This window comes from Streptomyces sp. UNOC14_S4 (genome assembly GCF_020740835.1).
Lineage (GTDB): Bacteria > Actinomycetota > Actinomycetes > Streptomycetales > Streptomycetaceae > Streptomyces.
This window is the reverse complement of the sequence record NZ_JAINFC010000003.1, coordinates 1-54,693: the sequence shown is the minus strand read 5'-3', so window position 1 is coordinate 54,693 and position 54,693 is coordinate 1. Positions and strand designations below refer to the sequence as shown.

The window sequence follows — 54,693 nt, the reverse complement described above, 5'->3', positions numbered from 1 at the left end:
GGAGCGGACGAGGGGCGGGCGGAGGGAGAGCGCGCAGCCCTCTCCCCGTCCCCACCGGATCCGCAGCCCGACAGCAGCCCGAGCACGAGGGCGGTCCCGGTCACCAGGACCACCGCACCGCGTGCCGTACGCATCAGGTGCGGTACGCGTACCACTTGGTGAACGGAAGTGTCACCGAGAGGCTCAGCATCGACCGCCGGTAGGTGTCGAAGGAGTGGTACGTCAGATATGGGGTGCCGAGACTGTCGCGGTACGTCACCAGCATGGTGTGGTCCTTGGACCCGTCACGGTCGAAGTCCGCCTGGAGGACGTCCCCGACCTCCATCTGGTAGACGTACTTCAGCGGCTTCACCCGGTTCGAGTTCAGCGCGAACCAGGACCACTCGTTGACGCCGGTCCAGGAATCCGACTGGGTGTCGGACCCGTACCACCACTTCGTGTAGTCGCCGGCCTTGCCGGGGGCGTGCTTCCAGCCGCCGGCCTTCAGCGCCTGGCTGACGAAGTTCGTGCAGTCGCCGCCGGTCCCCAGCGGGTACGCCCGGTAGTCCGGGTTGTAGTTCTTCCAGTACTTCTCGGCGTAGTCGGCCATCGCCTTGTAGTCGAGGCCGGTCTTCGTGTCCTTCGGCAGCCGCTTGGGGAACGGCCAGACACTCGCCTCGGGGGCGTTCGGCATGTCGCCCGCGCCCGCCGCGGCCTTCACCTCGGGCGCTGTCGGCGCGGGTGCGTTGATCTGCGGTATCTCGTCCAGATTCTTGATGCCGGTCAGCTCCCACGCCCCGTTGCCGGCGGCGGTGAAGCTCAGCTCGTGGTGGGCCTGGAAGCCGGTGGTGCCCGGCTCGTCACCGCGGATCTTCTGGTACGTCAGCTGTGTGGTCTCGGTCACCCGCACCGTGGCCTTCTTGCCGTCGACGCCGGTCCGGTCCACCGCGACCCGGGTGTCGCCGGCGGAGTACGCCTCGCCCAGGGCCTTGAGCTTCGCCTTGCGCTCGCGCAGCGAGGCCACGACGGACCGCTCCGAACGCGCCGTCGCGGACGAGACGCGCGCCTTCTTCGTGGACGGCGCGGTGGCGTGCCCTTCCACCTTGCCGTCGACGATCGCCGCCGTCCGGTCGGTGAGCACGACACCCGCGATACGGCCGAAGGACTCGGCCGTCGTCCTGTCCACGCTCCCGGGCCGGGTCTCCGCTCCCGCTGTGGACGCCGGCACCAGCGCGGCCGACACCGCGAGGGCGGAGACCACCCCGGCAGCAGATCTGAGCGTCAATGATTTCACGGAGCACCTTTCTTCGTCCGGCCCCTTTTCTGGCCGGGCAGCAGGATCCTCGCACAAAGATCCGGAATGGCAACCCTGGTGCGGGGAAAATTTCCTGACGGAATTCGGCATCGCGGCTGACGTACAGTCAATTATCTTGATTTCCGGCAGGGTTGAGCCTGCCACTGCGGCTGGTACGGACTAATCTTGCGGTAATTCCGCACCCGCTGCGGGCTTGCCGCAATTCTCTTGCGGGTTTCCCGCAATCGACGCCGATCGCATCATGGATGTGATGTACAACATTCGCAGGATATTGCTGAACCGGGTGTTCCATTCGTACCCCGCTGTGCAATGATCCGGCCAGGCCCGCCGGAGAAGCGGGCCGCGTTCTCTCCGTGACGACCCCCGACGGATCGGTCCTCTGCTCCAACGAGCCCTCCGTCGGGCTGTCGACCGTCGCGCACCTCTCGACCCGGCTCATCGACCAGCCCATCGGCCCAGCTCATCGGCCCAGCCCATCGGCACCGATCGCGCACCGTCCCTCCGGCGGCCCGGGGCGTCCGACGCCCCCGCGTTCCCGGTGCTTCCGAACGCCCCTCTCGCCTCCCGGAGTGCTCGTGTCCACAGAAACCATCCTGGGCGTCAGCCCGTTCGGCGAACCCGATCCGCGCCTGGTGGCGGCGGTCTGCCGTGCCGGCGGTCTGGGCGTGCTCGACCTCGGAAGGGGCCGACGCCGCGCGGCCAGCGCGGCCCTCCGGCTGGTGCGGCAATGGGTGCCGGGCCCCTTCGGGGTACGTGTCGGGGCGGGATGCGCGCTCGGGCCGGACGACCTGGCGGCCGACGGGGGCGTGCACACCGTACTGCTCAGCACGGACGCCGAGCCGGCCCCGGGCGACCTCGCTGACGGCCTGCACCGCGTCCTGGTCGAGGTCACCGACCGTGAGGCGGCCCTGGCGGCCGTGCGCGCCGGGGCGCACGGTCTCGTCGCCCGGGGGAACGAGGCCGGCGGGCGGGTCGGCGAGCTGAGCACCTTCGTTCTCCTCCAGCAGCTGGTGGCGGACCCGGAACTCGGCCTGCCGGTCTGGGCCTGGGGCGGCATCGGGCCGTACACCGCCGCGGCCGCCGTCGTCGGCGGTGCGGCAGGGGTCGTCCTGGACACCCAGCTCGCGCTGCTCGACGAATCCGACGCCCCGGAGGAAGCGGCGGCCGCCATCCGGACCATGGACGGCTCGGAGACCGTGGTGGCCGCCGGCCGACGGGTGCTGCGCCGCCGGGGGCCGGACGCGCCGCCCCTGCCGGACGAGCCCGGCGAAGCCGCCCTGCCGCCGGTCGCGGACGATCCCCGGACCCGGCTGCTCCCCGTGGGCCAGGACGGCTTCCTGGCCTCCTCGTTCGCGCGGCGCTGGGGCGATGTGGGCACGGCCGTCCGCGGTGTCGCCACCGCCATCCGGGAGGCCGTGCGCGACGACGCCGCCGCGGACGCGCTGCTTCGCGGCTCCCCGATGAGCCGCGCGCTGGGCACCGCGCTGCCCGTGGCCCAGGGGCCCATGACCAGGGTCAGCGACCGGGCCGGGTTCGCCGCCGCCGTCGCCGGCCACGGCGGGCTGCTGTTCCTCGCGCTGGCCCTCGCCGGGCCGGTGGAGACCCGGACCCTGCTGGAGCAGACCCGCGACGAACTGGGCGGGCGCCCCTGGGGCGTGGGCATCCTCGGCTTCGCACCGGTGCGGATCAAGACGGCGCAGCTGGAGCTCGTCCGGGAGATCAGGCCCTCCTGCGCCGTCATCGCGGGCGGGCGGCCCGCGCAGGCGGCCGAGCTGGAGGCGGCAGGCATCGACGCCTTCCTGCATGTGCCCTCGCCCGGGCTGCTCCGGCAGTTCCTGGACGCGGGCGCGCGCAAGTTCGTCTTCGAAGGCTCTGAGTGCGGCGGCCACGTCGGACCGCGGAGCAGCTTCGCCCTGTGGGAGGCGCAGGCCGAGGTGCTGGAGGAGTTCCTGGACACGGTCGAGGGTGCGGACCCCGCGGAGCTGCGGGTGTTCTTCGCCGGTGGCGTGCACGACAAGCGGTCGGCCGCGATGGTGGCCGCGCTCGCCGCGCCGCTGACCGCCCGCGGAGTGGCTGTCGGACTGCTCATGGGCACCGCGTACCTGTTCACCGAGGAGGCGGTGGACCGGGGTGCCGTGCGGCCGTCGTTCCAGCGGCAGGTCCTGGCGGCACGGCGGACCGAACTGCTGGAGACCGCGCCAGGGCACGCCACGCGCTGCGTGAGCAGCCCGTTCACGGACGAGTTCCGCGGCGCCAAAGAGGAGCTGCGGGAACGGGGCGTCCCGGAGCGGCAGGCGTGGGAGCGGCTGGAACAGCTCAACGTCGGGCGGCTGAGGATCGCCAGCAAGGGTGTGGAGCGGACCGGCGAGTCGCTCACGGAGGTGGACGAGCCCCGGCAGCTGACCGAAGGCATGTTCATGGCCGGTCAGGTGGCCGTGCTGCGGTCCGCGGTCACCACCGTCCCCGAGCTGCACGCCGCCGTCAGCGCGGAGGCCGCCGGTTTCTTCGCCGCGCGCGCCCGGCGGCTGCGCGAGGAGTTCCCGCAGGAGGCCCCGGAGCCCGCCCCGGCCCCGCTCGACATCGCCGTGGTCGGCATGGCCTGCATGTTCCCCGGCGCGCCGGACCTGGCTGCCTACTGGGCGAACGTGGTCGCAGGCACCGACGCGGTCGGCGAGGTGCCACCGGAGCGCTGGGACCCGGAGCTGCACTGCGCACCCGGTGCGGACGGCGCCCGCACGGCGTCGAAATGGGGCGGCTTCCTGCCGGACATCCCCTTCGACCCGCTGCGCTACGGCATCCCGCCGTCCTCGCTCGGCAGCATCGAGCCGGTGCAGCTGCTCGCGCTGGAGGCCGCGCGGCGGGCACTGCGCGACGCCGGCTACGAGGAGCGCCCCTTCGACCGGTCCAGGGCCTCGGTCGTGTTCGGGGCCGAGGCGGGCAGCGACTTGTCGAGCGCCACCACTGTGCGTACGGTGCTCCCCGCCTACACAGGGGAACTGCCGCCCGGGCTGGACGAGCAACTCCCGCGGCTGACCGAGGACTCGTTCCCGGGCATGCTGGCCAACGTCATCGCCGGGCGGATCGCCAACCGGCTCGACCTCGGCGGCGCGAACTTCACCGTGGACGCGGCCTGCGCCTCCTCGCTGGCCGCGGTGGATGTGGCCTGCAAGGAACTGTCCGCCGGCACCAGTGACCTCGTCCTGTGCGGAGGCGCGGACCTGCACAACGGGATCAACGACTATGTGCTGTTCTCCTCGGTGCACGCGCTGTCCCCGACCGGCCGCTCCCGCACCTTCGACAGCGCGGCGGACGGTATCGCGCTCGGCGAGGGCGTCGCCTGCGTCGTCCTCAAGCGGCTGGCGGACGCCGAGCGGGACGGCGACCGCGTCTACGCGGTCGTCAAGGGCGTCGGCAGTTCGAGCGACGGCAGGTCCCTGGGGCTGACGGCACCCCGCCCGGAGGGCCAGCGGGCGGCGCTGGAACGGGCCTACCGCCATGCCGGGATCTCGCCGGCCGAGGTGGGCCTGCTGGAGGCGCACGGCACCGGGACGGTGGTCGGCGACCGCACCGAACTCGCCACGCTCACGGAGGTGTTCACCGAGGCCGGGGCGGCGCCGGGCGGATGCGCGCTCGGCTCGGTGAAGTCCCAGATCGGGCACACCAAGTGCGCGGCCGGACTGGCCGGTCTGATCAAGGCGGCCCTGGCTCTGCACACCGGGGTCAGGCCACCCACGGCACAGCTGACCCGGCCCAACCCGGCCTGGGAGGCGGAGAGCAGCCCGTTCGCCTTCCACACCGCCGCACGCCCGTGGGCGGCCGCGCCCGGTGAACGGGTCGCCGGGGTCAGCGCGTTCGGCTTCGGCGGCACCAATTTCCACGTGGTGCTGCGCGGGCACGAGGCGGGGCCTCCGCCCCGGCACGGACTCGACGCCTGGCCGGCGGAGCTGTTCGTCTTCCACGGCGCCGACCGGGCGGAGGCCGCCCGGGAGATCGGCCGACTGCTGGAGCTGGTCGCGGAGAACGACCGGCAGGGCCGTTCCTGGCGGCTGCGCGACCTGGCGCTGAGCGCCGCCCGGCGCGCCGACGCATCCGGGAAGCCGGCCTGGGCGGCGGTCGTGGCCCGTGATGTGGACGAGCTGCCCGGGCTGCTGGGACGGGCCCGGGAGGGCGAGCACGATCCCCGGACGGGGGTCTTCGGCGCGGAGCCGGACCGGTCGGACCGATGGGACCAGTCGGACGGGGCGGACGCGTCGGGCGTGTCGGGCGGCGAGGTGGCGTTCCTCTTCCCCGGCCAGGGCAGCCAGCGGCCGGACATGCTGGCCGAGTTGTTCATCGCCTTCCCGGAGGTCCAGCGGTATCTGCGGACCGGCGGCGAGTGGGCGGACGTCATCTTCCCGCCGACCGCCTTCGCCCCCGCCGCCGAGGAGGCACGGCGCGCACGGGTCACCGACACCAGGACCGCCCAGCCCGCGCTGGGCATCATGGGGCTGACCGTGTGCGAGCTGCTGGGCCGGGCCGGCGTCCGGCCCGCGGCGGTGGCCGGGCACAGCTACGGCGAACTGGTCGCGCTGTGCGCGGCCGGGTCGTTCGACCCGGAGACGCTGCTGGAGCTGAGTGCGGCGCGCGCGGAGGCGATCCTGGCCGCCGCCGGCGCGGAGCCGGGAACCATGGCCGCCGTGGCGGCCGGGCACCAGGACGTCGCCGAGGAGCTGCGGGCATCCGGGCTGGCCGATCGGGTGGTGGTCGCGAACCACAACGCACCGCGACAGACCGTGATCTCCGGTCCTGTCGAAGAGGTCGGGGAAGCGGTGCGTCGCCTGCGCGAGCGGGGCCTGGGCGCCAAGACCGTGCCAGTGGCGTGCGCCTTCCACAGTCCCCTGGTGGCCCCGGCCGGCGAGCGGTTCGCCGAGGTCCTCGCCACCCGGCACGTGACCGCACCGGAGATACCGGTGTGGGCGAACCGGACGGCCGCCGTCTATCCCGGACAGCCGGACGGGATACGGGCCGAGCTGGCGGACCAGATCGGTTCCCCCGTGCGCTTCGCGCAGCAGATCGAGCGGATGTACGAGGCCGGTGTCCGGGTCTTCGTGGAGGCCGGACCGGGTTCGGTGCTGACGGGCCTGGTGGGCCGGATCCTCGGCGACCGTCCGCACACCGCGGTGGGGTGCGAGGGGCCCGAAGACCCCGGACTGCGCGGCTTCCTGGCCCTGCTCGCCCGCCTCGCCGTCGCCGGCGTCCCCGTCCGTACCGGCTGGACGCACCGGGGGCGCGACAGCGTCGAAGCCGTCCCCGGTACCTGCCCCACGGCACCCGGCTGGATCGTCAACGGGCAACTGACACGCACGCGCGACGGTGGCCTGCTGCCGGGCTCGCTCGCACCCGCCCGACGCATTCCGATGGAGGAGATGACAGTGGCCCGGCCCCAGGACGGTGGCACGGCGGACGGCCGTGACCGGATGGTCCATGAATTCCTGCGCACCAGCAGGGAACTGGTCGCAGCACAGCGCGACGTGCTGCTGACGTATCTCGGCGGGGCAGCGGACGTGCCGCCGGTCGCGCCGGTGTCGGTTCCGGTCCCGGAAACGTTCCGGCCAGCCGTGCTCCCGTCGGCCGTGCCGGAGCCCGCTCCTGTCGCCGTGTCCGCCGTGTCCGCCGTATCGACGGACGTGCACGTGCTGGCGATCGTCCTGGACATCATCAGCGAACGCACCGGCTATCCCCTCGACATGATCGAGCCCGGTCTCGACCTGGAGGCCGACCTGAGCATCGACTCGATCAAGCGGGTCGAGATCGTCGGCGAGCTGGCCGCACGGCTGGGCTTCGGCGCCGGCGAGACCCAGCTGCCCCGGCTCGACGACGCGGAGCTCGAGGCGGTCTCCAAGGCCCGTACGGCATCCGGCATCGCCGAGCTGCTGGAGGAGCGGCTGCCCGGCGGGGGAGCGGCCTCCGCGCAGCGGATCCCCGCCCCTGCGGAGGACCCCTCCGACCCGGCCGTCACCGGCGAGGCGCCCGGCAGGCTGGTCCTGCGCAGCGTCAGCCTCCCGTCCCCCGACGGGGACTTCGCGGTACTGGAGGGAACCCGGTTCGCCCTGCTGGGCGGTGCCGGACCGGTGCCGGACGCGCTGGCCGCCCGGCTGGGCTCCCACGGCGCGGAGGCGGTCGTCCTGCCGCCGGACCACGTGCTCACGGACGAGGACGGCCCGCTGGACGGGGTGTTCCATCTGGAGGCGCTGTCGCAGCACGGCGGCGGGCCGCTCCTGCCCGAGTCCTTCCCGGTGTTCCAGGCCGCGCTGCGCCGCGGGCCGCGCTGGCTGCTCGCGGCCGCGCCCGCCGCGGACACGGAGGTCCCCGCCGGGCTCGACGGACAGGCGGACGGGCTGCGGGGCCTGTTCCGGACCGTCGCGCGGGAGTACCCGGACACCCTCGCCCGGTTCGTCGAGCTCGCCCCGCAGCTGACCGCCGACGAGGTGGCGGCCGCGCTGGTGGGCGAGTTGACGGCCGAGGAACCGGCCCCGGTGGTGCTGCGGTCGCCGGACGGCGTCCGGTCCGGCCTCGAAGTCGCGGCCGCCGGTCTGGGCGCCCTGGGCGACCGTGGCGCGGGCCCGGCCGGGGACGGCACGGCCGAGGCGGCCGCCATCGGCCTGGACCGGGACGCGGTGGTGCTGCTGATCGGCGGGGCCCGGGGCATCTCCGCGCGGATCGCAGCGACGCTCGCGGCGGCCTCCCGCTGCCGGATCGAGCTGGCAGGCCGGACCGAACTGCCGGACGCCGCCGAGGATCTCGAAGACGCGCCGGACCGGGCCGCACTGCGGGCCGCCCTGGCCGCGAAGGGAGAGCGCTCCCCGGCCGGCATCGAACGGGAGGTCTCGAAGATCCTCGCCCGGCGGGAGGTCCGCCACACTCTCGACTCGCTGCGGGACCTGGGCAGCCCGGTGCGCTACCACACGGTGGACGTCCGGGACCCCGAGGCCGTGCGACGCCTGGTGGCGGACGTCCACGCCGAACACGGCCGACTGGACGGCGTGGTGTACGCGGCCGGGATCATCGAGGACCGGGTCCTGGCCGAGAAGGCCCCGGAGTCCTTCCGCCGGGTCTACGGCACCAAGGTCGACGGCGCGCGCACCCTGCTGGCGGCGCTGGACGAGCTGCCGCGGACTCCCCGGTTCGCCGTGTTCTTCGGCAGCATCGCGGCCGTCCTCGGCAACCGCGGCCAGGCGGACTACGCGGCTGCCAACGACGCCCTGCAGTCCCTCGGCAGCCGGTGGGCGCAGAAGTCCGCGTCCCGCGCGCTGACGGTGCACTGGGGGCCCTGGGCGCCGGACGGGGAGCACGCGGGCATGGTGACCCCCGAGCTCGCCCGGGAGTACACGCGGCGCGGCATCGGACTCATCGACCCCGAGGAGGGGGCGCTGTGCCTGCTGCGCGAGCTCGCCTGGGGCGAGGAATCGGCCGACGCCGTCGTCTACACCGCATCGGGCTGGTAAAGGAAAAGATGAGCACGATTCACACGCCGTCCGGCCGGCCCCCCGTGGCCATCGTCGGCATGGCGGTCCTCTTCCCCGGGGCGCCGGACCTCGCGACGTACTGGCGCAATCTGACGGCCGGAACCGACGCGATCACCGAGGTCCCGGCCGGGCGCTGGGACCCCTCCTTCTACGACCCGGCGGCCGCGGGCGGCCGCTCGGACCGGGTGTACTGCCGCCGCGGCGGATTCGTCGACGAACTGGCCGAGGTGGAGGCGACCCGGTTCGGGATCATGCCCAACTCGGTGCCCGGCACCGAACCGGAACAGCTCATCGCGCTGCACGTGGCCGCCGAGGCGATCGCCGACGCGGGCGGCGAGGCGTGGCTTCCGGACCGGGACCGGATCGGGGTGATCCTGGGCCGGGGCGGCTATCTGTCCCCCGGGATGGCGCGAGGCGCCCAGTCCGTCCAGACGTCCAACCAACTGGTGCGCACCCTGGCGGAGCTGCTGCCCGAGCTGGACGCCGGCCTGCTGGAGCGGGTCCGGCGGGCGTACACGGCACAGCTGGGACCGGACGAGCCTGAGCAGGCGATCAACCTGGTGCCCAACCTGACCGCCTCCCGGGTGGCCAACCGGCTCGACCTGCGCGGCCCGGCGTACACGGTGGACGCCGCCTGCGCGTCCTCGCTGGTCGCGGTCGACCAGGCGGTCGGCGAACTGGCCGCGGGCCGCTGCGACCTGGTGCTGGCGGGCGGGGTGCACCACTGTCACGACATCACGCTGTGGTCCCTGTTCTCCCGGCTGCGCGCGATGTCGCCGAGCCAGCGGATCCGCCCGTTCCACCGGGACGCGGACGGCTTGCTGATCGGCGAGGGCACCGGTGTGGTGGCGCTCAAGCGTCTCTCCGACGCGCTGCGCGACGGCGACCGTGTCTACGCCGTCGTCCGCGGCACCGGCGTGGCCAGTGACGGCCGCAGCGGCAGCCTCGTCAACCCCGACCCCTCGGGCCAGGTGAAGGCGGTACGGGCGGCCTGGCGCGAGGCGGGGCTGGATCCCGCCGCACCGGGGTCGGTCGGGCTGCTGGAGGCGCACGGGACGGCCACTCCCTCGGGGGACGCGGCCGAACTGGCCACCCTGGCGGAGGTGTTCGGACCGTCCGACGGCAGGGACCGGCCGGTGCTCGGGTCGGTGAAGTCGATGATCGGGCACACCATGCCGGCCGCCGGCGTGGCCGGTCTCGTCAAGGCCGCGCTCGCGGTGCACCACGGCGTACTGCCGCCGACCCTCCACTGTGAGGAGCCGCACCCGGACCTGGCCCGTACCCGCTTCCGGACGATCGCCGCGGCGCGGGACTGGGAGACCGGCGACGGGCGGACCCGGCGGGCGGGCGTCAACGCCTTCGGCTTCGGCGGCATCAACGCCCATGTGGTGCTCGAAGCCGCCCCCGGCCCGGACCGTCCGGCGGTGGAGGTCCGCGAACCGGAACAGGTGCTGCGGCTGGCCGCCGACACCCCGGAGGAGCTCGCCACGCTGCTGGACGCCGAGGACGCCGCCGTCCGCGCACGACGGTCCGCGCACGACGGACACGCCCGGCTGGGCATCGTCGCCCCGGACGCCCAGCGCCTCGCCCTGGCCCGGAAGGCGGTGGCCAAGGGCGCTCCCTGGCGCGGGCGCGGCGATGTGTGGTTCTCCCCGGAACCGCTGCTCGGCGGCCCTGCGGGCGGGAAGCTGGCCTTCGTCTTCCCCGGCCTGGAGGCCGAGTTCCGGCCCCGGATCGGCGACGTCGTCGAACGGTTCGGCCTCTCGGCGCTGCTGCCCACGGGGTTCGGCGGGCCCGGGGCCGATGTGGCGGACGTCGGACGGCACGGGGCCGGAGTCATCGCCGTGGGGCGGGTGCTGGACGCCGCGCTGCGCCGGATGGGCATCGTGCCCGACGCCGTCGCGGGCCACAGCATCGGCGAGTGGACGGCCATGGCCACCGCCGGGCTGTACGCCGGGGACGCGGTCGACGAGTTCACCCGCTCCTTCGACCCGGACCAGGTGCGGGTGGCCGGGCTGTCCTTCGCTGTACTGGGCGCACCGGCCGAGCAGGTCACCGCCGTACTCGCCGACCGTCCCGATGTGGTGCTGTCGCACGACAACGCCCCGGAGCAGTCGATGGTCTGCGGCCCGCCCGGCCAAGTGGAGGACCTGGTGAGGCACTTCCGGGAACGCGGCGTCATCGGGCAGGTCCTGCCGTTCCGTTCCGGATTCCACACCCCGATGCTTGCCCCCTACCTCGGTCAGATCCGGCACTACGCGGGCCTGTTCGAGCTGCGCTCGCCGACCGTGCCCGTCTGGTCGGCGACCACCGCCGCGGAGTACCCGGGCGACGAGGACGAGGTGCGGGAGCTCTTCGTGCGCCACCTGCTGGAGCCCGTCCGCTTCCGCCCGCTGATCGAGGCCATGTACGCGGCCGGTTTCCGGGTCTTCGTCCAGGCCGGTACGGGCCAGGTGGGCTCGCTCGTCGAGAACACCCTGCGCGGACTCCCCCATCTGGTGGTGGCGGCCAACTCCCCGCACCGGGACGGGACGGCGCAGCTGCTCCGGGTCGCCACGGCCCTGTGGACGGCAGGCGGCGACCCGTCCGCCGGGGTCCCGGTGGACGGTGGCCGCCACGCCCGCCGGATGCCGCCCTCGCGGCTGGACCTGGGCGGGAAGCTGGTGTCCCTGGACCGGGAGACAGTGGCCGCGGTGCGCTCGGCGCTCACCGTCCGGAGCGTTCCGGATGCTGTGGGTGTCCCGGACGGATCCGCGCTGGACGCCGAGCTGCGGGCCCTGTTGAAGGACGCCGCCGACACGGCCGTCGCGGTGTCCCGCGCCGCGGCGGCGGCCACGGTCCGCACCGTGCTGCGGGTGTCCACGGACGCCATGCCGTACCTGCGCGACCACTGCTTCTTCGCGCAGCGCCCCGGCTGGCCGGACGAGGCCGACAGGTGGCCGGTCGTTCCGGCCACGACGATGGTGCACCACATGATGGAGCACGCCGAACGGGCCCGGCCCGGGACGATCTCGGTGGCGGTGCGCGACGTACGGCTGAACCGCTGGGTGGCCGCGGCCCCCGCCGTCGACGTGCCCGTGACCGTCGAGGCGCGCGGGACCGGCCGGGCCGGTGTGACGTTCGGCGCGTACGCGCATGGCGAGGTGGAACTCGCGGACCGGTACCCGGGCGGCGCGCCCCGGCCCTGGCGGTGGGCGCCCGAGGAGGAACGGGCCCCCGGGATCACGGCCGGGCAGCTGTACCGGGACCGCTGGATGTTCCACGGCCCGGAGTTCCAGGGCGTCACCGAGCTGACGGCGGTCGGCGACGCGCATGTGCGCGGCGTGCTCACCGCCCCGTCCGCGCCGGGTGCCCTGCTCGACAACGTGGGGCAGCTGCTCGGCTACTGGATCCTCACCACCCTGACCGAGCGGACCCTGGTGTTCCCCGTGCGCATGCGGCACATCCGGTTCTTCGGCCCGCACCCGTCGCCCGGCACCCGGGTCGAGTGCCTCATCAGGATCGTCTCGGTCACCGACGCCACGGTGGAGGCGGACGTACAGCTGCTCGTGGACGGTCGCGTCCGGGTGGAGATCGGCGGCTGGCAGGACCACCGGTTCGACAGCCGCACGGACACCAAGGCGCAGGAACGGTTCCCCGGGCGGCACACCCTCTCCACGGGTCAGCCGGGCGGCTGGGTGCTCCTGTTCGACGGGTGCCACGACCTCGCCTCCCGCGACCTCGTGATGCGGCGGCACCTGGGCACCGCCGAGCGCGAGGACCACGAGAGGCGGCCGCCCGCCGGCCGCCGCCAGTGGCTGCTCGGCCGGATCGCGGCCAAGGACGCGGTCCGTCGGTGGCTGTGGGAGCACGGCGAGGGGCCGGTCTTCCCGGCCGAGATCCGGGTGGACAACGACGCGTCCGGCCGGCCGCGGGTGACCGGTGCGCACGGCCGGGTTCTCCCCGCCCTGGACGTCTCGCTGGCGCACCGGGCCGAGGCCGCGGTCGCCCTGGTCCGGCCGCGCGGCACGGACGGGCGCCCGGCGCCGGTCGGCATCGACGTCGAGGAGGTGACCCAACGGCCACCGGGGACCCTGGCCGCCGCCCTCGGTCCCGCCGAGCGCGAGCTCCTCGTCGCGCTGTGCTTCCGGACCGGTGAACCGCAGCCGCTGTGGTTCACCCGGTTCTGGGCGGCGAAGGAGGCGGTGGCCAAGGCCGGGGGCACCGGGCTGCGGGGACGGCCGAAGGACTTCGCCGTGACCGAGGCGCGGGCGGACGCCCTGGTGGTGGCCGTGGGCGGTCACCGGTACCCGGTGCGCTGCCGCACCGTCACCAACCCGCGGGGCCTGCCGGAGCGGGAGTACGTGGTCGCGTGGACCACGGGTCCGGCCCCCGGGGACGCCCGGCCGGAAGACGAACGACAGGAGAGTCAGCAGTGAACAGCGATCAGATGGCGTCGACCGCCGCGACCCCCGAGGCCGTGTTCGAGAAGGCTGCGTTCGAGGAGGCCGTGTTCGAGGAGGTGGGCGGCATGCTCCGTGCTGTCCTCGGCGCGTACGGGGACGTGGACGACGCCGGGATCACCATGGACACCCGGTTCCACGACGACCTGGACCTGGAGAGCATCGACCTGGTCACCCTCGGCGGCCACCTCCAGGCGCGGTACGGGGAGCGGGTGAACTTCGCCGAGTACCTGGCCGGGCTCGGTCTTGAGGAGATCATCGGCCTGACGGTCGGACAGCTCGTCGAGCACATCGCCGACTGCCTGCGGGCCCCCGGGGAGCGGTGACCCATGGCCATGATCGACGCCAACGGCCTCGCGATACACGTGGAACGGATGCCCGCGCGGACGACGGACGGCACGGCCCCGCCGCCCACCGTGGTGCTCGTCCACGGGATGCTCATCGACAGCCTCATCAGCTACTACTTCACCCTGGCGCCCAGGTTCGCCGCCGCCGGGCTCGACGTGATCATGTACGACCTGAGGGGGCAGGGTCTCAGCGAACGGCCGTCGGCCGACTACCGGCTGGAGGACCACCTCGACGACCTGGAGGCCCTGCTCGACCGGCTGGACCCGGCGGGCCCCGTGCACCTGGTGGGCAACTCCTACGGCGGCACCATCGCGTTCGGCCACGCGGCGCGGCACCCCGGCCGGGTGGCCAGCGTCTCGCTGATCGAGTCGGAGCCGGCCACCGCCGCCTGGTCCCGCAAGATGGCGGCCAACCTCGCGCGCGGGGCGGAGGAACTCGCCCGCGACGGCCTCTTCGAGGAACTCACCGAGAAGCACGGCAAGCACGTGACCAAACGCGTCCGGTCGGCCGCCCGGCTGCTGCACTCCACCACCACAGTGCGCGACGTCCCCGCCAGCCGGGTCCTCGACGAGGATGCCGTCCGCGCGGTGGACTGTCCGGTGCTGGCCCTCTACGGGGCCGAGTCCGAACTCGCCGCACAGGCGGACCGGCTGCGGTCGCTGCTGCCGCAGTGCTGCACCGTAGTGGTGCCGGACCAGGAGCACTGGGTCCTGGTCGGCGCCACGGAGCTGACCGGTGACCTGATCCTGGGGTGGATCCGCGCGCACACGCCCCTTCCGGCGGCCGGGGACGTGATCCGGTGAGCCGCTTCCTCTTCGTGGTGCCACCCTTGGCCGGGCACGTCAACCCCACGGTCGGCGTCGCCGCCGAACTGGTCCGGTGCGGGCATCAGGTGGCCTGGGCCGGGCTGCCGGAGGTCGTGGGACCGCTGGTGGGCGACGGCGCGACCGTGTTCCGGTGCTCCTCACCGGACCTGGCCGACCCCGCCCTGCTGCGGCCGCCTTCGCTCCGCGGCCCGGCGGCGCTGAAGTTCCTGTGGGAGCGATTCCTCGGGCCGCTCGCCGAGGACATGGCGCCCGGAGTGCGGGCGGCCGTCGGGGAGTTCCGGCCGGACGTCCTGGTGGCCGACCAGCAGGCCGTCGCCGGTGGCCTCGTGGCCGAGCGGCTGGGGCTGGTGTGGGCCACCTCGGCGACCACCACGGCAGGCTTCACCTCGCTGTCCGGCCTGCCGAAGGTCGACTCCTGGATCGCCGGGCTGATCGGTGAGCTGCGGCGGCGGATCGGCGACCCCTGGAGCACCGCGGACCCCCGGCTGTCCGCCCGGCTGGTGCTGGCCTTCAGCACCGAGGCCCTGGCCGGGCCGGTCCCGTCCGCCGGTGGACAGGTCCGGTTCGTCGGTCCGTCGCTCGCCGCCCGGCCGACCGCGGACGACTTCCCCTGGCACCGGCTCGACCCCCGGACGCCCACCGTGCTGATCACCCTCGGCACGGCCAACGCCGAGGTGGCGCCCCGCTTCCTCGCCGCGTGCGCCGAGGCGGTGCGCGGACGGCCGGACCGGACGCAGGCGGTGATCGTCGACCCGACGGGCACGGTGCCGGAGTTCGCCGACCGGGTGCTGGTCCGGCCGCGTGTTCCCCAACTCGCCCTGCTGGAACGGTGCGACGCGGTGATCTGCCACGGCGGGCACAACACCGTGTGCGAGGCGCTGTGGAACGGCCTCCCCCTGGTCGTCGCGCCCATCCGGGACGACCAGCCTGCCGTCGCCGCCCAGGTGACGGATGCCGGGGCAGGCGTACGGGTCCGGTTCAACCGGGCGACCGCCGAAGCGCTGGGCGCGGCGCTGGACACCGTCCTCCGTGAACCCGACTACCGCGAGGCAGCCGGGAGGGTGCGCGCGTCGTTCCGCGCCGCAGGGGGCGCCGCGGCCGCGGCCGTGCACCTCGAAGCCCTGACAGCGGGGGCGAAGTGACCCACCGGCCCGCAAGTCCTGCCGAACGAGAGGTTCCGCCCATGCCCTGACGTGACATGTGCCCGCCACCACTCTTGCCGAGAAAACAGACCCCTCCCTCACACCCATCCACGAGGACCCACTATGCGCAACCTCCGCAGAAGAGCGGCACTGGCACCGGTGCTGCTCACCTCCCTCTCACTCGCCCTGGCCGGCTGCTCGCCGTTCGAAAGCAGCCCGACCCTGGACGAAGCGGTGAGCACCAGTGAAGCCGGCACCACACCCTCCAAGTCCGACTTGAAGCTCGTGACACCCGCCCCGGGGGACGCCGCGCCCAGCGCCGTCACCGTCCCGGCCGGAGGCGGTGTCACGGCGCGGAAGCCTCCAGTGAAGGTCGACTCGATCGACGAGAAGAGCGGCCGCGCCGTCATATCCCAGAACGTCACCCCGAACCCGCCCGGTCCGTCCGGCACACCGGGTTCGTCGGCTACACCGACGACACCGACGGCCCCCAAGCCCGTCGCCGTCGGCGACATCATTGCCAGCAAGCCCGCGCCCGGCGCCCCCAAGGGCATCCTGGCCAAGGTCACGAAGGTGGAGAAGAAGACCTCGAAGGGCACCGAGGTCCGTACCGCCCCGGCCGATCTCTCCACCGTGCTGGGCGATGCCAAGGTCAAGAGCAAGCTGCCCGTCGACCCGTCCGGCTTCAAGGCCGATTCGCTCGTCCCGGGGGTGAAGTTCTCCTGGGCCCAGCGAGGTAACGTCCACGCCGGACCCGAGGGCCTCAAACTGCCCTTCGGCAGCCTGCGCGTCGACGTCGACACCACGATCGACACGGAGAAGGACGCCAAGAAGGACGGGCCGGACAGTCCGACCAAAGCATCGCTCAAGGGCTTCGTCCAACTCGCGCCACAGATCGACTTCACCTACTACGGCCGCGGTTCGGGCGACGGCCCCTCCGGGGCGGGCCTGAGGCTGAGCGGCGACTGGTCCTCGGGATTCCACTTCAAGGGGAGGACGGCCCCCACGACCGGCAAACCGGTGCGGGTGCCGTTTGTCGTCCTGCACGCCAACCCGACCTTCTACATCGGTGAACTTCCGGTGACCGTCAACATCGACCTCACCTGCTACGTCCTGATCGACGCCGACGGCAAGGCGAGCCTGGACGTCCAGCAGGACCCGGTGAAGGGCGACTTCGCCCTCGGTTCCGCGTTCGGTCTGCGCGAGGGGTGGCAGCCGGAGGCCAAGGCGAACTTCACCCCCGCGACGCTGAAGGCCAGCGCCTCGGCCGCGGTCAACGCGAAGGTCCGGTTCGGCACCGAGGCGAACCTCGGCCTCTACGGCAGCGTGGGGGTGAAGGGCGACGTCGCCGCGCCGTACGTGCGCACCGAGGTCAAGGGCGGGGCCAGCGGGTCGACCGAGGGCAAGGCCGCGGCCGACGCCGACTGGAAGCTGTTCGCGGGGGTCGACCTGGAGGGATGGGTCATGCCGTATCTGAAGATCGGCGGCGTGCAGGCGTTCGCGATGCGCCTGCCGATGCCCAAGGTGCAGCGCGAGGTGCAACTCGCACACGGCAAGGGAGCCATACGGATCCCCCAGCCGCGCACTCCGCAGGACGACACGCCACCGGGTGACAAGGACCGATCCGGCGGCAGCAAGCCCCAGCAGCACTGATACACCGACGCTCCGCCCACCCGGCGACGCCAGGGAGGCGAGGCGTCGTCAGCGGGGCGGAAGGCGCGAGCGTGGGACCCGCCGGGACCTGTCACGTCCGACGGGGGCTCCCACGCTCGCGGCGCGGCAGAGCTGTGCCGCAGGACACCGGATCCGTACCACGGTGGGCGGCCGACAGTGGTGACGACGCCTCCGTCCCAAGGCGGGTCAGCGCGCCCTTCCTCGTGGTTTGAGCGGCACCGGCGGGAGCGCGGGCGCGGCCAGCGAGGGGCCGTCGTAGCCCCGCACCTCCCCGAAACGGGTTCCTGTCATCCAGTCCTCGCGCGCCTCGGCGATCTCCTCTCCCGTACGCCCCACGAAGTTCCACCACATGACAATGCGCTCCTCGAACGGCTCTCCGCCGAGCAGCATGAACGCGCTGTCCACATCGGCGCGGACCGGGAGTTCGGCGCGGCCGCAGCCCAGATAGAGCATGGAGCCCGGCGCGAGGCGTACGCCGTCCACCTCCGCCTCGCCGGACATGGTCAGCGCCGCGTACTCGAAGTCCGGCCGGACCGGGAGGCGCGCCGAGGCCCCCGCGGCAAGGGCGATGTCCGCTCCTGTCAGCGGGCTGAATGTGGTGGCGGGGGAGACCGTGCCGTCGAGCTCGCCCATGACGACCGTGGCGCGCAGCCCGCCGCCCGTCACCTGTGGCAGCTCGGCATGGTGCTCCCACATCGGGGCTGTGTGCCGGTGGGCATCCGGCAGCGCGACCCACAGCTGGGCGCCGTGCAGCAGGGGCAGGTGCCCGCGCGGCGACTCCTCGGAGTGCGCGATGGCGCGCCCCGCCGTCATCAGACCCAGCTGCCCCGGCCGCAGGGTCCGGAGGCTGCCCAGGCTGTCCCGGTGCAGCACCTCGCCCTCATGGAGCCAGCTGACGGTCTGGAGGCCCATGTGCGGGTGCGGCGGCACCTGCATCCCCGGCTCGTCGGCGATGTTGTCGGGTCCGTAGTGGTCGACGAAGCACCACGCGCCCACCATGCGCCGCCCCAGGCTGGGCAGCAGGCGCCGGACGACCGTGCTCTCGCCGAGCGGGACCGTCTTCGCGGGCAACAGGTCGCGTACCGGCCGCGCCATGACGTCCGCGCGGCCGCCGCATACGGCCGGGGCGGGCCGGAGATCGAGATTGCTCATGGCAGCACTGTGCCAGCGGAGGCCGCCGAGCGGCAGGCCTGTGGACAACCGGCTGCGCCGCCTGGCCGCACCCCTTCACCGGGTGCGACGCGTAAGGCGCGTGATGCGTGTGATGCACAAGCCGCGTTCGTCCGCGCGCCCCCGTACCAGCACCTCGTACGCCCAGGCCGACGCGGACACCAGTGCCCCGCCCAGCAGCCACCCGGCCACTACGTCGGACAGCCAGTGCACGCCCAGGTACAGCCGTGTGAAACCCACCCCGATCACCGATACCGCGCTCGCCGCCCAGGTGACGCGAATGACTCCCGCACGCGAGCGGTGCAACCACAGCAGCCACACCAGCAGCCCGCACGTCACGGTGGCGGTCAGTGCGTGGCCCGAAGGGAACGCCTGGTAGGACGCGGTGGCCACCGGATCCGGCCAGCGCGGGCGGCTCCGTCCGACAGCGGCTTTGAGCGTCTGCTGCAGCACCGTGCCCAGCGCGGACGTCACCGCGATCCAGACCACGAGCAGCCACTCCCGCCGCCGCGCGAGCCGGATCGCGGCGATGGCGAGCACCGCGCGCATCGTCCACGGGTCCCACAGCACCCCCGACAGCCAGCGCACCACGCGCGTCCAGCCCTGGTGCCCGACAGCCAACGGATGCAGCCCGTCCGCGACCCGGCGGTCGAGCGATATCAGCGGCCCCCACGAGCAGGCGACCAGCACCAGCAGGACGACGAACAGCGCGCACAGGACGGCAGCGCACCGCCAGGTGCGGCGGGCGATGTGCCCCGGAGCGGCGGGCGTGGCGGGCGTGGCGGGCATGGCGGGACGCGTAGGAACGTGCATGGCCGGATCTTTACGGACGACGTCCCCGCCGCGCCACCTTTCCGGCTTTCCGGAGGCGCGCGGCTAGCGCAGCGCGCTGAGCCCGGGGACGAACGTCACCAGCAGCGGCGCGGCGGGCACCAGTGCCGCGACGGCCGTCAGCCGCAGCCGCCGCGCCGCCGTCAGCCGCGGCGCGGGCTCCAGCAGCCGGTGCACGCGGCCCGGCACCTGCGACAGCTGCGTGGGACAGGGGCCGAAGACCCCGCGGTCCTCGTTGAGTTCGACCAGGGCCAGTGCGGTCGTCAGGCGGCCGAACCGTCGCGAGGCCGCGTCGTCCGCCGCCAGCTCGACGAGATGGTGCACCTGGTCGCGGAACGCGGCGAACACCGGCACCTGGGGGAAACCCGTCGCCAGGGCCGAGGAACAGTGCAGCAGCCAGTGGTGCCGCGCCCGCGCGTGGCCCTGCTCGTGGGCCAGCACCGCGTCGAGCTGGGAGTCCGAGAGGCGGCGCAGCGCGCCCGTCGTGACGACCAGTCGCGGGGCCGTGCGGCCGCGCAGCCACCAGGCGTCCGGCCGCTCGCCCTCCAGCACCACCAGTCGCCCCGCGCCCGGCGCTTCGCCGGGCAACTGCGGGGCACGGACGAGGAGTTCGGCGCGGCGCCGCCGCCTGCGGGCCCGCGCGAGGCGGATCTCGCGCGTCAGCATCGCCCCGGTCCATACGGCACCGAAGGCCAGCAGCACGGCCAGCGGCGCGGCCCACGGCCGGTACGAGGCGAGGGCGTACGCCTCGACGACGCCGCTCGGAGCGAGCGCGAACACGTGGCCGCGCACCGCCTCCCACGCCGCGGCAGCGCTGAGGGACATGGCGAGGACGCAGCACAGCAGTACGGTGCTCACCGCGCATTGCCATACCCACAGGGCCACGACGGGTTCGCGGTCGGGCCAGTCGGCGCGGGTCAGTACGCGCGGCGCCAGTGTTGCGACGAGTCCGCCGAGAAGCAGCAGCGCGAGCGGGACCATCATGGCGGCAGCCTATGAGCGCCACGCTCCGTGAGGGTACGGTCCCGCGTGCGAAGTGACGCATCCCACGGGCCGTGTCCTCTGCGGCCTCGGAGAGCGGTCAGAGAGTGAGGAGCATCGCCAGCATGCCGATGCCCATCGACAGCCTGCAGGCGTTGGTGAGGTTCGGCCGGCCCGGCCAGACGGCCTCCCCGGCGGTCACGGAGACGACCGGCACCAGGGCCGCCACCGACCGTACGACGTACACGGCGAAGTACATCAGCAGCAGGCCCGTCAGCAAGGGTGTTCCCGCCGGGATGTGGCCGCCGGCCGTGTGCCCGGTCCCGCTGTGTCCGCTGTGGCTGCTCATCGGGGTGCCCGCCATGGCCAGTGCCATGTAGACCATGGCGAGCGCGCCGATCGCGTGGTGCAGATGCGGGCCGTCCGTGCGGCCGCGTGCCACCAGGAGCGAGCGCAGACCGGCCGCCCCGAAGACGACCGCGAACGCGGCGGCCCCCCAGGGTCTGGTGTCGAGGACGGCGGTCGGGACCGCCATCACCGCCATGCCGAGGCCCATCAGGGCGTCGCCGCCGGTGGCGGTGGACGCCGCGGATCCTGCCCTGCCACCGGAACGCATGCTCGCGAGGCAGTACGCGCCGGTCGCGGCGCACAGGGCCACCAGGAGCCAGTCGATGAGCGGCGGTCCGTGCACAGCACACCTCCCGGATGCGCAGACCTACCCCCGGAGGATTCCCCTTCCAGTTGCATCACATGGGAGCGCACGGGCGCAGAGGGGGAGCTTTTCAGGGCGTGCGGTGCGCCCGCGCATGCGCGGTGTCACGGAGGGCGCACCGGAGGGGCCGGCTAGATGCCCGGGCGGTAGCGCATGGGGTGGTTCCCGGGCACTTCCACCACCGCGATGCGCACTCCGTCGGGGTCCGCGATCCACATCTCGATCAGCCCCCACGGCTTGGTCTCCGGCGACTCCAGCACCTGGACGTCCCGGCGGAGGAACTCCTCGTGGGCCGCCGCGGCGTCCGCGACCTGGAACCACAGCTCGAGGCCGGGCCCCGGCGGCGCGTCGGCGCGGCCCGACACCTCCAGGAAGCCGCCGCCCAGGAAGTAGACGGTGCCCCGCTCGGGGCCGGTCCCGAACTCGCGGTAGACGGCGAGGCCCAGGGTCCGGCCGTAGAAGTCCCGGGACCGTTCCGGGTCGGTGGGCCGCAGTAGCACTCTGCTGCTCAGTACATGCACCATGACGGCGACTGTACGCAGAGCTGATCGGGTTAGTGTGCGTATGCAATAGATATATGCAGTGGAAACGTATGGAGAGGACCGCAGGGAGACCATGGAGACCGCCAGCAGCCGCACTGCCGAGCCGACCTTCCGGGAGGCCACCGTGGCCGACGTGCCCGCCCTCGTGACGCTCGTGGAATCGGCCTACCGCGGCGACGCCAGCCGCGTCGGATGGACGACCGAGGCGGACATCCTGGACGGGCAGCGGACCGACGCCGAGGGCGTCCGGGCCGTCGTGACGGACGAGAACAGCTGTCTGCTCGTGGCCGAGCGCGACGGCGAGACCATCGCCTGCTGCCAGCTCGAACACCGCGGCGCGCACGCCTACTTCGGGATGTTCGCCGTCCGCCCGTCGCTGCAGGGCTCGGGCCTCGGCAAGGTGGTCATAGCCGAGGCCGAGCGGTTCGCGCGTGCCGAATGGGGTGTCCGCGAGATGCACATGACGGTCATCCGGCAGCGTGACGAGCTCATCGCCTGGTACGAGCGGCGCGGCTACCGCCGCACCGGGCAGATGTCGCCCTTCCCCTACGGCGACGAGCGCTTCGGCATTCCCCAGCGCGACGACCTCGAGTTCGAGCTGCTGGTCAAGGAACTCGGGTAGCACTGGGCCGTATGGTCAGCGGTAAGGGGCACTGTCCCTGGACAGTGCCCCTTACCGCCCGTCTTCCCGCATCGCTGCGCACGACGGCCGTCGCCCCGCGTCACGCCCTGTGCTACAGCCTGCCCGCTTCCACGAGCCGGCTCAGGAAGCGCCGCGTACGTTCCTGCCGCGGCGCGCCGAAGACCTCGGCGGGCGTGCCCCGCTCCAGCACCACGCCGCCGTCGAGGAAGCACACCTGGTCGGCGACGTCCCGGGCGAAGCCCATCTCGTGCGTGGCGAGGACCATGGTCATGCCCTCCTCCTTGAGCTCGCGGACGAGCCCCAGCACCTCGCCGACCAGCTCCGGGTCGAGGGCGGCGGTGATCTCGTCGAGCAGCAGCAGCCGGGGCCGTACCGCCAGGGCCCGTGCGATCGCCACACGCTGCTGCTGTCCGCCGCTCAGCCGGTCCGGGTAGGCGCCCGCCCTGTCACCCAGACCGAGCCGCTCCAGGAGCTCCCGCGCCTGGTCCTCCGCCTCGTCCCGCGGCACCCCGTGCACCCGGCGCGGGGCCAGCGTGATGTTCTCGAGCACGGTCATGTGGGGGAAGAGGTTGTACGCCTGGAAGACCACGCCGATCCGGCGGCGCACCGTGTCCGGATCCACGCGCGGGTCGGTGATCTCCTCCCCGTCCAGGAAGACGGCGCCGTCGTCGATCTCCTCCAGCAGGTTGGCGCAGCGCAGCAGCGTCGACTTGCCCGAGCCGGACGAGCCGATGAGCGCGGTCACGGTGTGCGGGGCGACCTCCAGATCGACGTCGCGCAGCACGACCGACGTGCCGAACGTCTTGCGGACGGCCTCCAGCCGCAGCACCGCCCGGGACGACTCCGTGACGCTCATGCGATCCCTCCCTGCGTCCGGCGGCGGTCCATCCGCGCGGTGGCCCAGTCCGCGAACCGCGTCAAGGGGATGGTGAGGGCCACGAAGACGAGCCCGGCGACCACGTAGGGCGTGTAGTTGAAGCTCTTCCCGGCGAGGATCTGTGCCGCGTAGACGGCGTCGACGGCGCCCGCGATCGAGACCAGCCCGGTGTCCTTCTGGAGCGAGACCAGGTCGTTGAGGAGCGGCGGGATCACGCGGCGTACGGCCTGCGGCAGCACGACGTGGCGCAGCGCCTGCCGGTGGGTGAGCCCCAGAGAGCGGGCCGCGGCCCACTGGCTGGGGTGCACGGACTCGATCCCCGCGCGGAACACCTCGGAGACATAGGCCGAGTACGTGAGCACCAGCGCCGTACCGCCCAGCAGCACCGGGTCGGTCGTCACCCCCTGCAGACGCAGTGCGGGCACACCGAAGACGACCAGCAGCAGGCAGATCACGAGGGGCAGGCCACGGAAGAAGTCCGTGTAGGCGGTGGCGAGGGCGCGCAGGGGAAAGAAGACCGGGCCGCGCAGGGTCCGCGCGATCGCCAGCAGCAGCCCGAGCGCCAGGACCGCGGCTCCGCAGATCACCAGCAGGCGCAGATTGAGCAGCAGCCCGTCCAGCACCTTCGGCAGTGCCTCGCGCGCGTAGTGGGCGCTGAAGAACGTCTCGCGGGTGCGCGGCCAGCCGGGCGACGCGAGGACCGCGAGCACCAGCACCGTGCCGGTGACCACGGTGCTGACGGTGGCCACCGTCGTGGCCCGCCGGGTGCGGGACCGGCGGATCCGCTCGCGCTCCAGGCGGCGGGCCGACGGGACGTATGCCCCCGGCGGGACCTGGGCCTCCGGGGGCGCGACCGCGGCGGTCGCGGGGTGCTCGGCCGTCATGTCAGCACCGGGGCGTCGGCGGCCTCGGAGAGCCAGGTCTTCTCCAGGCGGGCGAGGGTGCCATCCTCGTGCAGCGAGTCGACGGCTCTGTTCACGCAGGCGGTGAGCCCGCTGCCTTTGTCGAGCGCGATGCCGAACTGTTCGGCGCGGCCTCCCGAGGACGGGAACTGCCCGACGATCCTCGCCTCCGGGATCTCCGCCGAGGTGATGAAGAAGGCCGTGGGCAGGTCGACCACGATCGCGTCCACCTGGCCGTTCTTCAGCGCCGTCTTGGCGTGGTCGTTCTTCTGGAAGACGGCCGGTTGCCGGCCGGGGCGGACGGTGTCGTTCACGAGGTCGAGGCTCGTGGTGCCCACCATCGCGCCCAGCTTGGCGTGCCGGAGGTCCTCGACCGTGGTGGCTTTGGCGGCGGGCGAATCCTTCAGCGCGACGACCGCCTGGCGGACCGTGTAGTAGCCGGACGAGAGGTCGACCGCCCTGCGGCGCTCGTCGCTGACGGAGATCTGGTTGAAATCGAGGTCGAATTTCTTCCTGCCCGGCGCGACGGCGGAGTTGAACGGGACGGTCTGCCAGACCACGTCGGAGCGGGCGTAGCCGAGCCGGTCGGCGACGGCGTAGGCGACGGCCGACTCGAAGCCCTTGCCGCCGGCCGGATCGTCGTCGCGGAACCACGGCGCGTAGGCGGGCTTGTCGGTGCCCACGGTCAGTTTGCCGTCGGCCACGGTGGCCAGCCGTCCCTTCGCGCACCCGGTTCCGGTGGACAGTCCCGCGGGCGGCGCCGCGGAGCCGGTGTCCTCCTGCGGGGCACAGCCCGCCACGGCGGCGACCAGGACCGCCAGGACGGCGCCGAGGCGCAGCGGGCGGCCGCGCCGGACGGGCCGGGTGGACCAGGCGGACCAGGCGGAAACGGAGGGTGCGGCGCGGGAGCCGGAACGGGCAGTCGTCCGGTGTGTGCGCTCAGTGGCGGCTGACATGCCGGGAGACTGGCAGCGCCCGAGGGAGTCTGTCCAGGTCGGACCGCCAGCTGTCCGAATAGCGGAAGAGTGTTGCCGGTTCGTGAATTCTCGCTGCTCCCGCCGGGTAGCCGCCGGGAAGAAGCCGGCAATGGCCGGAACACGGCTAGGACAGTGGCCGACGCCCTCTGCGGCGCACGCGGCGGATTGAGGCTCCTGGGGCCGTCAGGGGGAGCAGCGGCAGGAAAAATCGCGGCCTGAACGAGGGGCGGCAGGATAATTTATGGCTTCCCCTCTTGAGCGGAAGAACCGCACACAGATACGGTGTCTTAACGCCAAGTTTTTCTGAGGAGGGGCAGCCATGTCGGAAATTTTCTCGTCGATGACGATAGCAGCCGAGGAAACGGCGGCGGGCCGCGTGGTCGACCACCCGGCCTGGGCCACGCTCAAGGACGCGGTGGAAACGATCCGGCCGTGGCAGTCCCCCGACGGATCGATCGACCTCGAAGCGGAGGGGGCACCGCCGGGCGAGAGCGTACGGGCCGAGGTCGGCCGCGTCGTCGCGGCCGTCGAGCACCTCGCGCCGCTCCTGCCGCACGACGCCGAGTACCACCGGGCGCTCGTCGCCGACCTGCGCCGCTGGGCCGACTCCGGCTTCGGCGTCCCGGACTTCCTCGACTCGCTGCTGGCCTTCCAGCCCGCCGCCCAGCGCGCCGACGGCCTCCAGCACCTCGTCGTCTTCCCCATGTACACGCAGAACGGCAACCCCGACCGCAATGTCGAGGCCGTCGTGCTGCGCGTCGTCTGGCCGGAGTGGCTCGCCGAGCTCGAGCGCACCCGCTACGACAACCCCCTCTTCCTCGGCATCACGTTCGAGGACTTCACCTCCGGGTACGACACCAACTCCGCCGTCCTCTTCCCGGAGACCATCGCGGTCCGCGAAGCACCCGAGCGCTTCACCTGGGGCGGCATCTTCTGCGACCGCGAGGCCGCCCGCTTCCGCCGGGTCACCGAGGCGGCCGTCGCCGCGCTCGGCCTGGAGCTCCCCGCCGACATCCAGGACATGATCGGCGACCAGCAGCGCTGCCAGCAGGCCTTCGTGCTCTGGGACATGGTCCACGACCGCACCCACAGCCACGGCGACCTGCCGTTCGACCCGTTCATGATCAAACAGCGGCAGCCCTTCTGGATGTACGGCCTGGAGGAGCTGCGCTGCGACCTCACCGCCTTCAAGGAGGCCGTCAAGCTCGAGGCCGACGGCTACGCCCAGGGCCGTGACGTGCAGTACGCCGTCCTCTTCGACCGGATGTTCCGCTTCCCGGTCACCGGCGAGCGCGTCCGCAACTACGACGGCCTCGGCGGGCAGCTGCTCTTCGCCTACCTCCACCGGCACGACGTCGTACGCTGGACGGACAACACCCTGCACATCGACTGGGAGCGCGCCCCGCAGGTCACCAACCGCCTCTGCGCCGAGATCGAGAAGCTCTACCGCGACGGGATCGACCGCCCCAAGCTCGTGCACTGGTTCGCCGCCTACGAGCTGGTCTCGGCCTACCTCTCCCCGCACCCCGGCTCCGTGTGGGCCAAGGGCCCCGACGCCCTCGACCTGACCCAGCCGCCCCGCAAGCTCGTCGACGACGTGCTGCCGGACGAGTTCCCGCTCAGCATGTTCTACGAGGCCCTTGCCAAGAAGCTGCGCGGCGTGATCGCCTCGACCAAGGGGATCACCGCGGCGAGCAAGGAAGCGGCGGCCGCGTGAGCACGAGCGAGAAGGAGGCGACGATCATGAGCACAGAGACCAACGGCAACCACCGGCTGGACGGGGCAGTCGTAGCGGTGGCGGGCGCGGCCGGTCCGGCCGGCCGCGCGACGCTGCTGCGGCTCGCCGAGGCCGGAGCGACCGTCGTCGCCGCCGACGCGGACGCGGCCCGCCTCGCCGAGGCCGTGGACGCCGCCCGCTACGCCCACGGGGGCGCCACCGTCACCGGTGACACGGTGGACCTGCTCGACCTGGACGCGACCCGCGCCTGGGCCGACCGCACCGAGAAGGAATTCGGCCGCGTCGACGGCCTGGTGCACCTGGTCGGCGGCTGGCGCGGCTCGGCGACGTTCGCCGAGACCGACCTGGCGGACTGGGAGCTGCTGGAGAGGCTGCTCATCCGCACCGTGCAGCACACCTCGCTGGCCTTCGAGGCCCCGCTCCACCGCAGCGGCAACGGCCGCTTCGTCCTCGTGAGCGCCGCGGGCGCCAGCAAGCCCACCGCGGGCAACGCCGCGTACGCCGCCTCCAAGGCGGCCGCCGAGGCGTGGACGCTCGCCCTTGCCGACTCCTTCCGCAAGGCCGGGGGCGACGCGGGCCCCTCCGCGGCCGCCACCGTCCTGGTCGTGAAGGCACTGGTGCACGACGCCATGCGCGCCGAGCGCCCGAACGCGAAATTCGCGGGCTTCACCGACGTCAAGGACCTGGCCGAGGCCATCGCCGGCGTCTGGCGGAAGCCCGCTCGAGAAGTGAACGGAACCCGTCAGTGGCTGACCCCGCAACCGTGACCGCGACGACCGACGCTGTCCGCAGGCACGACCCCGAGCTGCGCGGTTTCGCCAGCGACAACTACGCCGGGGCGCACCCGGAGATCCTGGCGGCGATAGCCCTCGCCAACGGCGGCCACCAGGTCTCCTACGGCGAGGACGACTACACCGCGCACCTCCAGGACGTGATGCGCGGTCACTTCGGCCCGACGGCACAGACCTTCCCGGTCTTCAACGGCACCGGTGCCAACATCCTCGCCCTCCAGGCGGCGAGCGAGCGCTGGGGCGCGGTGATCTGCGCCGCCACCGCGCACATCAACGTCGACGAGGGCGGGGCGCCGGAGCGCGTGGCCGGGGTGAAGCTGCTCGCCGTGCCGACGGAGGACGGCAAGCTCACCCCCGAGCTCATCGACCGGGAGGCCTGGGGCTGGGAGGACGAGCACCGCGCGCAGCCGCAGATCGTCTCGATCGCCCAGACCACCGAGCTCGGCACCTGCTACACGCCCGAGGAGATCCGGGAGATCTGCGACCACGCCCACGAGCGGGGCATGAAGGTCCACCTCGACGGCGCGCGCCTGGCCAACGCCGCGGCCACGCTGGGCGTCCCGCTGCGGGCCTTCACCACCGACGCCGGGGTCGATCTGCTCTGCTTCGGCGGCACCAAGAACGGGCTGCTGTTCGGCGAGTCCGTCGTCGTGCTCAACCCGGACGCGGTGCGCGGAATGGCGCACCTGCGCAAGGCGTCCATGCAGCTCGCGTCCAAGATGCGCTTCATGTCGGTCCAGTTCGAGGCCCTGCTCGCCGGTGACCTGTGGCTCCGCAGCGCCTCGCACGCCAACGCCATGGCCACGCGCCTCGCCGAGGGCGTACGGGCCGTGGACGGCGTCGAGATCCTCTATCCGGTGCAGTCCAACGCCGTGTTCGCCCGGCTGCCGCACGAGGTGACCGAGCGCCTCCAGAAGCGCCACCGCTTCTACTACTGGGACGAAGCGGCGGGCGACGTGCGCTGGATGTGCTCCTTCGACACCACCGAGGCCGACGTGGACGGCTTCGTCGCCGTGGTCGCGGAGGAGATGGGCAAGCACAAGTAGCGGGACGCCATACGCACACAGCCGTGCGGCCGTGATGTCGGTGACATCGCGGCCGCACGACTGTGTCCATGGGCCCCGAAGGGCGCGGGGCGGCTTTCCCCCGGTCGCCAGGCGCGGCCGCTCAGCGACCCAGCGCTCCGGCCTCCGCCGGGGTCGGGGCCGTACCACCGAGGTGGGCCGGGATCCACCACGTGTCCTCCGGGCCCTTCGGGCGGACCGGATACGCCCGCTGGGCCGATTCCAGCAGCTCCTGGACGCGGCCGCGCACCCGCTCGGTGATGCAGTCCGGGGACTCCGACGGGTCGGCGGTGATGGGCTCGCCCACCCGCATGGTGATCGGTATGTGGTTGCGGCCCAGATCCCGCTTGTGCCCCTTGGTCCACAGCCGCTGCGTGCCCCACAGCGCCATCGGGAGCACCGGCACGCCCGCCTCCTGGGCGAGCCGGGCCGCGCCCGACTTGAAGTTCTTCAGCGTGAACGACTGCGAGATGGTCGCCTCCGGGAAGACACCGATGATCTCCCCCGAGCGGAGTGCCGACAGCGCGTGCTTGTACGCGCCCGTGCCCGCCGCGCGGTCGACCGGGATGTGCTTCATGGCACGCATGAGCGGCCCGGACACCTTGTGCCGGAAGACGGACTCCTTCGCCATGAAGCGCACCAGCCGCTTCGCGGGCCGGGCCGCCAGCCCGCAGAAGACGAAGTCGAGGTAGCCGATGTGGTTGCTCACCAGCACCGCCCCGCCGCGCTGCGGCACGTGTTCGGTGCCCTGGATGTCGAAGCGCAGGTCGAGCGCCTTGAACAGGGAACGGGCGGCACCGATCACCGGGGGGTAGACGAGTTCTGCCATATCGGGGAAATCCTTATGGGCCTGGGGAGCAGGCTCCCGGCTGAAGTTACGCGGCCGTAGGTTCTGGCTACGGGCCGATCGTGCCTGATCGCCCGGCCGACGGACCAGCCAGGACACCCCGTGGACCGGGAGATTCTCATCACGTCGGCCCGCGGCGCCGGAGATTGTCCGGTAGGGCGACCGTACACTGCGCACCCCGGACAGACCCGGGCAGACCCCCACGGGCGGCAGACCGGGGCGCTCCCGGAGGGCGTGGTTCCCCCGTGTTCCCCCGTGTCCGCGGACGCGGCGGGAAATTTCCGGGGCTCCGACGGCGCTGCAATCGGAGAACACCACGGGCGGACGATCACACGAGACGATCACACGAGAGGGGCGGGCGTGCCGGTGCGGGGCGAGGAGACGCGGCTGGAGGCCGCCGAGCTCGGCGCGGAGCTGGGGGAGCGGGCCACGCTCGTCCAGTTCTCCAGCGCCTTCTGTCAGCCGTGCCGGGCCACCAGACGCACCCTGGCGGACGTCGCCGCCATGGTCGACGGGGTCGCGCACATCGAGATCGACGCCGAGGCCAGGCTCGGGCTCGTCCGCGCCCTCGGCATCGCGGCCACCCCCACCGTGCTGGTCCTCGACGCGGCGGGCCGCGTCGTACGCCGCGCCACCGGGCAGCCTCGCAAGGCCGATGTCATCGCCGCACTCGGCGCCGCGGTCTGACGGCCCGTGATCCCCCTCCCGACCTCCCGGCCACGCTTGACGCTGTACACACAGAATCGTCAGGGTGACGTCATGTGGCCCGCACTGCTTCTCCGTGGACGTGTGCACATCGATCTGCTCAGGACCGCGAGCGCGCGCTGTCCGGGGCAGTGAGCGTCCCCGACCGTACAGCTCCTGCTCCGACCTCCAGCAGAAGGACAGATCCATGACGGCCACGCCCGGACTCGGCTCGCCCCGCCTCGCCGCCCCCGAACTGTTGCGCTCCGTCTTCCGCAGGCACGCCGCGGGTGTCGCCGTGATCACCGCGTACGGCAGCCGCCCGGTCGGCTTCACCGCCACCTCGCTCACCTCGGTCGCGGCCGAGCCCCCGCTCGTCTCCTTCGGTGTCGGCACCGGCTCGTCGAGCTGGCCCGTGCTGGCCGAGGCGGAACACATAGGCGTCCACATACTCGGCGAGCACCAGGAGGAGCTCGCCGCCACCTTCGCGCGCAGCGGTGCCGACCGCTTCGCCCCGCCCACCAGCTGGCGGCGCGGCCCCGAGGGCGTGCCGCTGCTCGACGGCGTCCTGGCCTGGCTGGTGTGCCGGGTGGTCGCCCGGGTGCCCGCCGGCGACCACCGTGTCGTGCTCGCGGAGGTCGTCGCGGGCGACCCCGCGGGCGCCGGCCGCCCGCTGCTCTACCACCAGGGTCGCTTCAACGCTTTGCGCGACTGAGACGTCCCTGGTCGGGCGCGTTGGGCAGATCACAGTCCAGGTGCCTTGCGTTCGTGGGACACCCTCGCTGTACTGACGAGTAACATTCCGTTCGGGGCGTTGCCCGGACGCGAGCGGAACGCGCCCCTCGAGGCGCCTATGCTGCCTGAACAAGGCAGCTACGAAGAGACGATGCAGTAGGAGAGCCGGCGTGAGCTTGAGGATCGTTGTCACTGTGAAGTACGTGCCCGACGCCACCGGCGACCGGCACTTCGCCGAAGACCTGACCGTCGACCGCGACGACGTGGACGGCCTGCTCTCGGAGCTCGACGAGTACGCGGTCGAGCAGGCGCTGCAGATCAAGGAAGCGGCCGACGACGACGCGGAGATCACCGTCCTGACCGTGGGCCCCGAGGACGCCAAGGACGCGCTGCGCAAGGCGCTGTCCATGGGCGCCGACAAGGCCGTCCATGTCGAGGACGACGACCTGCACGGCACCGACGCGCTGGGCACGTCGCTGGTGCTGGCCAAGGCCCTCGAGCACGTCGGCTACGACCTGGTCATCTCCGGTATGGCCTCCACCGACGGCGGCATGGGCGTGGTCCCGGCGATGCTCGCCGAGCGCCTGGGCGTCCCGCAGGTGACGCTGCTGTCCGAGGTCGCCGTGGCCGGCCGTAAGGTGACCGGCCGCCGCGACGGCGACGCCGCGAGCGAGCAGCTGGAGGCGTCCCTCCCGGCCGTCGTGTCCGTCACGGACCAGTCGGGCGAGGCCCGTTACCCGTCCTTCAAGGGCATCATGGCCGCCAAGAAGAAGCCGGTGGAGTCCCTGGACCTCTCCGACCTCGGCATCGAGGCGGAGGAGGTCGGCCTCGAAGGCGCCTGGACCAAGGTCGACGAGGCCACGGAGCGTCCCGCCCGTTCCGCGGGCACCGTCGTCAAGGACGAGGGCGAGGGCGGCAAGCAGCTCGCCGAGTTCCTCGCGGGCCAGAAGTTCATCTAGCGGCGGTCCCGGGGGCCGTGAGGCTCCCGGCCCCCACCGCGGCTGCGCTTCCGTCAGCCCGTACGAACCGTCATCCGCCTCTTTTCTGCGCAGGAGTTCCATCCCATGGCTGAAGTTCTCGTCTACGTCGACCACGTGGACGGTGCCGTCCGCAAGCCCACCCTCGAACTGCTCACCCTCGCCCGCCGCATCGGCGAGCCCGTCGCCGTGCACCTGGGCGCCGGTGCCGACGCCGCCGCGCAGACGCTCGGCGAGTACGGCGCGATGAAGGTCCTCACGGCCGACGCCGCCGAGTTCGCCGACTACCTCGTCGCCCCCAAGGTGGACGCCCTGGAGGCCGCGTACAAGGCCGTCTCCCCGGCCGCCGTGCTCGTCCCGTCCTCCGCGGAGGGCAAGGAGATCGCGGCCCGCCTCGCGGTGCGCATCGGCTCCGGCATCATCACCGACGCCGTCGACCTGGAGGCGGGCGCCGAGGGCCCGGTGGCCACGCAGTCCGTCTTCGCGGCCTCGTACTCCACCAAGTCCCGCGTCTCCAAGGGCACGCCGGTCATCACCGTCAAGCCCAACTCCGCCGCTCCGGAGGCCGCCCCGGCCGCCGGTACGGTCGAGCAGCTCGCCGTCTCCTTCGGTGAGAAGTCGACCGGCACCAAGGTCGTCTCCCGCACCCCGCGCGAGTCGACCGGCCGCCCCGAGCTGACCGAGGCCGCGATCGTGGTCTCCGGCGGCCGCGGTGTCAACGGCGCCGAGAACTTCTCCCTCATCGAGGGCCTGGCCGACTCGCTCGGCGCGGCCGTCGGCGCCTCGCGCGCCGCCGTCGACGCGGGCTGGTACCCGCACACCAACCAGGTCGGCCAGACCGGCAAGTCGGTCTCGCCGCAGCTGTACATCGCGGCGGGCATCTCCGGCGCGATCCAGCACCGGGCCGGCATGCAGACCTCGAAGACCATCGTGGCCATCAACAAGGACGCCGAGGCCCCGATCTTCGACCTGGTCGACTACGGCGTGGTCGGCGACCTCTTCGAGGTCGTCCCGCAGCTGACGGAGGAGATCAAGACCCGCAAGGGCTGATCCCGCCGCACGACAAGGCCCCGTACGACAAGGCCTCGCATGACAAGGCCCCGCACGCACCCGCGTGCGGGGCCTTTTGTGCGTCACGGGCTGTTGACCTTGGGCCTGGGTCCTCGTTAACTTCGCTGCACGGATGGGGAATTCCGTGCAGCGGAAACGCGGAGGGTGGGCATGGGGCAGCACCAGACGGTCGCGACGACGTTCAGCAGCGCGGTGCGGGAGGAGGTCGCGGTCTCGCTCGCCGGGGTCGACGCGGAGCTCGCGCGGCGTTATCCGGGCGACCCGGGGACGCGGCAGCCCGTGCACACCGTCTATGTACCGGCGGACGTGTTCGCCGCCGACACCGTCCGGTCCTGGGGCGACCGCGCCCTCGCGGCCCTCGACGAGCACGCCCGCGACGCCGCCGCGTTCGGTGCCGTGCTCGGGCTGCCCGCCGGGCTCGCCGGGCCCGTCCACGAGCGCGTACGGGCCAAGCTGGAACGCGAGCCCGTGGAGGACCTGCGCATCGACTTCGAGGACGGCTACGGGGCGCGCCCCGACGCCGAGGAGGACGCCGCGGCGGTACGGGCGGCACACCTGGTGGCGCGCGCGTACGAGGACGGCACGGCGGCCCCGTACATGGGCATCCGCATGAAGTGCCTGGAGGCCGCCGTCCGCGACCGCGGCGTCCGCACGCTCGACATCTTCCTCACCGGGCTGATGGAGGCGGGCGGACTGCCCCGGGGTCTGGTCCTGACGCTGCCCAAGGTGACGTACGCCGAACAGGTCGCGGCGATGGCCCGGCTGGCGGAGGAGTTCGAGAAGGCCCGGGGCCTGGAGACCGGGCGCATACGCTTCGAGATCCAGATAGAGACCACCCAGGCGATCCTGGGCGCCGACGGCCGTGCCACCGTGGCCCGGATGATCGACGCGGCGGGAGGCCGCGCGACGGCGCTGCACTACGGCACCTTCGACTACAGTGCCGCCTGCGGGGTGGGCGCGGCGCAGCAGGCTCCCGACCACCCGGCGGCCGACCATGCCAAGGCCGTGATGCAGGTCGCCGCAGCGGGCACCGGCGTCCGGCTCTCGGACGGCTCGACCAATGTGCTGCCCGTCGGCCCCACCGCGCGGGTGCACGACGCCTGGCGGCTCCACCACCGGCTCGTACGCCGTGCGCTGGACCGTGCGTACTACCAGGGCTGGGACATGCACCCGGGCCATCTGCCCACCCGGTACGCGGCGGTGTACGCGTTCTACCGCGAGGGGCTCGGCCGGGCGGCCGAGCGACTGGCCGCATATGTCCGCAGGGCCGAGGGCGATGTGCTGGACGAGCCCGCGACGGCCAGGGCGCTCAGCGGCTTCCTGCTGCGGGGGCTGGACTGCGGGGCGCTCGACAGCGCGGAGGTGACCGGTCCGACCGGGCTGACGCGCGCGGACCTCGACCGGCTGGCGGGCCGGGCGGTCTGAGGGGCCGTCGGTGTTTCGCAGGAGCCACCGACGGCGGGCGGGTCAGCCCTCGGCGGGCGGGAGTTCCCCCGAGCCGCGGGGGATCAGACGGGTCGGCAGTTCGACGCGGCGCGGCGGCTCGGTCACCCCGTCCAGCCTGCGGAACAGCCGCTCCGCCGCGGTACGGCCGAGCCTGGCGGGGTCCTGGGCGACGACGGTGACGGCGGGGGAGAGGAGGTCGGCGAGTTCGAAGTCGTCGAAACCGACGAGGGCGACCGGGCGGGCCGCGGCCGCTATGACGCGCACGGCCGTGACCGTCACGCGGTTGTTGCCGGCGAACAGGGCGGTGACCGGCCGGGGGCCGGAGAGCATGGCCTCCGCCGCGGCTCGTACGCGTTCGGGCACGGTCGGTCCGAGCGACACCCAGCTCTCGTCCACGGGCAGCCCGGCGGCCCGCATGGCGGCGTGGTAACCGCGCAGCCGCTCGGTGGCGGTGTGGATGTGCGCCTGGTCGCCGATGAAGCCGATGCGGCGGTGGCCGTGGGCGACGAGGTGGGCGACGCCGTCGCGGGCGCCGCCGAAACTGTCGGAGAGCACGACGTCGGCGGCCAGCCGCCCGGCGGGCCGGTCGACGAAGACGGTGGCGATACCCGCCGTTATCTCCGGTTCCAGATAGCGGTGGTCGTCGCCCGCGGGGATGACGATCAGCCCGTCCACGCGGCGGGCGCAGAACGCCAGGGCCAACTCGCGCTCGCGCTCGGGGTCCTCCGCGCTGGAGCCGTTGATGAGGAGGGCGCCGTGCGCGCGGGCGACCTCCTCTACGGCGCGGTTGAGCGGCGCGTAGAAGGGGTCGGCGAGGTCCTCCAGGACCAGCCCGATCGAGGCGGTGCGGCCCTTGCGCAGGATGCGGGCGCTGTCGTTGCGCCGGAAGCCGAGCGCCGTGATGGCCTCCTGGACCCGCCGTTCGGTGTCCGGGGTGACACCGGGCTCGCCGTTCACCACGCGGGAGACGGTTTTGAGGCCCACTCCCGCGCGCGCCGCCACGTCCTTCATGGTCGGGCGGTTGCCGTAGCGGTACTGCGTGCTGGTGTCGGCCACGGTGGCTCGTCCTTTGCGTCTCGCGTGGGCCGCACGTGCTCCCAGTGGTCTCAGTGGTCTCACGTGCGCCGCACAGCCGGCGTCGGTGGGCGGGGGGTGACGTCGAGCATAGAGCCTGGACAACGTTGTCAACTCTGGGGAGACTGACGACCGCACGCCCTTTCGTCGCCTGTGGACCAGGAGATACCGCAGCAAATGCACACCGACCACACCGGCCTTGTCGCGGCCCTCGACATCGGCGGCACCAAGATCGCGGGGGCGCTGGTGGACGGCGAGGGCCGTCTGCTCGTCCGTGCCCAGCGGCCGACGCCCGCGCGGGAAGGCGCCGCGACGGTGATGGCCGCCGTGGCGGAGGTGCTGGACGAACTCGCCCGGTCCGCCACGTGGTCGCGCGTACGGGCGGTGGGCATCGGCAGCGCGGGCCCGGTCGACGCCTCGCGCGGCACGGTCAGCCCGGTCAACGTCCCGGGCTGGCGCGCGTTCCCACTGGTCGACGAGGTGCGGGAGCGGGCGGGCGGTCTGCTGCCGGTGACGCTGGTGGGCGACGGCGTCGCGATGACCGCCGCCGAACACTGGCAGGGCGCGGCGCGGGGCCACGCCAACGCCCTGTGCATGGTGGTGTCCACCGGTGTCGGCGGCGGGCTGGTCCTCGACGGCCGCCTTCACCCGGGGCCCACGGGCAATGCGGGCCACATCGGTCACATCAGTGTCGACCTCGACGGCGATATCTGTCCCTGTGGCGCGCGCGGCTGCGTCGAACGCATCGCCAGTGGCCCCAACATCGCGCGCCGCGCGCTCGACTCCGGCTGGCGGCCGGGCCCCGGGGGCGACCGGAGCGCCGCCGCCGTCGCGGCCGCGGCGCGGGCCGGGGACGCGGTGGCCCGGGCGTCCTTCGCGCGGGCCGCGCAGGCGCTGGCGGCCGGGATCGCGGCGACGGCCACCCTCGTCGAGATCGAGGTGGCGGTCATAGGAGGCGGGGTGGCGGGGGCCGGTGACGTCCTCTTCGCCCCGCTGCGCGAGCGCCTCCGCGACTACGCGACGCTGTCCTTCGCGTCGGGAGTGGAGGTCCTGCCCGCCCGGCTCGGCTCCGACGCGGGCCTGGTGGGGGCCGCGGCCGCGGCGGCACAGGAGCTGGAACTCTGGGCGGTGCCCGCGGGGCGGTGACACGTGGGGAGGGGTGGAACTCCCGCGCGAGGGTATGCGCCCGGGAACGACGGACCGGGCTACCGCTGGCGGCCGAGGGCCGGGCAGTGCATCATGCCGCTCGCACGCGTTTCCGTGGCAAGGTGTTCCGGGCACTTCACAGGGGTCTACGGAGGAGGGGGAACCGTGATCGTCTGGCTGAACGGCGCGTTCAGTACGGGGAAGACCAGCACGGCGAGGGAGCTCACGGAGCTGATCCCGGGCAGCACCCTCTACGACCCCGAGGTGATCGGCGGAGCACTGCGCCACATCGTGCCGCCGAAGCGGATGGGCGAGGTCGACGACTACCAGGACCTGCCGATCTGGCGGCGCCTGGTCGTGGACGCGGCGGCCGCGTTGCTCGCGGAGGTGGGCGGGGTGCTCGTGGTGCCCATGACTCTGCTGCGACAGGAGTACCGCGATGAGATGTTCGGTGCCCTCGCCTCCCGTCGCATCCCTGTTCGACATGTGCTGCTGACGGTTGACGAAACGATACTTCGGGCGCGTATCGCGAGCCGTGAGGAGTACGAGGACGACCCGGAGCGCAACGAGAGCGTGCGGCGCTGGGCACTGGACCACATCGCCCCCTACCGGGCCGCACTGCCGTGGCTGCGTGCCGACGCCTTCGCCGTCGACACCTGCGGACGGACTCCGCGCGAGGTCGCCGGGCAGGTCGCGGAGGCGGTGCGCAGCGGCGCCGCGGGCGTCTGCGCGATCGTGCAGACCCCGGAACCGAGGGCCGAGACCCTCGCGGCAGGAGTGCTGCTCTTCGACGAGGAGGACCGGGTGCTCCTCGTCGACCCCACCTACAAACCGGGCTGGGAGTTCCCCGGCGGGGTGGTGGAGCCCGGCGAGTCGCCCGCCCGCGCCGGGATGCGCGAGGTCGCCGAGGAGATCGGCATCGAACTTCCCGAGGTGCCGCGTCTGCTGGTCGTCGACTGGGAGCCGCCGAAGCCGCCCGGCTACGGCGGCCTGCGATTCCTCTTCGACGGTGGGCGGCTGCCGTCCGCCGAGGCGCACCGGCTCCTGCTGCCCGGCTCCGAACTGCGCGGCTGGCGCTTCGTCACGGAGCACGAGGCCGCGTCCCTGCTGCCGCCCGTACGTCTGAGCAGACTCCGCTGGGCGCTGCGCGCCCGGGAACAGGGACGCCCGCTCAATCTGGAGGCGGGCGTCCCCGTGGGCTGACGAGCCGCGCCCCGTCGGGGGCGCGGGCCGTCACACGGTGCGGCCGTGCCGCATGGGCGCGACCGGCCCACGACCACCCGCGGACGCACACCGGGCCCACGGCCCACCCCGGTAGGCGTGGGCGCCGGAGGCGGAAGCCCGGGTGGGGCACCGGCCCGCGTCAGCGCTTGGCGTCCGCGTAGTTGACGAGGAAGAGGGCCTCGGCGAGGGAGAGCCGCTCCAGCTCCTCCGGGGAGACGCTCTCGTTCACCGCGTGGATCTGGGCGTCCGGCTCGCTCAGCCCGATGAGCAGCATCTCCGCCTCCGGGTAGAGGGAGGTCAGGGTGTTGCACAGCGGGATCGAGCCGCCCATGCCGGAGATCTGCATCTCCTGGCCCTCGTAGGCGAGGCGCATCGCCTCGGCCATCGACGCGTACGCCGGGCTGGAGGTGTCGGCGCGGAACGGCTGGCCCTGGCCCACCTTCTCGACCGTCACGCGCGCACCCCACGGCGCGGCGGAGACCAGGTGCGCGGACAGCAGCCTCGCGGCCTCGGCCTCGTCCGTGCCCGGCGGCACCCGCAGGCTCACCGTGGCGCGGGCGCTCGCCTGCACGGACGAGGTGGCGCCGACCACCGGCGGGCAGTCGATGCCCAGCACGGTCACGGCCGGGCGCGCCCAGATGCGGTCGGCCACCGTGCCGCCGCCGATCAGCTCCACGCCGTCGAGGACCTTCGCGTCCTTGCGGAAGTCCTCCTCCGGGTACTGCAGACCCTCCCAGGTCGCGCTCGCGTCCATGCCGTCGACCGTCGTGGAACCGTCCTCGGCACGCAGCGAATCCAGGATGCGGATCAGGGCCGCCAGCGCGTCCGGCGCGGCCCCGCCGAACTGGCCGGAGTGCAGGTTCCCCTCCAACGTGTCCACCTGGACGCGGAAGTTCGACATACCACGCAGCGAGGCGGTGACGGTCGGCAGGCCCACCCGGAAGTTCCCCGCGTCGCCGATGACGACGGCGTCGGCCGTCAGCAGCTCCGGGTGCGCCTCCGCGTAGCGCTCCAGGCCACCGGTGCCCTGCTCCTCCGAGCCCTCGACGATCACCTTCACCCCGACGGGCACGCCACCGTGCTCCCGCAGCGCCCGCAGCGCGGTGAGGTGCATGATCACACCGCCCTTGCAGTCGGCGGCGCCACGGCCGTACCAGCGCCCGTCGCGCTCGGTCAGCTCGAAGGGCGGCGAGAGCCACGCCGCTTCGTCCAGCGGCGGCTGCACGTCGTAGTGCGCGTAGAGCAGCACGGTGGGGGAGCCCTCCGGCCCCGGCAGGCAGCCGTAGACGGACCGGGTGCCGTCCGGGGTGTCGAGCAGCGTGACATCCCGCAGGCCCTCGGCGCGCAGGGCGTCGGCCACCCAGTGCGCGGCGGCCTCGCACTCGCTGCGGGGGAACTGGGCCTCGTCCGCCACCGACTTGAAGGCCACCAGCTTGGCCAGCTCGGTCCTGGCGCGGGGCTGGAGTGCGGCGACGGTCGCCGCCAGCGCGGCCGGGTCCGGCTGCGGCCCGCGGGCCTGGGACTGCTCCATGGAACGCTCCTCGTGGGCGCGACGTTATCCGTACATACAGGGTCCGTACATACAGGCGATTGTGCTGCTGATCCTCCCACGACAGCCCCACCACGTGCCCATGCCCTTCCCGCGGCGGGGCGTCCGGCCGGCGGGCCGTAGGATGCGGGCGGTAGTCGTAGCCGGTGACAGAGCGGGAGTAGAAGCACAGGTGAGCAGCGACAACGCGAGCCGGGACGTGGAGCAGGACGCGGCCGGGAGCCAGGAGCCGGTGTGGGACGTCGTGGTGGTGGGAGCGGGGCCCGCCGGTGCCTCCGCCGCCCACGCGGCGGCCGCCACGGGCCGCCGGGTGCTGCTCCTGGAGAAGGCGGAACTGCCGCGCTACAAGACGTGCGGCGGAGGCATCATCGGCCCCTCGCGCGACGCGCTGCCGCCGGGCTTCGCGCTGCCACTGCGTGACCGGGTGCACGCCGTCACCTTCTCCCTCAACGGAAAGCTCACGCGCACCCGCCGTTCCAAGCGCATGCTCTTCGGTCTCATCAACCGGCCCGAGTTCGACGCCGCCTTGGTGGAGGCGGCGAAGAAGGCGGGCGCCGAGGTACGCACGGGAGTGACCGTCTCCCGCGTCGAGCAGCACGGCCCGGCCGTGCCCGACCGGCGCACCGTCGCCGTCGTGCTCGGGGACGGCCGGACGGTCCTGGCCCGCGCGGTCGTCGGTGCCGACGGGAGCGCGGGGCGCATAGGAGCACACGTCGGGGTCGAGCTCGACCAGGTGGACCTGGGCCTGGAGGCCGAGATCCCGGTGCCGCCGACGGTCGCCGAGGACTGGGCGGGCCGCGTGCTCATCGACTGGGGTCCGATCCCCGGCAGCTACGGCTGGGTCTTCCCCAAGGGCGACACCTTGACGGTGGGTGTGATCTCGGAGCGGGGCGACGGTTCGGGCACCAAGCGCTATCTGGACGACTTCATCGCCCGCCTCGGGCTGGCCGGTTTCGAACCGAGCGTCTCCTCCGGCCACCTGACCCGCTGCCGCTCCGACGACTCGCCGCTCTCCCGCGGCCGGGTCATCGTGTGCGGCGACGCGGCCGGGCTGCTGGAGCCGTGGACCCGTGAGGGCATCTCCTTCGCCCTGCGCTCGGGGCGCCTGGCGGGGGAGTGGGCCGTCCGTATCGGTGAGGCGCAGGACGCGGTCGACGCGCGCCGCCAGGCGCTGAACTACGCCTTCGCCATCAAGGCCGGTCTGGGCGTGGAGATGGGCGTCGGCCGCCGGATGCTCGCCCTTTACAAGCGGCGCCCGGGTCTTGTGCACGCGGCCGTCACGGGCTTCGGCCCGGCGTGGCAGGCCTTCGCGAGGATCACCCGCGGTTCGACCACGCTCGCCGAGATCGTCCGGACGCATCCGGTGGCCCGCCGTGTCCTGTCCACCGTGGACCGTGGGAGCGTGAACGCCCGTCCGTGACGGATGGGGAGAGGGGCGGCCGCCTTCCGAGTGCGGCCGCCTTCCGGCTGTTGCGGGCAGGCGGTGAAGCTGTGGACGCTCGCCCCGGTCTGCCCCGGCCGACCGGGGCGGCCGTGCCGGGGGACGACGGCGCAAGACGCCGGGCCACGTGAGCCTGAGCCGTCGCCCCCCTCCTTTCCCCCGCTCTGCCGGATTCCCCCGCTCCGTCGGAGTCGGTGTCTCCATGTCCCTCCCCGACGTGTCGAAGCCCTCATGCGTCCATGGTGATCCGGAAGACCGGGTGCTTCGGCGCGATCCGCCGTATGTCCTCGTCGGACGAGCGCGCCGTGACTCCGTCGAAGAAGCGGCCCACTTCCCACCCCCAGCGGCTCAAGTAGGCCCGCAGCAGCGGAACCTTCTCCTGGTCGGGCACCTCCACCGCGGTGAACGGGCGGTCGACCCGGCCGACGCGGAGGCGCCCGCCGCCCGCGGCCCGCATATTGCGCACCCATTGCCCTTCGCCGCGCGCCGAGACCAGGAACCGGCCGCCCTCCGCGTCCAGCGGGTTGACCGGGACGGCACGCCATTCGCCGCTGCTGCGGCCCCGCACGGACAGCTCCGCCGTCCCCGCGAGGCTCAGGCCGCGCCGGGCCAGCCAGCCGACCGTGCCGTGGACGAGCCGCGCCTCCAGCCGTCCCGGCTTGATGTAGTGCGCCATGGAACACCCCCGCATACGTCGCGTCTTGGTGAGGGCCCGCAGCACGAACCCCCGTTTAGAGAGCACTGCTCTCGCTTGAGAACAGTGTGCGCGCTTCCTCGCGGCAAAGCAAGAGCAGTGCTCTCGTTTATGGTCATTGCTTCCTTCGGGTGGCAGACTGGCCACCATGAGTGCGATCCGAGGGGCCAGGGAACGGGCCCGCAGCGAAATCACCGCCGCCATCAAGGACGAGGCGCGTCTCCAGCTCGCACGGGACGGCGCGGCCAAGCTGTCGCTGCGTGCCGTCGCCCGCGAGCTCGGCATGGTCTCCTCGGCGCTCTACCGCTACTTCCCGAGCCGTGACGACCTGTTGACCGCCCTCATCGTCGACGCCTACAACGCGGTGGGCGAGGCCGCAGAGGCCGCCCTCGCCACCACCGACGGCGAGGCCCCCGCCGCCCGTTGGGCGGCCGTCTGCCGCGCGGTCCGCGAATGGGCGCTCGCCCATCCTCACGAATACGCGCTGATCTACGGCACTCCCGTCCCCGGCTACACGGCGCCCCTGACCACGGTCGAGCCTGCCGGCCGGGTGGCGCTCACGCTCCTGTCCGTCGCCCGCGAGGCGCACGCCGACGGCAGACTCGTCGTCCGGCCCGTCGACCCCTTGCCCCGCACCGTGTACACCGATGTCGAGCGGCTCGCCGCCGAGTACGCGCCGGGACTGCCCGCGCCGACGGCCGCCGCGCTCGTGGCGGCCTGGGCGCAGCTCTTCGGGCTGATCGGCTTCGAGCTCTTCGGGCAGTTCAACCAGGTCGTCGAGGCCCGTGACGCGTTCTTCGCGCACGCCGTCCGCGGCCTGGCCCACCAGGTGGGGCTGGTCGGCCCCGACGAAACAGCGGCCATACCCGATGAAACGGTGGCCACTGCATGACGCGGTGGCCATCACATGATGCGGCCGCCGCCGATGTCAGCCCAGTACCGCCAGCGGGTCGTCCAGAACGGGCTGCCAGGCGGCTTCCGCCGCGCCGATGAGGCTGTTGTGGTCGAGGCCGCACGGCAGGATGGGAACGCTGCCGCTCCGTCCCCACAGGCTGCGGTCGGCGACGACGGCGCGCAGCCGCTCCGGGTCCGCGTCCAGCAGCTCGCGGTGGAGCCCGCCCAGGATCACGCGGTCGGGGTTGAGGATGTTCACCAGTCCGGCGATCCCCAGTCCGAGCCGGTCGATGAGGAGTTCGGCGGCGGCCCGGACGGACGGGTCGCCGTACTCCGAGCGGATCAGGTCGCGCGACTGCTGGAGCAGGGAGCCCTCGGGGCCGGGCTCGCGGCCCGCGGCGGTGAGGAACGCGAGCGGATCGGCCTCGACGTCGAGGCAGCCTCGACTGCCGCAGTGGCACGGCAGCCCGGCGGGGTTCACGGTGAGGTGCCCGACCTCCAGGGCCAGCCCCGAACTGCCGCTGTGCAGCTTGCCGTCGAGGACGAGCGCGCCACCCACGCCGCGGTGGCCGGTGGCGACGCACAGCAGGTGCTTGGCGCCCCGGCCCGCCCCGTGCCGGTGTTCGGCGAGGGCCGCAAGGTTGACGTCGTTGCCCGTGATGCCGACGGCGGCGGAACCGAGGCCGGGGACACCCGCCTTGGCGAGCGCCTCGGTGAACAGCGTGCGCACCGGGGCGCCGGCGGGCCAGGACAGGTGCAGCGGGTTGAGCGCCGTGCCTTCCGGTTCGGCGACGGCCGACGGTACGGCGAGCCCCGCGCCCAGACAGCGACGGCCCGTCTCGCGCAGCAGGCCCGCACCGGCCTCGACGACGGCGTCGATGATGTGCGACGGGTCCGAGGGCACGGTCATGCAGCCGGGAGCCGTGGCGACCATCCGGCCGCCGAGCCCGACGAGAGCCGCCCGGAACCCGTCGGCGTGGATCTGCGCGGCGAGCACGACCGGTCCGTCGGGCGCGACGAAGAGCCGGTGCGAAGGACGGCCCTGGGAGCCCGCGGGCGCCCCGGGCCGGGCGTCGACCTGGATCAGACCGAGGGCCTCCAACTCGGCGGCGACGGCCCCCGCGGTCGCCCGGGTCACCCCGAGCTCGCTCGTCAGTACGGCGCGGGTGGGGGCGCGGCCGGTGTGCACGAGCTCCAGGGCCGGTCCGAGGGCGCCGCGGCCCCGTTCCAAACGTGTTGTCCGAGTCTGGGTCACGCCCCTATTCTGACTTTGTGCCGACGCTAAACAAAATACGGACGGCCATTCGGGGCCGACAGGGTCCGAATCCGGTCGATCCCGCGCTCCGCAGCCTCCGTACCGCCCTGACCCTCTTCTTCGCCCTCGACGGCCTGCTGTTCGCGGGCTGGGTCGTCCGCATCCCCGCCATCAAGGAGCAGACCGGTGCCTCCGAAGGCGCTCTCGGACTGGCCCTGCTCGGCGTGTCCGCGGGCGCCGTCGCCACCATGGCCGTGACCGGGCGGCTGTGCCACCGCTTCGGCAGCCACCCCGTGACGGTCGCCGCGGGCGTCCTCATCTCCCTGGGGGTCGCCCTCCCGCCGCTCACCCACTCGGCCCTCTCCCTCGGGCTCGTGCTCCTTGTCTTCGGCGCGGCCTACGGCGGCATCAACGTCGCCATGAACAGTGCCGCCGTCGACCTCGTCACCGCTCTCCGCAGGCCGGTGATGCCCACCTTCCACGCCGCGTTCAGCCTCGGCGGAATGCTCGGCGCGGGCCTCGGCGGGCTGGTCGCGGGACATCTGTCCGCCACCCGCCACCTGATGCTCCTGGCCGCGGTCGGACTCGTCGTCAGTGTCGCGGCGGGCCGCGTGCTGCTCGCCCACCCCGCTCCGCGTGCCGGGCGCCGTCCCGAGCCGTCGGCGGCCGCCACGACCGGTGCCCGGACCACCGCCGGAACCGGAAGCGGTCGGAACGGCCGGCTTGTCGTCGTCTTCGGCCTGATCGCCCTGTGCGACGCCTACGGGGAAGGCGCGCTCGCGGACTGGGGCGCCCTCCATCTCCAGCAGGACCTCGAAGCCCGCGCGGGTGTCGCGGCCGTCGGCTACTCCGTCTTCGCGCTCACCATGACGCTCGGACGCCTCTCGGGCACCGTGCTCCTCGAACGCCTCGGCCAGACCACGACCTTGGTCGCCGGTGGCGCGGCCGCCGCCGTGGGCATGCTGCTCGGTTCGCTGGCCCCCACGGTGTGGGCCGCCCTCGTGGGGTTCGCGCTCACCGGGATCGGCCTCGCCAACATCTTCCCGGTCGCGGTCGGCCGGGCGGGGGAGCTGGCCGGACCGACCGGCGTCGCCACGGCCTCCACCTTCGGCTACGGCGGGATGCTGCTCGGGCCCCCGGCGATCGGCTTCCTCGCGGACACCTGGTCCCTGCCCGTCGCCCTGACCACGGTCGCGGGCCTGGCCGCCATGGCGGCACTGATCGCCTACGCCACACGGAACGTGGTGCGTGCCGCCTCCCGGTGACGGCGGGCTGTCGCGGGTGGTGACGGTGAGGCGTTGTCAGTGGGGGCTGACACAATCCGAAGTGTGCTGACGACCGGGTGACGGCCGCGGCGGACGGCCTTACCGAGGCCTTCGCCGAAGCCTTTGTCGAGGTCTTTATCGAGGCAACGGAACGGCGAAGGCGAGAGGGGCGGGGCGGTATGAGCGAGCGGGACGCATGGCGATGCGCCGGGCTGCTCTGGAGCGCGGCCGGGCCCGCACTGGCCTGGCGGCATCCCGCACGCGGGGAGCGGTCGTCCCCCTTGCCGCCGGGGCGGCGGCTCGCGTTCACGACCGGTGACGCGCGACGCTGCGTGGGCGTCCGCCGCGGCGGACGGCTGACCCCTTGCCCGACGGACGAGGAGGTGCCCGCCGCGACGGTCTCGGCGCAGTGCCCGGAGTGCGCGCGGCTGGACCGGCAGCATTCGGTGGCCGCCGACACCGCCTCCGACGACCCGCGCCCGTACGACGTCTACCTGGCGTGGTTCGGGCCCGGCCTGATCAAGGTCGGGATCACGGCGGCCGAACGCGAGGGCGCCCGGCTGCTCGAACAGGCCGCCCTGTCCTACGCGCTGCTCGGCCGCGGCCCGCTGATGGCCGCCCGCCGGGCGGAAGCCGTGCTCGGCGCGGCGCTCGCCGTTCCGGACCGCTTCCCGTACGCGGCCAAGCGCGCCGCCCGTTACCCCGTGCCGTCACAGGAGCGACGAACAGCGGAACTCGCGGAGCTGCACGCGCGGTCCCGCGCGCTCGGCACGCTCCCGGAGTCGCTGGCCGTGCACCCCTTCGCGCCGGTGCACCACGACACGGCCTTCCACCTCGACCGGATCGGACAGGGCCACGGCCTGGCCGAACCGGCCCCGGGGCGCACGATATCGGGGACCGTCACCGCCGTGGCCGGACCGGATGTGTACCTGGACCTGCCCGGCGGACACCTCCTGCTCGTCGACGCGCGACAGCTGGCGGGCTGGCCGCTCCTGGCGGCCGCACCGGAGGCGGAGACGACGGTGACCATACGCACCCCGGAACCGGCGGGGGAGCCGGAAGCGCTGTTCTGAGGCACGGCATCCGGTGAGCCCCGCGGGGGAGTACGCCCCGCCTCGCACGTACTCCCCGCGTGGCGGACCGAGCGCCGCTCGCCATACGACGCCACGGCAGCGCGTGCCGTGCCTGCCGACCGTCGCCCCGCCGCTCAGCCGGGCACGGCGGAACGGACCGGAGCGCGGCCGCGCAGCGGAGTCGGGTGGACGGCCACCAGGGACTCGTCGAAGGCCGGTTCCGGTAGTACGGGTTCCTGTAGTGCCGTTTCCTGGAGCGAGGGAATCACGAGCGCCGGTTCGCCGATGGCGATCGCCGCGCTGTCGGCCCGGACCGGCGGGACCGCCGCCGTACCGGGCACCGGCAGCGTGAACCAGACGACCTTGCCGCCGTCGTGACGCTCCTGCACGCCCCAGCTCGCGCTGACCGCGGCGACCAGCGCCAGTCCGCGGCCGTGCGTGCTGGCCGGGTCCGCGCTGCCGACCCGGGGCAGCCGAGGGTCGTGGTCCCGTACCGAGACGGTGAGCTGGTCCAGCACGAGGTCGATCTCGACCGTGCAGCGTTTGTCCGGTTCCGCATGCTGGTGGACGTTGGTGAGCAGCTCGGTCACGCCGAGCGCCGCCGGGTCGATGAGCGGATCGAGATGCCAGTAGCGCAACTGCGCAGATACGATTCTGCGGACCTGTCCGATCCGCGGCGGGAGAGCCTGGAGCTCTACGGTGCAATGCTTGTTCGGTCGGCTGATCACGGCTGCGACTCCCTGAAGAAGTAGGGCTAGCCTGATGCAGACAGGCGTGCGGACGAGCACTTCCGGCACGCGCTGGGGTGCCGGACCGGCGGGGGCGGCCACCGGCCCGATCGGCGGCTGAGGATCCATAGCGTAACCGGCGATCGACCCTCAGTGATGCTGATACGTGTCAAGCGTCGATCCCGGTGGGCACACACGCAACTCGTGCGCCGTCAGCCCCCGGTGCCGCCGCCCCGCGCCGAGCGGACCGCCTCCAGGAAGCGCTGGACCGCCGAGGTGCCCGACTCCTCGGCGCCGCCTTCCTCGGGGCTCAGCGTCAGCACGTAGCGCGTCCCGTTCACCCGCGCCCGCGCCCGGTCGCGCGAGGCGAACCACGGCCGGTCCGCCCGGACCGAGTCCACGGGTGCGCTGTCGATCTCCCTGCCGTAGCTCGTCAACAGCTCGAGCCTGCCGTCCTTGATCTTCACTTGGCCGGCCCGGGTGAGCGAGCGCAGGGACCGTTCGATCCGCACCCCGGTCGCGTTGAACTCCGGCTCCTTGAAGTCCGGCTCCGCCACGGCAACCGCCTCCCGGCTGAATCGTGTGCCTGGTGCGCAGTCTGCCTGTGAGGCGGCTCACGCACCAGTGCCCATTTATGATCGAAACGTCCGAGTGCTCCGCATGGGCCCGGATGAGCCGCGGGAGGAGCGCCGTGAACAGCACCGTGCGACCGGGGGCGACCGACGCGGCGGGCCGCGGCTCCGGCGGCTCGGCCGTTCCCACCCTCGATGTGGACCGCAGCGACCCCGCCCACCGTGCCTGGCTCAACGAGGCCGTCCGCAAGGTCCAGGCCGACGCGAACCGTTCGGCCGACACCCACCTGCTCCGCTTCCCCCTGCCCCCCGAATGGGGGATCGACCTCTATCTGAAAGACGAATCCACCCACCCCACCGGCAGCCTGAAACACCGGCTCGCCCGCTCGCTCTTCCTCTACGGCCTGTGCAACGGCTGGATCCGCCCCGAAGCCCCCGTCGTCGAGGCCTCCAGCGGCTCCACCGCCGTCTCCGAGGCGTATTTCGCCTCGCTCATCGGCGTGCCCTTCATCGCCGTCATGCCGCGCACCACCAGCCGCGAGAAGTGCCGGCTGATCGAGTTCCACGGCGCGCGCTGCCACTTCGTCGACGACCCGCGCACGATGTACGCCGAGGCCGCCGCGCTCGCCGAACGGACCGGCGGCCACTACATGGACCAGTTCACCTACGCCGAACGGGCCACCGACTGGCGCGGCAACAACAACATCGCGGAGTCGATCTACAGTCAGCTCCGTCTCGAACGCCACCCCGTGCCCGCCTGGATCGTGGCCACCGCGGGCACCGGAGGCACCTCCGCGACCATCGCCCGCTACGTGCGCTACATGCAGCACGACACCCATGTCTGTGTCGCCGACCCCGAGAACTCCTGCTTCTTCGACGGCTGGAAGGAGCACGACCCCCACGCCACCAGCGAGCGCGGCTCCCGCATCGAGGGCATCGGCAGGCCCCGCATGGAACCCAGCTTCGTGACCGGCGCCATCGACCGGATGATGAAGGTCCCCGACGCGGCGAGCGTCGCGGCCGTCCGGGCCCTGGACCGTGTCATCGGGCGCAAGGCGGGCGGTTCGACGGGCACCGGCCTGTGGAGCGCGCTCAGGATCGTCGCGGAGATGGCCAACCAGGGGCGGCCGGGCAGCGTCGTCACCCTCGTCTGCGACCCCGGTGAGCGCTACCTCGACAAGTACTACTCCGACACATGGCTCGCCGAACAGGGGCTCGACATCACGCCCTACGCACAGGTGATCGACACCTTCCTGGCGGCGGGCCGCTGGGAGGAGTGAGGCTCTAGCCCCAATGCCCGGCATTGGCTCTAGCCCGGGTGCGGTCCGCCGCCCCGCATCGCGGCGATGCGCCGGTCCAGGCTGCGCGTCGCGCCACGGAACGCGTGCCGCATCCCCGGCCTGCCCGCGGCCAGCAGCAGCCGCACCGGCACGGGCGCGTCCACCGCCACGCTCCAGCGGACCACCGTTCCCGTGCCCGCCGGAAGCAGCTGCCACTCCTCCGCCAGGGCGCGCACACCGGGCGCGTTCGTCACGTCGACGCGGTACGCGTAACGCTGGGACGGCTCCTCCGCCAGGATCGTCTCCAGGAAGCGCGTGCCGCCCCGCAGCCGGATCTCCCGGCGCTTGCGCCCCTCGCTCTCCAGCGGCCGGGCCAGCGACACGGCCCGGAACCACCGCGCCCACCCGGGCACGTCCTCGGCGAGCGCCGTGTAGACCTCGGCGGGCGACGCCGACACATGGGCCGCGAACACCAGCCGCGACGGCGCCACCGCCACGAAGTCGAGCCCCACAGGGCGGAGTCTGCGCGCCATCGAATGCACCCCATCGGATCGACCGGTCTGCCGCGCCGCACACCCTAGCCCGGCCGGGACGGGTTGTCTGCGCCGCCGTCGGCGGACGGCGGCGGCGCGGACCCGTTCCTCAGCCCCCGGCAGCGCCGTTCCCCGAGCACTCCGCCACCACCAGCTCCGGCAGCAGCTCCGCGATCTCCCGGCGCGCCTCGGCGGGCAGCCCCTGGTCCGTGACCAGCGCGTGCACCTCGTCCAGCGACGCGAACGAACTCAGCCCCACCGTCCCCCACTTGGTGTGGTCCGCCACCACCACGACCCGCCGCGCCGACCGCACGAAATGCCGGTTCGTCTCCGCCTCCGCGAGGTTCGGCGTCGACAGACCCGCCTCCACGGATATGCCGTGCACCCCGATGAACAGCACATCGAAGTGCAGCGCCCGGATCGCCGCGTCCGCCACCGGCCCCACCAGCGTGTCCGACGCGGTCCGCACCCCGCCCGTCAGCACCACCGTCGCCGCGCCAGGACGCGGCGACGGGCCCACGGCCGTCATCGTGCGCTGGGCGCTGTGGAACACGTCGGCGGCCCGCACCGAGTTCGTGACCACCGTCAGATCGGGGACGTCCACCAGCTGCTGCGCCAGCGCGTACACCGTCGTCCCCCCGGCGAGGGCGATCGCGCTGCCCTGCGCGGCCATCTTCGCGGCGGCCCGCGCGATGTCCTCCTTCGCGATCAGCTCGAGCTCCGACTTCGCCTCGAAACCCGGCTCGTGCGCCGTGGCCTCGGCGACCGGCACCGCGCCCCCGTGCACCTTCTCCACGGCACCCAGGCGGACCAGCGCGTCCAGATCACGACGGACCGTCATGTCCGAGACCTTGAGTTTCCGCGTCAGTTCGTTGACCCGCACACCGCCGCGCCGCCGCACCTCGTCGAGGATCAGGGCACGCCGCTGCTCCGCCAGGAGATTCTGATTGTCGCCCACCGGCCGGTCCTCCGCTCAGCCACTGCCGACTCTGTGCGTTCATCCTCCCACGCACCTGCGACATCGCCCGTGCCGCACACCGGCCAACAACACCGCACACACCCGCCACCGCACACCGGCGACGCCGCACACCACGCGCCCACGGTCACGGCAGCGCGGGCAGATCCTCCGGGTACAGCAGCGTCAGCTCGTCGGTGCTCGGGGCGGACAACTGCGCCACCCGCCCCGCGTGCCGCTCGACCATCGCCTCGAAGGTCTGCCGCGCGGTACGGCCGTTGCCGAACGCGGGCCCCTTGGGGATCGCCGTGAAATACGCGAGCAGTGCCTCGGCCGCCCCCACGCCCAGCCGGTACTCGTGTTCCTCCGCCTGCTGCTCCACGATGCGCAGCAACTCCTCCGGCGCGTAGTCGCCGAAGGTGATGGTCCGTGAGAAACGCGAGGCCACCCCCGGATTGACGGTCAGGAACCGCTGCATCTCCGCCGTGTACCCCGCGACGATCACCACCACGGCGTCCCGGTGGTCCTCCATCAGCTTCACCAGGGTGTCGATCGCCTCGCGCCCGAAGTCCCGCCCCGAGTCCTCCGGGCACAGCGCGTACGCCTCGTCGATGAACAGCACCCCGCCGCGCGCCCGGTCGAACGCCTCCTGCGTGCGGATGGCCGTGGAGCCGATGTGCTCGCCCACCAGGTCCACCCTCGACACCTCCACCAGGTGGCCGCGCTCCAGCACCCCGAGCGAGGCGAGGATCTCGCCGTAGAGCCGGGCCACCGTGGTCTTGCCCGTGCCGGGGGAGCCGGTGAACACCAGATGACGCCGTACGGAGGCCGCCTTCAGCCCCGCCTCCTGCCGCCGCCGGCCCACCTCGATCATGTCCGTGAGCGCCCGCACCTCGCGCTTGACGCTCTCCAGGCCCACCAGCGTGTCGAGTTCGCCCAGCACCGTCGCCGCAGGACGGCCGTCCCCCTTGGACGCGGGGGCGGCGCCCTCCGGCGCCCGCTGCACGGGCACCGCCACGGACGGCACCGACAGCAGCGGAGCCGTCCGCTCCACGACCGGCACGCCCGTCCGCACGGACCCCGCCGGGGACACGCCGTAGGTGAACGCCGTGCTCTCGTCGCTCGTGCAGTCCTCGCTGACCGTGCCGTCCTCGGCGAACTCGTAACCGCCGCGCGCGCACCGCTCCGTACGGCAGCGCGTCAGCGTCGTACGGCAGCCGTCGATGACGTGGAAGCCGTAGCCGCTGCTGCCCGTCACCCGGCAGTCGTGGAACGAGCCGCGGCCGCCGGCCGACACATAGAAGCCCGCCTCCACCGGCGAACTCACCGTGCACCGCTCGATGACGGGGTCGGCTCCCTTGGTGACGATGACCCCGGTGGCCGTGGCGTCGATAGTGCACCCGGCAAGCGAACCGCCGCTCCCGTGGTCACGGAACCAGGCGCCCGTGGCCGCGGCCCGGATACGGCAGTCCTCCAGCACCGCCGTCGCCCCGTCGCTCACCGACACGGCGGTGTTGCGCACCTGCGCGAGGTCGCTGTCCACGACCTCCGCCCGCGAACCGCGGTCCAGTACGAACAACGCGTCCGGTACGTCACGTACGCGGCAGGAACCGAGGACCGCGGTCGCCCCGTCGCTCACCCACACCGCCGGATAGTCGCCCGTGCTGTCGTGGATCTCGCACCGGTCCGCGTCCACCCGCGTGCCCGGGTCCCACACGGACAGGCCGTTGCGGCCGAAGCGGCGCACCGCCGTCCGCGACATCGACAGCACCGAACGCGACCGCAGGTCCACACCGTTCTCCGGCACGTCGTGGATGTCGCAGTCCGTCAGGGTGAGCACGGCGTCGGTGTCCAGCGTCACACCGTCACCGGACGTACGGTGCACCTGGCAGTCGGAGAGGAAACCCGCCGCCCGCGAGGCCACCTGCACACCCGCGCCCCGGATCTCGTACACCTCGCAGCCGACCGCCTCCAGCGCGGTGCCCTCGCCGGACAGCGAAAGCCCGGCACCGGACGAGTGGTGCACCCGGCAGCGTTCCAGCCGGGGGCGTGCGCCGCCGCTCACCACGACGCCCGACTGGCCGGCCGCCACGACCTCGCACTCCTCGAAGAGGCCCGTCGCGCCCTCCAGCACGCTGATGCCCACCCCGCCGGGGTTGTCGACCGCGCAGTGGCGCACCGTCGGCCGCGCGCCGCCGCGCACCTCGATGCCCACCGACGAGCGGGTCGTGATCCGCAGGTCCGCCAGTTCCGGCGCGCCGTCCTCGACCAGCAGCGCGGGCGCGGCCGCGTCGTGCCCCTCGATGTGCAGGTCCAGCAGGGCGGCGGACGCCCGGACGGTCAGGGCGACGCCCTCGGTCGGCGCGATCCGCACCGCCCCGTGCGGTCCCTCGCCCCCGCGCAGCGTGATCGCGCGGGTGACGACCAGGTTCTCCCGGTACGTGCCGGGCGCGACCGACAGCACGTCACCGTCGGTGGCGGCCTCCAGGGCCGACGCGAGGGAGTCGTACTCGCCGGTGCGCCGCCGCCACCGCGACGTACCGGAGTGCGTCACCTGGACCACCGAGCCGTGTGCCATGGCGCTGCTGAGCCCCCACCTCGTGTGCTGCGTTCACCCCGGACGGATGCGTACCGGCCGGATTACCGTAGCGCGCGCGGGCCACGGGAGTTGACCGGTCGGGTCAGCTTCCCGCGTCCGCCCGGCCCCAGGTGTGCCCGGCCTGCTCCCACGCCCGGTCCCACTGGCCGTACCGCCGCTGTACGAGCCGCCATACGACCAGTCTCCGGGCGCCCTCCACGAGGCCCGCCGTACCGGCCGCCGCGGCCGCCCCGGCGAGAACCGCGTGCACGGCGGCCGTGTCGTCGTCCATGGGGCGGCCTGCGATGCGCCCGCGGTCGTCCGTCCACAGCGGGAAATGGTGCCCGACGGGGGTGGGCTGCCGGACGGCGACCACGCCGGAGAACTGTGCCTTGCCGTCGGGGGCGGCCCAGCGCGCGATCACCCGATGGTGGCCTTCGCGGCCCGAGGCGGACTCGCGGTCGGCCTCGACGGTGCTGACCGGCAGGTTCTGCACGGCCGTCGCGGTCACCTGGTGCCGGTGCAGCTGCTGTTCGCGGACCGTCTCCCGCAGCGCCTCATGGGCGAGCGAGCCTGTCACCCAGCCGATGGCCGACCCGGCCAGCAGCATCAGCACCACCGCCACCAGACCGACCCAGGCCTCCAGGACATCGGTCCGGCGGCGCAGTGGATTGCTCCGCCACCGACGGGCGAAGGTCGTCACGCGCACAGCGCTCACCCCCTTCCGCGTCCGTAAATACCTCACACAGGGCACCGCATGCGGAGGAAGACGACGGAGAGAGCAAAATCACCCCCTCCGGAGGCTCTTCCGGGCGGCACGTTGACGAGTGGCGGGCGGTACGCCCGTTGTTGAGGGTGGATCAGCGGGGACCGGGAACAGCTCGGCGCGCGGCCCCGCGACGGGCGTCGGCTCACTCGGCTCGGCCGAGCCGGCCGAGCCGGTGTCGAGTCAGCCGACTTGGTCGAGTCGGTCGAGGATCTCGACGTCGTCGCCGACGCGCACCACCCCGGTGTGCTCGGGGATGAGGTTCGTCCCGAATATCACGCCTTTGCCGATCCGGTGGTGGCGGGCGAGTGTCCGCAGCGGTTCCTTGCCGCGCTCCGCCGTCCTCTGGTCGGTCGTGGTCACGATGCACCGGGAGCACAGCTTGACGGCACGGAAGGTGACCTCGCCGACACGGACGCGCCGCCAGTCGTCCTCCGCCCAGGGCGCGGTGTTGTCGACCACCAGGTTCGGCCGGAACCGGTTCATGGGCAGCGGCCCCTCCTCCGGGTGGTCGCCCTCGGCGATCAGGCCGTTGAGGGTGTCGAGCGAGGAGAGGGTGGTCACCAGCAGTGGATAGCCGTCGGCGAAGCTGACGGTCTCGCCCTCGTTCGCGTACTCGCGGTCGATCTGACGGCGGGTGGCAGGGTCGTCCATGTGCAGCAGCCGGGCCGGGCCGTCCAGGTATCCGCTCAGCCACGCGTCGGCCTCGGGGCCCGCGGGAACGCCCTCGATCTTGTCCCGGAACAGCTGCACCGTGACGGTGCCCTGCCCGGCGGGGTCGGGAACGGTGACGTCCAGCGGCTCCCGGCCCGGAGCGCTGAGCCGGACACCGCCGCCCGGCAGCGGCTGTGCGGCGGCCAACGCCAGCCGCGCGTCCTGGCGTTGGGTGATCATGTGGCCGTTGTCGTCGGCCAGCATCCAGCGGCGGTCCCCGGCGAGCCCCCACGGCTCGACGAACGCCTCGTCGGCGGTGCAGCCGGTCAGCGACTTGACGGGATAGAAGTTGATCGCGGTCAGTACTGGCGTGGACATGAAGTCATCTTGCCATCCGCGCCGGGCGGTTGACCCGGCACCCGGCCGGTCAACCCGCTCCGACGTCTCCGCTCTGTCTCCTGGTCGTCCCCTGGCCGCCCCGGAGGCCGGTGGGGCCGCTGCCGACGAATCGGAAGTACGGCTAGTAACCACCCTGATTCGGGTGCTGCCGGTTGTACGGGTCCTCGTACGACGCGGGCGCGGCGGGGCGGGGCGCCACGGGGCGCATCGCGTCGAAGCCGGCCGGGTTCGCCGAGGCCGCGCCGGGGCGCGGCTGCTGGTACTGCTGAGGGCCCGGGTAGCCGCGCGGCGCCGCCGTCTGCTGCGGGATGTACGGCGCGGGCGTCTGCTGGAGACCCGCGGGCTGCGGGGCGGGCGGCTGCTGCTGCGCCTGCTGGTACCCGTACTGCGGGG

General features: G+C 73.1%; 44 protein-coding genes. 22 read left to right on the top strand and 22 right to left on the bottom strand.

Annotation, left to right across the window (positions count from 1 at the left end; genetic code table 11):
• Positions 1-133 precede the first annotated feature (133 nt).
• Positions 134-1,273, bottom strand: coding sequence for an amidase domain-containing protein (locus tag K6I34_RS00840; protein ID WP_229322029.1), 1,140 nt, complete (start codon positions 1,271-1,273; stop codon positions 134-136).
• A 596-nt stretch (positions 1,274-1,869) separates the two neighbouring features.
• Here K6I34_RS00840 and K6I34_RS00835 point away from each other — a divergent pair.
• The 6 genes from K6I34_RS00835 (at position 1,870) to K6I34_RS00810 (ending at position 17,211) form a co-directional block, all read left to right on the top strand.
• Positions 1,870-8,778, top strand: a complete 6,909-nt coding sequence (locus K6I34_RS00835) for a type I polyketide synthase (RefSeq protein ID WP_229322028.1) — start codon at positions 1,870-1,872, stop codon at positions 8,776-8,778.
• Positions 8,779-8,786: 8 nt separating this feature from the next.
• Positions 8,787-13,217: a beta-ketoacyl synthase N-terminal-like domain-containing protein gene (locus K6I34_RS00830; protein ID WP_229322027.1), complete on the top strand. Its 4,431-nt coding sequence runs from the start codon at positions 8,787-8,789 to the stop codon at positions 13,215-13,217.
• A complete protein-coding gene (locus tag K6I34_RS00825; RefSeq protein ID WP_308293946.1) occupies positions 13,214-13,567 on the top strand; it encodes a phosphopantetheine-binding protein in 354 nt (117 codons plus the stop codon). The genes K6I34_RS00830 and K6I34_RS00825 overlap by 4 nt, the downstream gene beginning before the upstream one ends.
• A 3-nt stretch (positions 13,568-13,570) precedes the next feature.
• Positions 13,571-14,392 carry an alpha/beta fold hydrolase gene (locus K6I34_RS00820; RefSeq protein ID WP_229322026.1) on the top strand — a complete coding sequence of 274 codons (822 nt, stop codon included), beginning with the start codon at positions 13,571-13,573 and terminating at the stop codon, positions 14,390-14,392.
• Positions 14,389-15,558, top strand: a complete 1,170-nt coding sequence (locus K6I34_RS00815) for a glycosyltransferase (protein WP_229322025.1) — start codon at positions 14,389-14,391, stop codon at positions 15,556-15,558. Before K6I34_RS00820 ends, K6I34_RS00815 begins: the two co-directional genes overlap by 4 nt.
• A gap of 123 nt (positions 15,559-15,681) precedes the next feature.
• A complete protein-coding gene (locus K6I34_RS00810; RefSeq protein WP_229322024.1) occupies positions 15,682-17,211 on the top strand; it encodes a hypothetical protein in 1,530 nt (509 codons plus the stop codon).
• Between the two features lie 207 nt (positions 17,212-17,418).
• Here K6I34_RS00810 and K6I34_RS00805 read toward each other — a convergent pair whose 3' ends face one another.
• The 5 genes from K6I34_RS00805 to K6I34_RS00785 all read right to left on the bottom strand — a co-directional run bounded on the left by K6I34_RS00805 (position 17,419) and on the right by K6I34_RS00785 (position 21,450).
• Complete coding sequence (locus K6I34_RS00805) at positions 17,419-18,384, bottom strand: pirin family protein (RefSeq protein WP_229322023.1); 966 nt, start codon at positions 18,382-18,384, stop codon at positions 17,419-17,421.
• Positions 18,385-18,459: 75 nt separating this feature from the next.
• Positions 18,460-19,191, bottom strand: coding sequence for a phosphatase PAP2 family protein (locus K6I34_RS00800; protein WP_229322022.1), 732 nt, complete (start codon positions 19,189-19,191; stop codon positions 18,460-18,462).
• Positions 19,192-19,278: 87 nt separating this feature from the next.
• Positions 19,279-20,217: a M56 family metallopeptidase gene (locus K6I34_RS00795; RefSeq protein WP_229322021.1), complete on the bottom strand. Its 939-nt coding sequence runs from the start codon at positions 20,215-20,217 to the stop codon at positions 19,279-19,281.
• 97 nt (positions 20,218-20,314) lie between these two features.
• Positions 20,315-20,905 (bottom strand): DUF5134 domain-containing protein, encoded by a 591-nt coding sequence (locus K6I34_RS00790; protein ID WP_229322020.1) that lies wholly within the window; start codon positions 20,903-20,905, stop codon positions 20,315-20,317.
• A 152-nt stretch (positions 20,906-21,057) separates the two neighbouring features.
• The gene (locus K6I34_RS00785; protein WP_229322019.1) at positions 21,058-21,450 is read right to left on the bottom strand and encodes a VOC family protein; all 393 of its coding nucleotides are present in this window, start codon (positions 21,448-21,450) and stop codon (positions 21,058-21,060) included.
• Between the two features lie 91 nt (positions 21,451-21,541).
• Between K6I34_RS00785 and K6I34_RS00780 the strand changes: the two genes are divergently transcribed.
• Entirely contained in the window at positions 21,542-22,090 is a 549-nt protein-coding gene (locus K6I34_RS00780) for a GNAT family N-acetyltransferase (RefSeq protein ID WP_229322018.1), read from the top strand.
• Between the two features lie 112 nt (positions 22,091-22,202).
• Here K6I34_RS00780 and K6I34_RS00775 read toward each other — a convergent pair whose 3' ends face one another.
• Genes K6I34_RS00775 through K6I34_RS00765 form a run of 3 tightly spaced genes read right to left on the bottom strand, consistent with a single transcriptional unit; the run spans position 22,203 to position 24,846 of the window.
• Complete coding sequence (locus K6I34_RS00775; RefSeq protein WP_229322017.1) at positions 22,203-22,967, bottom strand: amino acid ABC transporter ATP-binding protein; 765 nt, start codon at positions 22,965-22,967, stop codon at positions 22,203-22,205.
• Positions 22,964-23,872: an amino acid ABC transporter permease gene (locus K6I34_RS00770; protein WP_229322016.1), complete on the bottom strand. Its 909-nt coding sequence runs from the start codon at positions 23,870-23,872 to the stop codon at positions 22,964-22,966. Before K6I34_RS00770 ends, K6I34_RS00775 begins: the two co-directional genes overlap by 4 nt.
• Positions 23,869-24,846: an ABC transporter substrate-binding protein gene (locus K6I34_RS00765; RefSeq protein WP_229322015.1), complete on the bottom strand. Its 978-nt coding sequence runs from the start codon at positions 24,844-24,846 to the stop codon at positions 23,869-23,871. The genes K6I34_RS00770 and K6I34_RS00765 overlap by 4 nt, the downstream gene beginning before the upstream one ends.
• Positions 24,847-25,186: 340 nt before the next feature.
• Between K6I34_RS00765 and K6I34_RS00760 the strand changes: the two genes are divergently transcribed.
• Genes K6I34_RS00760 through K6I34_RS00750 form a run of 3 tightly spaced genes read left to right on the top strand, consistent with a single transcriptional unit; the run spans position 25,187 to position 28,442 of the window.
• Positions 25,187-26,584, top strand: coding sequence for a DUF6421 family protein (locus K6I34_RS00760; protein WP_229322014.1), 1,398 nt, complete (start codon positions 25,187-25,189; stop codon positions 26,582-26,584).
• A 26-nt stretch (positions 26,585-26,610) separates the two neighbouring features.
• Entirely contained in the window at positions 26,611-27,372 is a 762-nt protein-coding gene (locus tag K6I34_RS00755; RefSeq protein ID WP_229322013.1) for an SDR family NAD(P)-dependent oxidoreductase, read from the top strand.
• The gene (locus tag K6I34_RS00750; RefSeq protein ID WP_229322012.1) at positions 27,351-28,442 is read left to right on the top strand and encodes a low specificity L-threonine aldolase; all 1,092 of its coding nucleotides are present in this window, start codon (positions 27,351-27,353) and stop codon (positions 28,440-28,442) included. The genes K6I34_RS00755 and K6I34_RS00750 overlap by 22 nt, the downstream gene beginning before the upstream one ends.
• A 121-nt stretch (positions 28,443-28,563) precedes the next feature.
• On the opposite strand, the gene K6I34_RS00745 is transcribed toward K6I34_RS00750, so the two are convergent.
• A complete protein-coding gene (locus tag K6I34_RS00745; RefSeq protein ID WP_229322011.1) occupies positions 28,564-29,289 on the bottom strand; it encodes a 1-acyl-sn-glycerol-3-phosphate acyltransferase in 726 nt (241 codons plus the stop codon).
• A 378-nt stretch (positions 29,290-29,667) separates the two neighbouring features.
• Between K6I34_RS00745 and K6I34_RS00740 the strand changes: the two genes are divergently transcribed.
• From K6I34_RS00740 to K6I34_RS00720, 5 genes are all read left to right on the top strand, one after another.
• On the top strand, positions 29,668-29,994 hold the full coding sequence (locus tag K6I34_RS00740; protein ID WP_229322010.1) for a thioredoxin family protein: 327 nt from the start codon (positions 29,668-29,670) through the stop codon (positions 29,992-29,994).
• Between the two features lie 205 nt (positions 29,995-30,199).
• Entirely contained in the window at positions 30,200-30,706 is a 507-nt protein-coding gene (locus K6I34_RS00735) for a flavin reductase family protein (protein ID WP_229322009.1), read from the top strand.
• 190 nt (positions 30,707-30,896) lie between these two features.
• Positions 30,897-31,685, top strand: coding sequence for an electron transfer flavoprotein subunit beta/FixA family protein (locus K6I34_RS00730; RefSeq protein ID WP_229322008.1), 789 nt, complete (start codon positions 30,897-30,899; stop codon positions 31,683-31,685).
• A gap of 105 nt (positions 31,686-31,790) precedes the next feature.
• Positions 31,791-32,753, top strand: coding sequence for an electron transfer flavoprotein subunit alpha/FixB family protein (locus tag K6I34_RS00725; RefSeq protein ID WP_229322007.1), 963 nt, complete (start codon positions 31,791-31,793; stop codon positions 32,751-32,753).
• A gap of 171 nt (positions 32,754-32,924) precedes the next feature.
• Complete coding sequence (locus K6I34_RS00720; protein ID WP_229322006.1) at positions 32,925-34,199, top strand: aldolase/citrate lyase family protein; 1,275 nt, start codon at positions 32,925-32,927, stop codon at positions 34,197-34,199.
• A gap of 42 nt (positions 34,200-34,241) precedes the next feature.
• Here the strand turns inward: K6I34_RS00720 and K6I34_RS00715 are convergent, their stop codons facing one another.
• Positions 34,242-35,231, bottom strand: coding sequence for a LacI family DNA-binding transcriptional regulator (locus tag K6I34_RS00715; RefSeq protein ID WP_229322031.1), 990 nt, complete (start codon positions 35,229-35,231; stop codon positions 34,242-34,244).
• 240 nt (positions 35,232-35,471) lie between these two features.
• Here K6I34_RS00715 and K6I34_RS00710 point away from each other — a divergent pair, with 240 nt between their 5' ends.
• Positions 35,472-36,440 (top strand): ROK family protein, encoded by a 969-nt coding sequence (locus K6I34_RS00710; protein ID WP_229322005.1) that lies wholly within the window; start codon positions 35,472-35,474, stop codon positions 36,438-36,440.
• Between the two features lie 165 nt (positions 36,441-36,605).
• Entirely contained in the window at positions 36,606-37,643 is a 1,038-nt protein-coding gene (locus K6I34_RS00705) for an NUDIX domain-containing protein (RefSeq protein WP_229322004.1), read from the top strand.
• A gap of 160 nt (positions 37,644-37,803) precedes the next feature.
• Here K6I34_RS00705 and K6I34_RS00700 read toward each other — a convergent pair whose 3' ends face one another.
• Positions 37,804-39,195, bottom strand: a complete 1,392-nt coding sequence (locus K6I34_RS00700) for a dipeptidase (protein ID WP_229322003.1) — start codon at positions 39,193-39,195, stop codon at positions 37,804-37,806.
• A 190-nt stretch (positions 39,196-39,385) separates the two neighbouring features.
• Between K6I34_RS00700 and K6I34_RS00695 the strand changes: the two genes are divergently transcribed.
• Entirely contained in the window at positions 39,386-40,633 is a 1,248-nt protein-coding gene (locus K6I34_RS00695) for a geranylgeranyl reductase family protein (protein ID WP_229322002.1), read from the top strand.
• Positions 40,634-40,883: 250 nt separating this feature from the next.
• Here the strand turns inward: K6I34_RS00695 and K6I34_RS00690 are convergent, their stop codons facing one another.
• Positions 40,884-41,330, bottom strand: a complete 447-nt coding sequence (locus K6I34_RS00690) for a nitroreductase/quinone reductase family protein (protein WP_229322001.1) — start codon at positions 41,328-41,330, stop codon at positions 40,884-40,886.
• A gap of 166 nt (positions 41,331-41,496) precedes the next feature.
• On the opposite strand from K6I34_RS00690, the gene K6I34_RS00685 reads away from it, so the two are divergent.
• A complete protein-coding gene (locus tag K6I34_RS00685; protein ID WP_229322000.1) occupies positions 41,497-42,240 on the top strand; it encodes a TetR/AcrR family transcriptional regulator in 744 nt (247 codons plus the stop codon).
• A 36-nt stretch (positions 42,241-42,276) separates the two neighbouring features.
• On the opposite strand, the gene K6I34_RS00680 is transcribed toward K6I34_RS00685, so the two are convergent.
• Complete coding sequence (locus K6I34_RS00680; protein ID WP_229321999.1) at positions 42,277-43,497, bottom strand: ROK family protein; 1,221 nt, start codon at positions 43,495-43,497, stop codon at positions 42,277-42,279.
• Between the two features lie 17 nt (positions 43,498-43,514).
• Between K6I34_RS00680 and K6I34_RS00675 the strand changes: the two genes are divergently transcribed.
• Positions 43,515-44,762 carry an MFS transporter gene (locus tag K6I34_RS00675; RefSeq protein ID WP_229321998.1) on the top strand — a complete coding sequence of 416 codons (1,248 nt, stop codon included), beginning with the start codon at positions 43,515-43,517 and terminating at the stop codon, positions 44,760-44,762.
• 179 nt (positions 44,763-44,941) lie between these two features.
• Entirely contained in the window at positions 44,942-45,835 is an 894-nt protein-coding gene (locus K6I34_RS00670) for a DUF2797 domain-containing protein (protein WP_229321997.1), read from the top strand.
• Between the two features lie 134 nt (positions 45,836-45,969).
• On the opposite strand, the gene K6I34_RS00665 is transcribed toward K6I34_RS00670, so the two are convergent.
• On the bottom strand, positions 45,970-46,563 hold the full coding sequence (locus K6I34_RS00665) for an ATP-binding protein (protein WP_229321996.1): 594 nt from the start codon (positions 46,561-46,563) through the stop codon (positions 45,970-45,972).
• Positions 46,564-46,775: 212 nt separating this feature from the next.
• Positions 46,776-47,120 (bottom strand): hypothetical protein, encoded by a 345-nt coding sequence (locus K6I34_RS00660; RefSeq protein WP_229321995.1) that lies wholly within the window; start codon positions 47,118-47,120, stop codon positions 46,776-46,778.
• 146 nt (positions 47,121-47,266) lie between these two features.
• Here K6I34_RS00660 and K6I34_RS00655 point away from each other — a divergent pair, with 146 nt between their 5' ends.
• Positions 47,267-48,415 carry a PLP-dependent cysteine synthase family protein gene (locus K6I34_RS00655; RefSeq protein ID WP_308293947.1) on the top strand — a complete coding sequence of 383 codons (1,149 nt, stop codon included), beginning with the start codon at positions 47,267-47,269 and terminating at the stop codon, positions 48,413-48,415.
• Between the two features lie 29 nt (positions 48,416-48,444).
• On the opposite strand, the gene K6I34_RS00650 is transcribed toward K6I34_RS00655, so the two are convergent.
• The 6 genes from K6I34_RS00650 to K6I34_RS00625 all read right to left on the bottom strand — a co-directional run.
• A complete protein-coding gene (locus tag K6I34_RS00650; protein ID WP_229321994.1) occupies positions 48,445-48,948 on the bottom strand; it encodes an SRPBCC family protein in 504 nt (167 codons plus the stop codon).
• A 109-nt stretch (positions 48,949-49,057) separates the two neighbouring features.
• Positions 49,058-49,906, bottom strand: coding sequence for a DeoR/GlpR family DNA-binding transcription regulator (locus K6I34_RS00645; RefSeq protein WP_229321993.1), 849 nt, complete (start codon positions 49,904-49,906; stop codon positions 49,058-49,060).
• 145 nt (positions 49,907-50,051) lie between these two features.
• Positions 50,052-52,481 (bottom strand): right-handed parallel beta-helix repeat-containing protein, encoded by a 2,430-nt coding sequence (locus K6I34_RS00640; protein ID WP_229321992.1) that lies wholly within the window; start codon positions 52,479-52,481, stop codon positions 50,052-50,054.
• A gap of 103 nt (positions 52,482-52,584) precedes the next feature.
• On the bottom strand, positions 52,585-53,190 hold the full coding sequence (locus K6I34_RS00635; protein ID WP_229321991.1) for a hypothetical protein: 606 nt from the start codon (positions 53,188-53,190) through the stop codon (positions 52,585-52,587).
• Positions 53,191-53,430: 240 nt separating this feature from the next.
• Positions 53,431-54,279 carry an MOSC domain-containing protein gene (locus tag K6I34_RS00630; protein ID WP_229321990.1) on the bottom strand — a complete coding sequence of 283 codons (849 nt, stop codon included), beginning with the start codon at positions 54,277-54,279 and terminating at the stop codon, positions 53,431-53,433.
• Between the two features lie 142 nt (positions 54,280-54,421).
• Positions 54,422-54,693 (bottom strand): DUF6643 family protein (locus tag K6I34_RS00625; protein ID WP_374230762.1); only part of this gene is annotated, 272 nt, incomplete at its 5' end.

What these genes read in the sequence shown, in the direction of transcription:
- K6I34_RS00830 (WP_229322027.1), top strand. Translation starts at nt 8,787, where the DNA reads ATGAGCACGATTCACACGCCGTCCGGCCGGCCCCCCGTGGCCATCGTC.
- K6I34_RS00820 (WP_229322026.1), top strand. Translation starts at nt 13,571, where the DNA reads ATGGCCATGATCGACGCCAACGGCCTCGCGATACACGTGGAACGGATG.
- K6I34_RS00810 (WP_229322024.1), top strand. Translation starts at nt 15,682, where the DNA reads ATGCGCAACCTCCGCAGAAGAGCGGCACTGGCACCGGTGCTGCTCACC.
- K6I34_RS00805 (WP_229322023.1), bottom strand. Translation starts at nt 18,384, where the DNA reads ATGAGCAATCTCGATCTCCGGCCCGCCCCGGCCGTATGCGGCGGCCGC.
- K6I34_RS00800 (WP_229322022.1), bottom strand. Translation starts at nt 19,191, where the DNA reads ATGCCCGCCACGCCCGCCACGCCCGCCGCTCCGGGGCACATCGCCCGC.
- K6I34_RS00795 (WP_229322021.1), bottom strand. Translation starts at nt 20,217, where the DNA reads ATGATGGTCCCGCTCGCGCTGCTGCTTCTCGGCGGACTCGTCGCAACA.
- K6I34_RS00785 (WP_229322019.1), bottom strand. Translation starts at nt 21,450, where the DNA reads ATGGTGCATGTACTGAGCAGCAGAGTGCTACTGCGGCCCACCGACCCG.
- K6I34_RS00780 (WP_229322018.1), top strand. Translation starts at nt 21,542, where the DNA reads ATGGAGACCGCCAGCAGCCGCACTGCCGAGCCGACCTTCCGGGAGGCC.
- K6I34_RS00775 (WP_229322017.1), bottom strand. Translation starts at nt 22,967, where the DNA reads ATGAGCGTCACGGAGTCGTCCCGGGCGGTGCTGCGGCTGGAGGCCGTC.
- K6I34_RS00770 (WP_229322016.1), bottom strand. Translation starts at nt 23,872, where the DNA reads ATGACGGCCGAGCACCCCGCGACCGCCGCGGTCGCGCCCCCGGAGGCC.
- K6I34_RS00765 (WP_229322015.1), bottom strand. Translation starts at nt 24,846, where the DNA reads ATGTCAGCCGCCACTGAGCGCACACACCGGACGACTGCCCGTTCCGGC.
- K6I34_RS00760 (WP_229322014.1), top strand. Translation starts at nt 25,187, where the DNA reads ATGTCGGAAATTTTCTCGTCGATGACGATAGCAGCCGAGGAAACGGCG.
- K6I34_RS00755 (WP_229322013.1), top strand. Translation starts at nt 26,611, where the DNA reads ATGAGCACAGAGACCAACGGCAACCACCGGCTGGACGGGGCAGTCGTA.
- K6I34_RS00745 (WP_229322011.1), bottom strand. Translation starts at nt 29,289, where the DNA reads ATGGCAGAACTCGTCTACCCCCCGGTGATCGGTGCCGCCCGTTCCCTG.
- K6I34_RS00735 (WP_229322009.1), top strand. Translation starts at nt 30,200, where the DNA reads ATGACGGCCACGCCCGGACTCGGCTCGCCCCGCCTCGCCGCCCCCGAA.
- K6I34_RS00725 (WP_229322007.1), top strand. Translation starts at nt 31,791, where the DNA reads ATGGCTGAAGTTCTCGTCTACGTCGACCACGTGGACGGTGCCGTCCGC.
- K6I34_RS00720 (WP_229322006.1), top strand. Translation starts at nt 32,925, where the DNA reads ATGGGGCAGCACCAGACGGTCGCGACGACGTTCAGCAGCGCGGTGCGG.
- K6I34_RS00715 (WP_229322031.1), bottom strand. Translation starts at nt 35,231, where the DNA reads ATGAAGGACGTGGCGGCGCGCGCGGGAGTGGGCCTCAAAACCGTCTCC.
- K6I34_RS00710 (WP_229322005.1), top strand. Translation starts at nt 35,472, where the DNA reads ATGCACACCGACCACACCGGCCTTGTCGCGGCCCTCGACATCGGCGGC.
- K6I34_RS00700 (WP_229322003.1), bottom strand. Translation starts at nt 39,195, where the DNA reads ATGGAGCAGTCCCAGGCCCGCGGGCCGCAGCCGGACCCGGCCGCGCTG.
- K6I34_RS00690 (WP_229322001.1), bottom strand. Translation starts at nt 41,330, where the DNA reads ATGGCGCACTACATCAAGCCGGGACGGCTGGAGGCGCGGCTCGTCCAC.
- K6I34_RS00685 (WP_229322000.1), top strand. Translation starts at nt 41,497, where the DNA reads ATGAGTGCGATCCGAGGGGCCAGGGAACGGGCCCGCAGCGAAATCACC.
- K6I34_RS00670 (WP_229321997.1), top strand. Translation starts at nt 44,942, where the DNA reads ATGAGCGAGCGGGACGCATGGCGATGCGCCGGGCTGCTCTGGAGCGCG.
- K6I34_RS00650 (WP_229321994.1), bottom strand. Translation starts at nt 48,948, where the DNA reads ATGGCGCGCAGACTCCGCCCTGTGGGGCTCGACTTCGTGGCGGTGGCG.
- K6I34_RS00640 (WP_229321992.1), bottom strand. Translation starts at nt 52,481, where the DNA reads ATGGCACACGGCTCGGTGGTCCAGGTGACGCACTCCGGTACGTCGCGG.
- K6I34_RS00630 (WP_229321990.1), bottom strand. Translation starts at nt 54,279, where the DNA reads ATGTCCACGCCAGTACTGACCGCGATCAACTTCTATCCCGTCAAGTCG.